This window comes from Aurantibacter aestuarii (assembly GCF_003008425.1).
Taxonomy (GTDB): Bacteria; Bacteroidota; Bacteroidia; order Flavobacteriales; family Flavobacteriaceae; genus Aurantibacter; species Aurantibacter aestuarii.
The window spans coordinates 461,371-519,041 of the sequence record NZ_PXOQ01000007.1; the positions used below are offsets into that span (position 1 = coordinate 461,371).

At 32.9% G+C, this 57,671-nt stretch carries 46 protein-coding genes and 3 tRNA genes (2 of these 49 only partly in view); 29 read left to right on the forward strand and 20 right to left on the reverse strand.

All coding sequences use genetic code 11. The annotated features are described in order from the left end of the window. From C7H52_RS03335 to C7H52_RS03345, 3 genes are all read right to left on the reverse strand, one after another. Positions 1–6 (reverse strand) — tRNA-Cys (locus tag C7H52_RS03335); it reaches 65 nt to the left of the window's first position. Positions 7–68: 62 nt separating this feature from the next. Further along, positions 69–431, reverse strand: a complete 363-nt coding sequence (folB, locus tag C7H52_RS03340) for a dihydroneopterin aldolase (protein ID WP_106462468.1) — start codon at positions 429–431, stop codon at positions 69–71. Between the two features lie 50 nt (positions 432–481). Continuing rightward, positions 482–682, reverse strand: coding sequence for a zinc ribbon domain-containing protein (locus C7H52_RS03345; RefSeq protein ID WP_106462469.1), 201 nt, complete (start codon positions 680–682; stop codon positions 482–484). A 104-nt stretch (positions 683–786) separates the two neighbouring features. Between C7H52_RS03345 and C7H52_RS03350 the strand changes: the two genes are divergently transcribed. After that, positions 787–2,802, forward strand: coding sequence for a glutamine--tRNA ligase/YqeY domain fusion protein (locus C7H52_RS03350; protein ID WP_106462470.1), 2,016 nt, complete (start codon positions 787–789; stop codon positions 2,800–2,802). 72 nt (positions 2,803–2,874) lie between these two features. On the opposite strand, the gene C7H52_RS03355 is transcribed toward C7H52_RS03350, so the two are convergent. Beyond that, positions 2,875–3,348: a hypothetical protein gene (locus tag C7H52_RS03355; protein ID WP_106462471.1), complete on the reverse strand. Its 474-nt coding sequence runs from the start codon at positions 3,346–3,348 to the stop codon at positions 2,875–2,877. A gap of 154 nt (positions 3,349–3,502) precedes the next feature. On the opposite strand from C7H52_RS03355, the gene lepA reads away from it, so the two are divergent. The 6 genes from lepA to C7H52_RS03385 all read left to right on the forward strand — a co-directional run bounded on the left by lepA (position 3,503) and on the right by C7H52_RS03385 (position 13,244). Next, positions 3,503–5,299, forward strand: a complete 1,797-nt coding sequence (gene lepA / locus C7H52_RS03360; protein ID WP_106462472.1) for a translation elongation factor 4 — start codon at positions 3,503–3,505, stop codon at positions 5,297–5,299. 230 nt (positions 5,300–5,529) lie between these two features. Next, positions 5,530–6,936, forward strand: coding sequence for a glycogen synthase (locus tag C7H52_RS03365; protein WP_106462473.1), 1,407 nt, complete (start codon positions 5,530–5,532; stop codon positions 6,934–6,936). Next, positions 6,933–8,198 (forward strand): glucose-1-phosphate adenylyltransferase, encoded by a 1,266-nt coding sequence (locus tag C7H52_RS03370; protein WP_106462474.1) that lies wholly within the window; start codon positions 6,933–6,935, stop codon positions 8,196–8,198. Before C7H52_RS03365 ends, C7H52_RS03370 begins: the two co-directional genes overlap by 4 nt. Positions 8,199–8,289: 91 nt before the next feature. Continuing rightward, positions 8,290–10,200, forward strand: coding sequence for a 1,4-alpha-glucan branching protein GlgB (glgB, locus tag C7H52_RS03375; protein ID WP_106462475.1), 1,911 nt, complete (start codon positions 8,290–8,292; stop codon positions 10,198–10,200). A 13-nt stretch (positions 10,201–10,213) separates the two neighbouring features. After that, positions 10,214–10,693, forward strand: coding sequence for an SRPBCC family protein (locus C7H52_RS03380; protein ID WP_106462476.1), 480 nt, complete (start codon positions 10,214–10,216; stop codon positions 10,691–10,693). Positions 10,694–10,847: 154 nt separating this feature from the next. Next, on the forward strand, positions 10,848–13,244 hold the full coding sequence (locus C7H52_RS03385; RefSeq protein ID WP_106462477.1) for a glycoside hydrolase family 31 protein: 2,397 nt from the start codon (positions 10,848–10,850) through the stop codon (positions 13,242–13,244). Positions 13,245–13,289: 45 nt separating this feature from the next. Here C7H52_RS03385 and C7H52_RS03390 read toward each other — a convergent pair whose 3' ends face one another. From C7H52_RS03390 to C7H52_RS03405, 4 genes are all read right to left on the reverse strand, one after another. After that, positions 13,290–15,140: a cation:proton antiporter gene (locus C7H52_RS03390; protein ID WP_106462478.1), complete on the reverse strand. Its 1,851-nt coding sequence runs from the start codon at positions 15,138–15,140 to the stop codon at positions 13,290–13,292. A 347-nt stretch (positions 15,141–15,487) separates the two neighbouring features. Further along, the gene (locus tag C7H52_RS03395; RefSeq protein ID WP_106462479.1) at positions 15,488–16,723 is read right to left on the reverse strand and encodes a PepSY-associated TM helix domain-containing protein; all 1,236 of its coding nucleotides are present in this window, start codon (positions 16,721–16,723) and stop codon (positions 15,488–15,490) included. Positions 16,724–16,725: 2 nt separating this feature from the next. Next, positions 16,726–19,050 carry a TonB-dependent receptor gene (locus tag C7H52_RS03400; RefSeq protein WP_106462480.1) on the reverse strand — a complete coding sequence of 775 codons (2,325 nt, stop codon included), beginning with the start codon at positions 19,048–19,050 and terminating at the stop codon, positions 16,726–16,728. Positions 19,051–19,137: 87 nt separating this feature from the next. Next, positions 19,138–19,512, reverse strand: coding sequence for a hypothetical protein (locus tag C7H52_RS03405; protein WP_106462481.1), 375 nt, complete (start codon positions 19,510–19,512; stop codon positions 19,138–19,140). 105 nt (positions 19,513–19,617) lie between these two features. On the opposite strand from C7H52_RS03405, the gene C7H52_RS03410 reads away from it, so the two are divergent. From C7H52_RS03410 to C7H52_RS03430, 5 genes are all read left to right on the forward strand, one after another. Next, positions 19,618–20,475, forward strand: a complete 858-nt coding sequence (locus C7H52_RS03410; protein ID WP_106462482.1) for an MBL fold metallo-hydrolase — start codon at positions 19,618–19,620, stop codon at positions 20,473–20,475. Positions 20,476–20,486: 11 nt separating this feature from the next. Next, positions 20,487–22,097 (forward strand): S8 family serine peptidase, encoded by a 1,611-nt coding sequence (locus C7H52_RS03415; RefSeq protein ID WP_106462483.1) that lies wholly within the window; start codon positions 20,487–20,489, stop codon positions 22,095–22,097. 73 nt (positions 22,098–22,170) lie between these two features. Continuing rightward, positions 22,171–23,286 carry an NAD(P)/FAD-dependent oxidoreductase gene (locus C7H52_RS03420; RefSeq protein ID WP_106462484.1) on the forward strand — a complete coding sequence of 372 codons (1,116 nt, stop codon included), beginning with the start codon at positions 22,171–22,173 and terminating at the stop codon, positions 23,284–23,286. A 14-nt stretch (positions 23,287–23,300) separates the two neighbouring features. Then, the gene (gene mtgA, locus C7H52_RS03425) at positions 23,301–23,978 is read left to right on the forward strand and encodes a monofunctional biosynthetic peptidoglycan transglycosylase (protein ID WP_106462485.1); all 678 of its coding nucleotides are present in this window, start codon (positions 23,301–23,303) and stop codon (positions 23,976–23,978) included. Next, a complete protein-coding gene (locus C7H52_RS03430; protein WP_317045561.1) occupies positions 23,968–24,444 on the forward strand; it encodes a GreA/GreB family elongation factor in 477 nt (158 codons plus the stop codon). Before mtgA ends, C7H52_RS03430 begins: the two co-directional genes overlap by 11 nt. 50 nt (positions 24,445–24,494) lie before the next feature. On the opposite strand, the gene C7H52_RS03435 is transcribed toward C7H52_RS03430, so the two are convergent. From C7H52_RS03435 to C7H52_RS03460, 7 genes are all read right to left on the reverse strand, one after another. Further along, complete coding sequence (locus tag C7H52_RS03435; RefSeq protein WP_221405028.1) at positions 24,495–26,204, reverse strand: DUF6331 family protein; 1,710 nt, start codon at positions 26,202–26,204, stop codon at positions 24,495–24,497. 294 nt (positions 26,205–26,498) lie between these two features. Continuing rightward, positions 26,499–27,599, reverse strand: coding sequence for a slipin family protein (locus C7H52_RS03440; RefSeq protein WP_106462487.1), 1,101 nt, complete (start codon positions 27,597–27,599; stop codon positions 26,499–26,501). A gap of 672 nt (positions 27,600–28,271) precedes the next feature. Further along, positions 28,272–28,354 (reverse strand) — tRNA-Tyr (locus tag C7H52_RS03445). A 10-nt stretch (positions 28,355–28,364) separates the two neighbouring features. Next, positions 28,365–28,437, reverse strand: a tRNA-Pro gene (locus C7H52_RS13400). Between the two features lie 155 nt (positions 28,438–28,592). Further along, positions 28,593–29,138, reverse strand: a complete 546-nt coding sequence (locus C7H52_RS03450) for a tetratricopeptide repeat protein (protein WP_106462488.1) — start codon at positions 29,136–29,138, stop codon at positions 28,593–28,595. Positions 29,139–29,140: 2 nt separating this feature from the next. Beyond that, positions 29,141–29,854 (reverse strand): peptide chain release factor H, encoded by a 714-nt coding sequence (gene prfH / locus C7H52_RS03455; RefSeq protein WP_106462489.1) that lies wholly within the window; start codon positions 29,852–29,854, stop codon positions 29,141–29,143. A 561-nt stretch (positions 29,855–30,415) separates the two neighbouring features. Then, positions 30,416–31,021 (reverse strand): hypothetical protein, encoded by a 606-nt coding sequence (locus tag C7H52_RS03460; protein WP_106462490.1) that lies wholly within the window; start codon positions 31,019–31,021, stop codon positions 30,416–30,418. Positions 31,022–31,114: 93 nt separating this feature from the next. Here C7H52_RS03460 and C7H52_RS03465 point away from each other — a divergent pair, with 93 nt between their 5' ends. Further along, complete coding sequence (locus tag C7H52_RS03465; protein ID WP_106462491.1) at positions 31,115–32,836, forward strand: phytanoyl-CoA dioxygenase family protein; 1,722 nt, start codon at positions 31,115–31,117, stop codon at positions 32,834–32,836. A gap of 111 nt (positions 32,837–32,947) precedes the next feature. Further along, positions 32,948–35,200, forward strand: coding sequence for an efflux RND transporter permease subunit (locus C7H52_RS03470; RefSeq protein WP_106462492.1), 2,253 nt, complete (start codon positions 32,948–32,950; stop codon positions 35,198–35,200). Here C7H52_RS03470 and C7H52_RS03475 read toward each other — a convergent pair. After that, on the reverse strand, positions 35,164–36,090 hold the full coding sequence (locus C7H52_RS03475) for an ABC transporter ATP-binding protein (protein WP_106462493.1): 927 nt from the start codon (positions 36,088–36,090) through the stop codon (positions 35,164–35,166). The genes C7H52_RS03470 and C7H52_RS03475 overlap by 37 nt on opposite strands. A gap of 642 nt (positions 36,091–36,732) precedes the next feature. Between C7H52_RS03475 and ileS the strand changes: the two genes are divergently transcribed. From ileS to C7H52_RS03500, 5 genes are all read left to right on the forward strand, one after another. After that, entirely contained in the window at positions 36,733–40,140 is a 3,408-nt protein-coding gene (gene ileS, locus C7H52_RS03480; RefSeq protein WP_106462494.1) for an isoleucine--tRNA ligase, read from the forward strand. Positions 40,141–40,145: 5 nt separating this feature from the next. Further along, the gene (locus C7H52_RS03485; protein WP_106462495.1) at positions 40,146–40,526 is read left to right on the forward strand and encodes a TraR/DksA family transcriptional regulator; all 381 of its coding nucleotides are present in this window, start codon (positions 40,146–40,148) and stop codon (positions 40,524–40,526) included. 76 nt (positions 40,527–40,602) lie between these two features. Beyond that, positions 40,603–41,232: a lipoprotein signal peptidase gene (locus tag C7H52_RS03490; protein WP_106462496.1), complete on the forward strand. Its 630-nt coding sequence runs from the start codon at positions 40,603–40,605 to the stop codon at positions 41,230–41,232. Between the two features lie 22 nt (positions 41,233–41,254). After that, positions 41,255–41,698: a heme-binding protein gene (locus C7H52_RS03495; protein WP_106462497.1), complete on the forward strand. Its 444-nt coding sequence runs from the start codon at positions 41,255–41,257 to the stop codon at positions 41,696–41,698. Positions 41,699–41,709: 11 nt separating this feature from the next. After that, positions 41,710–42,135 (forward strand): SRPBCC family protein, encoded by a 426-nt coding sequence (locus tag C7H52_RS03500; protein ID WP_106462498.1) that lies wholly within the window; start codon positions 41,710–41,712, stop codon positions 42,133–42,135. 102 nt (positions 42,136–42,237) lie between these two features. Here the strand turns inward: C7H52_RS03500 and C7H52_RS03505 are convergent, their stop codons facing one another. From C7H52_RS03505 to C7H52_RS03520, 4 genes are read right to left on the reverse strand one after another with little or no spacing between them, the layout of a single operon-like run. Next, a complete protein-coding gene (locus tag C7H52_RS03505; RefSeq protein WP_106462499.1) occupies positions 42,238–42,801 on the reverse strand; it encodes a 5-formyltetrahydrofolate cyclo-ligase in 564 nt (187 codons plus the stop codon). After that, positions 42,794–43,774 (reverse strand): succinylglutamate desuccinylase/aspartoacylase family protein, encoded by a 981-nt coding sequence (locus C7H52_RS03510; RefSeq protein WP_106462500.1) that lies wholly within the window; start codon positions 43,772–43,774, stop codon positions 42,794–42,796. The genes C7H52_RS03505 and C7H52_RS03510 overlap by 8 nt, the downstream gene beginning before the upstream one ends. A 2-nt stretch (positions 43,775–43,776) precedes the next feature. Next, entirely contained in the window at positions 43,777–44,655 is an 879-nt protein-coding gene (rimK, locus tag C7H52_RS03515; protein WP_106463066.1) for a 30S ribosomal protein S6--L-glutamate ligase, read from the reverse strand. A gap of 1 nt (position 44,656) precedes the next feature. After that, positions 44,657–45,076, reverse strand: a complete 420-nt coding sequence (locus C7H52_RS03520) for an ATP-dependent zinc protease family protein (protein WP_106462501.1) — start codon at positions 45,074–45,076, stop codon at positions 44,657–44,659. Positions 45,077–45,223: 147 nt separating this feature from the next. Here C7H52_RS03520 and uvrC point away from each other — a divergent pair, with 147 nt between their 5' ends. The 10 genes from uvrC to C7H52_RS03570 form a co-directional block, all read left to right on the forward strand. Continuing rightward, positions 45,224–47,014, forward strand: a complete 1,791-nt coding sequence (gene uvrC, locus C7H52_RS03525; RefSeq protein ID WP_106462502.1) for an excinuclease ABC subunit UvrC — start codon at positions 45,224–45,226, stop codon at positions 47,012–47,014. Beyond that, positions 47,011–49,239 (forward strand): patatin-like phospholipase family protein, encoded by a 2,229-nt coding sequence (locus C7H52_RS03530; protein WP_106462503.1) that lies wholly within the window; start codon positions 47,011–47,013, stop codon positions 49,237–49,239. The genes uvrC and C7H52_RS03530 overlap by 4 nt, the downstream gene beginning before the upstream one ends. A gap of 310 nt (positions 49,240–49,549) precedes the next feature. Next, entirely contained in the window at positions 49,550–50,710 is a 1,161-nt protein-coding gene (locus C7H52_RS03535; RefSeq protein ID WP_106462504.1) for a homogentisate 1,2-dioxygenase, read from the forward strand. A gap of 81 nt (positions 50,711–50,791) precedes the next feature. Next, positions 50,792–51,952: a 4-hydroxyphenylpyruvate dioxygenase gene (gene hppD, locus C7H52_RS03540; RefSeq protein WP_106462505.1), complete on the forward strand. Its 1,161-nt coding sequence runs from the start codon at positions 50,792–50,794 to the stop codon at positions 51,950–51,952. Between the two features lie 135 nt (positions 51,953–52,087). Then, positions 52,088–52,870 carry a DUF3108 domain-containing protein gene (locus C7H52_RS03545; protein ID WP_106462506.1) on the forward strand — a complete coding sequence of 261 codons (783 nt, stop codon included), beginning with the start codon at positions 52,088–52,090 and terminating at the stop codon, positions 52,868–52,870. Positions 52,871–52,874: 4 nt separating this feature from the next. After that, positions 52,875–53,798: a tryptophan 2,3-dioxygenase family protein gene (locus C7H52_RS03550; RefSeq protein WP_106462507.1), complete on the forward strand. Its 924-nt coding sequence runs from the start codon at positions 52,875–52,877 to the stop codon at positions 53,796–53,798. Further along, positions 53,756–55,057 (forward strand): peptidoglycan DD-metalloendopeptidase family protein, encoded by a 1,302-nt coding sequence (locus C7H52_RS03555; RefSeq protein WP_245918525.1) that lies wholly within the window; start codon positions 53,756–53,758, stop codon positions 55,055–55,057. Before C7H52_RS03550 ends, C7H52_RS03555 begins: the two co-directional genes overlap by 43 nt. Positions 55,058–55,059: 2 nt before the next feature. Beyond that, a complete protein-coding gene (gene pgi / locus C7H52_RS03560; protein WP_106462509.1) occupies positions 55,060–56,706 on the forward strand; it encodes a glucose-6-phosphate isomerase in 1,647 nt (548 codons plus the stop codon). A 1-nt stretch (position 56,707) separates the two neighbouring features. After that, the gene (locus tag C7H52_RS03565) at positions 56,708–57,136 is read left to right on the forward strand and encodes a hypothetical protein (protein ID WP_106462510.1); all 429 of its coding nucleotides are present in this window, start codon (positions 56,708–56,710) and stop codon (positions 57,134–57,136) included. 111 nt (positions 57,137–57,247) lie between these two features. Further along, positions 57,248–57,671: the start of an aspartate-semialdehyde dehydrogenase gene (locus tag C7H52_RS03570; protein ID WP_106462511.1), read on the forward strand. The gene runs 566 nt beyond the window's last position; the window shows 424 of its 990 coding nt (coding positions 1–424); it begins with the start codon at positions 57,248–57,250; its stop codon lies beyond the right edge, outside the window.

The window sequence follows — 57,671 nt, forward strand, 5'->3', positions numbered from 1 at the left end:
GACGCCATTAATTCTAAATTAATAGGACAGCAAATATAAAAAATTAAAGGTTTTATAACCTAAACTTTTTATGCTTTTCTTTTTTCTGTCATTTCTATAGTTACCATTTGCACATCGCCACCTATAGGTGGGTTTATTTTACTAACACTTACGGTAGCAATAGTTACTAAACAATCTTCTTTAAAAATACGGTCTATAATACGTTTGGCTACTTTTTCTAAAAGAGCATTTGGTATAGCCATTTCCTCGACCACAATTTTATTTAAAAGTACATAATCTACCGTATCTTCAAGTTTATCACTTACAGCGCTTTTTTGTAAATCGGCTTTAACTTTTAAATCTACTCTATATTCGCTGCCAATAGCGGTTTCTTCTTTTAAACAGCCATGATGTGCGTAAACACGAATGTTTTCAACTTTTATTATTCCCATGTGGCAAATATAATTGCATTGAGATTACTACACTACGTTTAAAATGAAAATTAACTGGTAAAAAAATCAAAAATATTACTTAGCGCACTGGTTTTAGTTTTATAAAATTCTGTATACGTACATTTTTTACAGGTTACGCTACTAAACTTCTTGTTTTGTACATCAAATATTTTAGATAAAGTACCACCAGTAGCTCTCATTTCACCAATTTCGTAGGTGGTATTTTCACATTTAGGACATTTGTAAGGCATCGTTTTGTAATTTTAATTTGTATTAATATAGTATTAGTATAAAATTAATACGATTTGTTACGAATTTACTTAATTTTACAGCCTATTACAAGTAACCATTACATATGTCTGAAGATAAAAAAGCGCTCAATTTTTTAGAGCATATTATAGAAGAAGATTTAGCCAACGGATTAGCTAAAGATAAACTACGTTTCCGTTTTCCACCAGAGCCAAATGGGTATTTACATATTGGTCACACTAAAGCTATAGGCATTAGTTTTGGATTGGGAGAACGTTACAACGCACCTGTAAACTTACGTTTTGACGATACTAATCCAGCAAAAGAAGAGCAGGAATATGTAGATGCTATTAAACGTGATATTGAATGGTTAGGTTACCATTGGGCAGAAGAACGCTACTCGTCAGACTATTTTCAAGAATTATACGACTGGGCGGTTTTAATGATTAAAGATGGCAAAGCTTATGTAGATTCTCAATCTAGCGAAGCTATGGCAGAGCAAAAAGGAACGCCAACCCAACCAGGTGTAGATGGACCGTTTAGAAACCGTACAGTCGAGGAAAATTTAGAGCTATTCTCTAAAATGAAAAATGGAGACTTCAAAGACGGCGAACATATTTTACGTGCTAAAATAGACATGCAACATACCAATATGTTAATGCGTGATCCAATTATGTACCGTGTATTACACAAGCATCACCATAGAACAGCAAATGATTGGTGTATTTACCCAATGTACGACTGGACGCATGGAGAAAGTGATTATATAGAACAAATATCTCACTCCTTATGTTCCTTAGAATTTAAACCACATAGAGAACTTTACGACTGGTTTAAGGAAACAGTTTATAGTTATGCAAAAGATAAATATCCAATGCAACCTAAACAACGTGAATTTGCGCGTTTGAATTTAAGTTACACCATTATGAGCAAGCGTAAATTACTTAAACTGGTGGAAGAGCAAATTGTTACTGGATGGGATGATCCAAGAATGCCAACTATTTCTGGGTTGCGTAGAAGAGGTTACACACCAAACGCCATAAGAAATTTTGTAGAAAAGGCAGGTGTTGCTAAGCGTGATAATGTTATTGATGTCGCTCTTTTAGAATTTTGCGTTCGGGAAGATTTAAATAAAACGGCGCCACGTGTTATGGCAGTTTTAGATCCGCTTAAAGTGGTAATTACTAATTATCCTGAAGATAAAGTGGAATGGCTTGAAGCTGAAAATAACCAAGAAGATGAGAGTGCCGGTTTTAGAAAAGTGCCTTTTTCTAGAGAAATTTATATAGAAAAAGAAGATTTTAAAGAAGAAGCAAGCAGTAAATTTTTCCGTTTACAAATAGGTGGAGAAGTAAGATTAAAAAATGCTTATATCATAAAAGCTGAAAGTGTTGTAAAAGATGCTGAAGGTAACATTACAGAAGTACATTGTACCTATTCTGAAGACACTGAAAAACGTGTTAAAGGGACATTACACTGGGTTTCAATTCCACACGCTATTAAAGCAGAAGTAAGAGAGTACGATCGTTTATTTAATGATGAAGCACCAGATAGTCATGAAAACAAAGACTTTATGGAGTTTATAAATCCAGATTCTTTACAAATTATTGAGGCGTTTGTAGAGCCAAGTTTAAAAGAGGCTAAAGCAGGAGACCAGTTTCAGTTTCAACGTTTAGGTTATTTTAATGTGGATAACGATACAACTAATGGTCATTTGGTGTTTAATAAAACAGTTGGTTTAAGAGATTCTTGGGCTAAGCAAAAACCAAAACCTCAACAACAAAAACAAGCACCAAAACAAACTAATCATCCGCAACAAGGAGCAAAAGCTATTAATACCATAAATAAATTAGGTAAAAAATACACTAATTTACCAGAGGAAAAACAGTTAAAAGTTCGTGCCGAAATTTTAGAATTAGCCAAAGACGTTTCTTATGAAGAATTAGAGCCTTTATTTGGAACAGCAGTTAAAAAAGTAGGAACACGTATTGCAGCAACCTTAATTTTAAGTGTAAAACTTGACGAAGGTTTAGAAAGAAATCCTGCTATAAACGAGTTTATAGAAAAAGCTTTAGAAGACGATAACGAACTTTTGGTTCAAGAAGCATCTTTGCTTAATTAGTTTCAAGAATTATAACATAAAAGCTCTTAAATATCACGATATTTAAGAGCTTTTTTTAATAATAAATTTAAGTTATTCTCTGAACTGCCCGAAAAACTGACTGCCATCAAATGAAAAAATATTTATTTCATTCAAACCTCCATTGCTACTTTCCGATACCGCAAAGCGAACATCAAATTGGCAATTATCTCTAAACACCACTTCTGCAGCACTAGTTTGAAAAGGGTTTTCAACAGTAACACAATCGCCATTATAAGTAAAAATTAGCTTATTATCGCTTGTTACTTCAGCAGTAGCAACCGCAGCAGCAGGAAATGGACCTCCAGTTTGTATTTCGTCATAATTCAATGTGTAATTTCCTACAATACTTGCTGCAACAGTACCTGCAGTTTCTCCATTGGCAAGTGCAACATTACAAACAGGTCCATTAGTACAGCTACTTACTGGAGCTGGTAAAGGAGCTTGTGTTAAGGTTTGAGCATCGTCGTCGCTGCTACAATTCCATAAAAGCATGGTTAAAACCATTACATAAATACATTTTTTCATCGTGTTAGTTTTTAAATTAATAGACTCAAAATTCTATATTTAATACAGTAAAAACAATACGTCAAATGCCTTATAAGTTGAATGCTTAAAAATCTAAACACTCATTTTTTCTAACTATATTTGCAGCATCTACTTTGTTTAGAGACGAAAGACTATGAAGAATATTAGAAACTTTTGCATTATTGCACATATTGACCACGGAAAAAGCACACTTGCCGATCGTTTACTAGGTCATACAGGAACTGTTACCGCTCGTGAAGAGCAAGCGCAGTTATTAGATAGTATGGATTTGGAACGTGAACGTGGGATTACTATAAAATCGCACGCCATTCAAATGGAATATCATTATGAAGGTGAAGATTATATCTTAAATTTAATTGACACTCCAGGTCACGTGGATTTTTCTTATGAAGTATCCAGATCTATTGCGGCTTGTGAAGGTGCATTACTTATTGTAGATGCTGCACAAAGTATACAAGCACAAACCATTTCAAATTTATATTTGGCTTTAGAAAATGACTTGGAAATTATTCCAGTTTTAAATAAAGTAGATTTACCAAGTGCTAACCCAGAAGAAGTAACCGATGATATTGTAGATTTATTGGGTTGCGATCCAGCTGAGGTTATTCACGCTAGTGGTAAAACAGGTTTTGGTGTAGAAAATATTTTAAAAGCAATTATAGAACGTATTCCGGCTCCTAAAGGAAATGTCGACGAACCACTTCAAGCCTTAATTTTCGACTCGGTTTATAACCCATTTAGAGGTGTAGAAACTTATTTTAGAGTTATTAATGGTTCTATAAAGAAGAATCAACAAATTAAGTTTATTGCCACAGGGAAAACTTATGGTGCAGATGAAGTTGGTACGTTAAAACTAAAACAATTTCCACGTCAAGAAATTAAAGCTGGAGATGTAGGTTATGTAATTACTGGTATAAAAGAAGCTAAAGAAGTAAAAGTAGGAGATACTATTACCGATGCTGCCAACCCTACAAAAAATGCGATATCTGGTTTCGAAGATGTAAAACCTATGGTATTTGCAGGTATTTACCCGGTAGATACTGAAGATTACGAAGAGCTGCGTAGTTCTATGGAAAAACTTCAGTTAAACGATGCGTCTTTAGTATTTGCACCAGAAAGTTCTGCAGCATTAGGCTTCGGATTTCGTTGTGGATTCTTAGGAATGCTTCATATGGAAATTATACAGGAGCGTTTAGAACGTGAGTTTGATATGACCGTAATTACTACGGTTCCTAATGTTAGTTACCATGCATTTTCTCACAAAGAACCAGATGATATAATTATTGTTAATAACCCGAGTGATTTACCAGAACCATCAAGTTTAAATAGAGTAGAAGAACCTTACATAAAAGCAACCATTATTACAAAATCCGATTTTGTTGGAAATGTCATGAGTTTGTGTATTGAAAAACGAGGGATGATTTTAAACCAGACTTATTTAACACCAGAACGTGTTGAGTTAACGTTTGAAATGCCTTTAGCTGAAATTGTTTTCGATTTTTACGATCGTTTAAAAACAGTTTCTAAAGGTTATGCCTCTTTCGATTATCATCCAATTGGTATGAAAGCTTCTAAATTAGTACGTTTAGATGTTTTATTAAATGCTCAATCTGTGGATGCGCTTTCAGCATTAATTCATACCGATAACGCACACCATATTGGTAAAAAAATGTGCGAAAAATTAAAAGAATTAATTCCAAGACAACAGTTCGATATTCCTATTCAGGCGGCTATTGGAGCAAAAATTATCGCAAGAGAAACCGTAAAAGCATTACGTAAAGACGTTACTGCTAAGTGTTATGGTGGAGATATTTCGCGTAAACGTAAATTATTAGAAAAGCAGAAAAAAGGTAAAAAACGTATGCGTCAGGTTGGAAATGTAGAAATTCCTCAACAGGCATTTATGGCAGTTCTAAAACTAAACGATTAAACAACACTTACCTTTACATAAAGGAAAATACAACCCAGAAACCTCGTATTCTTTAGGATATCGAGGTTTTTTATGTTTTAAAAATGGTCTTTCCATTTATTTAAAATGGATGCCTTATTATCAAATATGCAACAAATGTTATGCTTTTGTAAAATTTCTGTAATACTTTAAAATAGTTATTCTATTTAAGTTAATATCGTTAGCTTTATAAGGCAATTTTAAAGAAGACCATGAAAGTATTACATATTAGCGCAGAATGTTATCCAATTGCAAAAGTAGGTGGCTTAGCCGATGTGGTAGGTGCGTTACCAAAATATCAGAATGACTTAGGGAATACTAGTCAGGTTGTAATGCCTTTTTATCAGAATAAATTCACTAAAAACCATACATTCTCTAAACTTTTTGAAGCTGAAATCTACTTAGGTGAAGCGCTTATTCCGTTTCAAATTATGACCTTAGACCAGAATACGTTGGGTTACGATTTGTTTTTGGTTCATATTGAAGGTGTTTTAGATACGGATTATGTGTATTCTCATAACGACACTAAACGTTTTCTGGCTTTTCAAATTGCAGTGTTAGACTGGGTTAAAAGTTTAAAAAATCCTCCTGCACTTATACACTGTCACGACCACCATACAGGATTGGTTCCGTTTATGCTTCAGGAAAGTTTTACTTACAAAAACTTGAATAAAATTCCAGTGGTTTTTACCATTCATAATGCACAATATCAAGGTTGGTTTTCTCACGATTTAGTGGGTTTAATTCCGGAATTTGATTTTACAAACGTAGGATTGTTAGACTGGAATCATCAAATCAATCCCTTAGCAGCAGCAATAAAATGTGCATGGAAAGTCACCACGGTTTCTCCAAGTTATATGGAAGAACTTAAAGAAAAAGCCAATGGTCTTGAAGCGCTTTTGGCTAGTGAACACCAAAAATGTGTTGGTGTTTTAAATGGGATAGATACCGAAGTTTGGAACCCTAAAACCGATGAATTTATTGTTAAAAACTACACACGAACGTCGGTTTTAAGCGGAAAAAAAGCCAATAAAAAATGGCTGTGTGAAACCTATAATTTAGATCCCAATAAACCACTTTTCGCCTTTATTGGAAGATTGGTTTTGGAAAAAGGAGCCGATTTATTTCCGGCAATCTTCAACGAAGTGCTTCAACATAAAGATATTTCAATCTTATTATTAGGTTCTGGAGAAGCTTCAATTGAAGACGGCTTAATTCAACTTAGAGAAAACCATAGCGATGTGTATAATAATTATATTGGTTATGATGAAAAGTTATCTCATATCGTGTATGCAGGAGCCGATTTTTTAATCATGCCTTCACGCGTGGAACCTTGCGGTTTAAACCAGATGTATTCGTTACGCTATGGAACCATTCCTATTGTTAATAATATTGGCGGATTAAAAGACACCATTACAGACATTTCAAAAAACGGGTTTGGTATTGTAATACCCGAAGCTACAGTAAATGCTACAGTAGATGGCATCTTAAAAGCAAAAGCATTTTACGCAAAAACCGAAAAATTTAAAGACACCCAAAAATATATTATGACTATTGACCATTCGTGGCTTCAGTCGGCAAAAACCTATCAAGAACTCTATAAAACACTCATCCAATGATTAACGACAAAGTCATTTCAATTATCCTTGGTGGCGGACAAGGCTCACGATTATATCCGTTAACCGAATCGCGCTCTAAACCAGCTGTTCCAATAGCAGGAAAATACCGCTTGGTAGATATTCCAATTTCAAATTGTATTAATTCAGACATTAAACGCATGTTTGTGTTAACACAATTCAATTCGGCGTCTTTAAATCAGCACATTAAAAACACCTATAATTTTAGTTTTTTTAGTTCAGGTTTTGTGGACGTTTTAGCGGCAGAGCAAACTCCAAATAATAAAACGTGGTTTCAAGGAACTGCAGATGCTGTTAGACAAAGTATGCACCATTTAATGAGTCATAATTTTGATTATGTGTTAATTTTATCTGGAGACCAGTTATATAAAATGGATTTTAATGATATGCTAGAAAAGCATATTAAAAGTAAAGCCTCTATCTCAATTGCTACTTTACCTGTAGCAGCCAAAGAAGCCACATCATTCGGTATTTTAAAGACTAATGATGAAAATGTCATTACCTCTTTTATAGAAAAACCAGACGCTAGTGTTTTACCAGAATGGTCTAGTGATGTTAGTGATGAAATGAAGGCGCAAAATAGAAACTATTTAGCCTCTATGGGTATTTACATTTTTAATAGAGAACTATTAATTGAATTAATGAAAAACCCAGACACGATAGATTTTGGAAATGAAATTATTCCACAATCCATAAATAAAGTGAAGGTGTTAAGTTATCAGTTTGAAGGTTATTGGACAGACATAGGAAATATCGATTCCTTTTTTGAAGCAAATATTGGTTTAACGGACGATATCCCACAATTCGATTTATACGATAGAGATAATAGCGTTTACACCAGAGCACGTATTTTACCAACCTCAAAAATTTCGGGAACCAGATTGGAAAAAGCGGTTATTGCGGAAGGTTGTATTATAAATGCTGAAAGTATTACCAAGTCTGTTATAGGTATTCGTTCTAGAATAGGCGATGAAAGCGTCATTTCTAATACTTACATGATGGGAAGCGATTATTACCAGACTTTAGATGAAATTGAAAACGACACCATAGTTGCTAAAGGTATTGGTAAACGTTGCCATATTAGTTATGCTATTTTAGATAAAAACTGCAGCATTGGTAATAATGTGATTATTAAAGGTGGAAAACATTTAAAAGATGAAGAAACCGATAATTACTTAATTAAAGATGGCATTGTAGTTATTAAAAAGAATGCAGTAATTCCTAACGGTTTTCAATTAGGGTAAAATTACAAATCCCATTTTCCAAACATTGGTAAAATGGAATTTAGGCATGATAATTATGGTCTGGTAAAGACCTAAACACCAACACAAAAAAATGAACAACACCCAAACCTATAGTCTTTTTACAGATTTTGATATTAATCTTTTTAAAGCAGGAAAGCATTTTAAGCTGTACGAAAAATTTGGAGCCCACAAAGTTACTTTAAACGGACAAGAAGGTATCTATTTTTCAGTTTGGGCACCAACCGCAAAAAAAGTATCGGTTGTTGGCGATTTTAATTTTTGGAATGACGCCGAGAATGAGCTTTTTGTACGTTGGGACAGTTCTGGGATTTGGGAAGGATTTATTCCAAATGCTAAAGTTGGTATGCGCTATAAGTATAAAATCGTCTCAAATAATAACGACATAGTTACCGAAAAAGCCGATCCTTATGCTTTGTACTGCGAGCATCCACCACAAACAGCTTCTATAATCTGGGATATTTCAGACTATAAATGGGACGACAAAAAATGGTTGAGTTACCGTAAAGACAAAAATGATTTAGATAAACCTTACGCGGTTTACGAAGTGCATTTGGACTCTTGGCGTAAAAATGAAAATGGCGACCGTTTAACCTATAAAAAATTAGCCACAGAGTTGGTTAATTACGTAAAGGACATGAATTTTACCCATGTAGAATTTATGCCAATTATGGAATATCCGTATGATCCATCCTGGGGTTATCAGTTAACCGGTTATTTTGCACCAACATCTCGTTTCGGGAACCCGCAGGAATTTATGGGTTTAATAGATGCATTTCACCAAAATGATATAGGAGTTATCTTAGATTGGGTACCTTCTCATTTTCCAAGTGATGCGCATGGTTTGGGTCAGTTTGACGGCTCACACCTGTACGAACATCCAGACGTAAGAAAAGGATATCATCCAGATTGGAAAAGTTTAATTTTTAATTATGAGCGTAATGAAGTGCGTTCGTTTTTAATTAGTAATGCCTTATTCTGGTTAGAACATTACCATATCGATGGATTACGAGTAGATGCTGTGGCTTCTATGATTTATCTAGATTATTCACGGGAAGCAGGCGAGTGGGAACCTAATCATTTTGGGACTAACGAAAATCTGGCAGCTATTTCTTTTTTAAGAGAATTTAATGAAGCGGTCTATAGCCGTTATGATGATGTACAAACCATAGCTGAAGAATCTACAGCTTTTCCAGGCGTTACCAAACCTGTAAGTGTTGGTGGTTTAGGATTTGGTATGAAATGGATGATGGGCTGGATGCACGATACTTTAGACTATTTTGCAAAAGACCCTATTTACAGACAACACCATCAAAACGATATTACCTTTAGTCTGGCGTATGCTTTTACAGAGAATTTTATGCTACCACTTTCTCATGATGAAGTGGTGTATGGTAAAAACTCTATTTTAGGTCGTCTACCAGGCGACGAGTGGCAACGCTTTGCTAATTTAAGATTACTTTATACCTACATGTACACGCATCCTGGTGGAAAATTACTTTTTATGGGAGACGAATTTGGACAGTATGAAGAATGGAATTTCCAAAAAAGTCTGGACTGGAATGTATTAGAATTTTTACCACATCAAGGTGCGCAAAAACACCTAAAAGCCTTAAATACATTTTATAAAAACACGCCAGCATTGTACGAAAAAGCGTTTAGTATCGAAGGTTTTGAATGGATTAGCCTTGACGATGCACAAAACAGTGTGTTATCTTACATTCGTAAAGGTCACGACCCTAAAAATGATTTAATTGTAGTTTGCAATTTTACACCAAACACACACGAATCTTATAAAATTGGTTTACCAAGAAAAGGCAGTATTGTTGAGGTATTTAATAGCGATGCTGAAGATTTTGGTGGTAGTAATAAGCTAAATAAAAAAGTCATTAAAACCAAAAAATTAGAGTGGAACGGGAAAACATTTTCTGCGGAAATTATGGTGCCTCCTTTAGCGGCTGTGATGTTTCAGTATGAAGTTTAAACTAGTTTTATAAATGCCCAAAATTGAGATTCACACCGAGATAAAAGCAAATTGCAAGATTGTTTTCGATTTATCAAGAAGTATCGATTTGCATAAAATTTCTACAGAACACACCAACGAAGAAGCGATTGCTGGAAAAAAAAGTGGACTCATAGAAATGGGAGAAAGTGTAACTTGGAGAGCAAAACATTTTGGATTTTATCAAAATTTAACCTCAGAAATCACTCAGTTTGATAGCCCAAGTTATTTTCGAGATGAAATGAAAAATGGTATTTTTAAATCCTTTCAACACGATCATATATTTGAAAACATTTCAGAGGAAAAAACTTTAATGACAGATATTTTTGAGTACCAGTCACCTTATGGTTTTTTGGGGAAATTAGCTGATTCATTATTTCTTAAAAGGTATATGACCAACTTATTATTTAAAAGAAATCAAATTATAAAAGAATTTTCAGAATCTGAAAAGTGGAAATTAATTATAAAAAAATAAAGTTTTTTTTAGCTATAAAAATTTTCACCTAAATAAATCAAAATCTACATCGTTTTCGTAAGCTTTTCAGTAATAAACCACCTTATTTTTAACGATTTATGACCCCTTAAAAGCGAATAATTGCCTAAGTTTACCTTACAAATTTTCAATAATTATGATTACAAATACTGAGTTAGAAAAAAAAGGGAATCAGTTTCCTAATCAAATCGTTTCTTATTCAAAAAATGTAGATGTTTTATTATTTACAACCGAAAATAATGTCGCGCTTCAAATTACCGTTTTAAGAGATAGTTTATTGCGTTTTAGATATGCAACAGATTCTAATTTCGATAAAGATTTTTCTTACGCCATAACCAAATACGCAAGTACAGGATATAATAAATTAGAAGTTTTTGAGAAGGATAATACCTATGTTATTACCACTCAAAAATTAATTTGTCATGTAAATAAAAGTGATTTAAAAATTACATTGTTCGATGCTAAAGATAATTCTTTGATAAGTGAAGATGAACTAGGGTTTCATTGGGAAGAAAGCTACGAGTTTGGTGGTAATGTGGTAAAAATGAGTAAAGCCGCTCAAAACGGCGAGAGTTATTACGGCTTAGGCGACAAACCCGAACATTTAAACTTAAAAGGAAAACGCTTCCAGAATTGGGTAACCGATTCTTACGCGTATGGTAAGCAAACCGATCCTATTTATAAAGCTATTCCTTTTTTTACAGGACTACATAACGAAAAATCTTACGGAATTTTCTTCGATAATACCTTTAGATCATATTTCGATTTTGCGCACGAACGTAAAAACGTAACTAGTTTCTGGGCACAAGGTGGAGAAATGAACTACTACTTTATCTACGGTCCGGAAATGACAGACGTGGTAGAAAGTTATACCGATTTAACTGGAAAACCTCACCAATTACCAGCCTTATGGACTTTAGGGTATCACCAATGTAAATGGAGTTATTACCCAGAAAGTAACGTTAAGGAAATCACTAAAAAGTTTAGAGATTTAAAAATACCGTGTGATGCGATTTATTTAGATATCGATTATATGGAGGGCTTTCGTTGTTTTACTTGGAGTAAAGAGTATTTCCCAGATCCAAAACGTATGGTTAAGGAACTGGCGGACGACGGATTTAAAACCATTGTAATTATTGACCCGGGAATTAAAATAGATAATGCCTACAGTGTTTTTAGAGAAGGTTTAGAAAAAGACTATTTCTGTAAACGTGCCGATGGACCTTATATGAAAGGTAAAGTTTGGCCTGGCGAGTGTTATTTCCCAGATTTTACACGTCGTGAAGTTAGAGAATGGTGGAGTGACTTATTTAAAGAATTAGTGGAAGATATTGGTGTAAAAGGTGTTTGGAATGATATGAACGAACCTGCGGTTATGGAGGTTCCTAATAAAACATTCCCAGACGATGTACGTCACGATTATGATGGTAACCCATGTAGCCATAGAAAAGCACATAATGTGTACGGTATGCAAATGGCTCGCGCCACATACCACGGTTTAAAGAAATATGCTTATCCAAAGCGTCCGTTTGTAATTACTCGTGCAGCGTATTCTGGGACGCAGCGTTACACGTCGTCTTGGACAGGAGATAACGTAGCAACTTGGGAACACTTATGGATTGCTAATGTACAAGCACAACGTATGGCACTTTCGGGCTTTTCATTTATTGGAAGCGATATTGGAGGATTTGCAGAGCAGCCAAATGGCGAGCTTTATGCGCGTTGGATTCAACTTGGGGTATTTCACCCGTTTTGTCGTACGCATTCTTCTGGAGATCATGGCGACCAAGAACCTTGGATGTTTGGAGACGAAATAACTAATGTGGTGCGTAAGTTTATTGAACTACGTTACCAATTATTACCATATTTATATACTGCATTTTGGAACTATTTAGACCAAGGAACCCCAATGCTAAAATCGCTGGTATTATATGACCAGACAGATGTACAAACCCATTATAGAACCGATGAGTTTATTTTTGGTAAACAAATGCTGGTATGTCCTATTTTAGAGCCAAACTCGATAGGCAGACGTTTATATATTCCAAAAGGTATCTGGTACAATTACTGGGATAATAATTCGGTAGAAGGCGGAAAAGAAGTTTGGGTAGATACAACACTAGATACCATGCCTATTTTTGTAAAAGCTGGTACTGTAATTCCTAAATATCCAGTACAACAATATGTAGGCGAAAAAGAAATAGAACAAGTTACCTTGGACGTCTATTATAAGAGAGGTAAAGAAAGTTCAGAATTGTATGACGATGCGCACGACGGTTACGATTACACTAAAGGACGCTATAGCTTACGTAATTTTAAGCTTACCGGAAAGAGTAACGAACTAATTATACAGCAACATAAGTCTGGTAAGTTTACAACATCTTACAACACGTTTAAATTGAATTTAATAGGTTTACCATTTAAGATTTCTAAAATTGAAATAGATAATGTTGAAATTCTATTAAAAGACATTCATTTTGATGGTGATGCTTTAATTATAGATAAAGAGTTCACAGAATTACATATTATGTAATAGCACAAAAAAACAAAAGCCTGATTTTTAAATCAGGCTTTTGTTTTAATTAGCTTCTTCAACAATAACTTCCACATCAAATGGTTTTCCTAAGTAGACTAAATGATGTTTAGGTTCTGTAATTTTAATAGATTCACTATCCGAAGGTATGATAGTTAAATCGCCTTTAGGATCTTTTAAGAATAAAGGTATAATGTCATTATCTTCTTTTGAAATTTTTATCAAATCTAAGTAATGTTGTGTATCGGTTAATTCAATTTCTTGAATACTCGGGAACTTTCTGGTTACGGTAGATAATCTAACATAATCATCAGTTTGAGAAAATAAGCCTTCTTTAGGATTGTTATTTTCATCTTTCATCTCTTCATTGGTGACCAATCTAAACGATCCGTTTTCACCAAATTGTTTTGAAAATTTATTGATGGCGTATTTATTAATATCAGAACTTCCTGTAAGTGCCATTAAATAGCCTACATCATTTAATTCAATATTATCAATTAAGTTATCCGAATAGATATTGGTAGTAATTGCTTCTAGGTTTAATTCTTTAGCTTTAGCAATATTACTTTCATTACTATCAATAAGTACGACATGACGGCCATTTTCTTCTAAATAATGCCCAATTAAACGCGATACTTTACTTGCACCCACAATTAAAATACCTTCACTGTTATTTAAAAATACACCAACTAATCGAGCAAAAAGTCTTGCAGTTGTTGCGTTTAATAATACGGTACCTAAAACTATTACAAAAACTAATGGGGTAATATATTCGGCATCTACAACGCCTTCACTTGCTAATTTTAAACCAAATAAAGAAGCAATACCGGCTGCAACAATACCACGTGGTCCAACCCAGCTTATAAATAGTTTTTCATTTAATTTTAAAGTAGATCCCGTGGTACTTAAAAATACACCAAGCGGTCTAATAACAAAAACTATAATGGCGAATAATATGGCTGTATTCCAGTTATAAATTAACAACAGCTCACTAAAATTTATGTTAGCTGCTAAAAGAATAAATAATATAGAAATTAGTAAGACACTTAAAGATTCTTTAAAGTATAAAAGCTCTTTTAGATAAGCCGATTTTGAATTTCCTAAAACCATACCCATAACCACCACTGCAAGTAAACCAGATTCATGTGCAAAAGCATCAGACAGGACAAAAACACCTAAAACAGCTGCTAGAGCAAAAACATTTAATAAGTAATGTGGTACTAATTTTTTATTGATGATAAAATTTAAGGCATGGGCAAATGTAAATCCGAATGTAGCTCCAAATAATACAATCTTACCAAATTCAACCAATGCGGTTTTAGTAAACTCACCACCAGCATCTACACTAATAAATTCAAATACCAAAACAGCAACTAAGGCTCCAATAGGATCAATTAAAATTCCTTCCCATTTTAAAACTGCAGAAACATCTTTTTTAAGAGGAATATTTCTAAGAATAGGTGTAATTACAGTTGGACCAGTCACTATGATTAATGCTGAGAATAAAAATGAAATTTCCCAAGTTAGATAAAACACATAATGCGCGGCAACTGCAGCACCAAAAAATGTAACTATTGAACCTACGGATATCAATTTTGATATAACAGGTCCTACATTTTTAATTTCACTAAGCTTTAAAGTTAGTCCGCCTTCAAATAAAATAATACTAATGGCGAGCGAAACAAAGTAGAATAAACTTTCTCCGGGGAAAAGTCCTTCGCTCTCATTCCATATAGGTTCAATCCATTTTGTTCCGTCATGGCTTAAAAATTCTGCCGCAATTGGCCCCACGAGAAGTCCTATTAGAATTAAAGGTAAAATGGCTGGAATTTTAAATTTCCAAGCAACCCATTGCGCTAAAATTCCTAATATTATTATTCCTGCTAATTCTATCATTTGGTTAGTTTATCTGTAAATTAGGGCTAAAACCCTTAAAATTTTTGGCTAAAAATACTGTCTTCACTTTCTAAAGATATTAATTTGGCGTTAAAATTACCTATTCAATTTTAACAAAACCACTTTTCCAAATTTGGATATATTAAAAGTTGAAAGTTTGAATACGTATTTTGTATTAGTAATAGATTTCCGAAGATAAAAAAAGAATTTTCATTTATACTTATAAGAATAGGGTTTAATTAAAATATTGCGAGCAGTAAAAACTTGAAGTACAATACTGTAAACTAATAAAGCGATACTGTATATAAAATAGTATCGCTTTATTTAAAAACATGCTAATATCGTTTTTAGGCTTTTTTTAGCTTCATAAAATATTCGCCAAGAATTATAAGGAGTACACTTGCTCCAAACAATGGAAATACAATACCTAAAATAGCAATCAGAGCGATTATGCCATAACCTACTTTAAATTTTTTGGAGACTTTAGGAACACCTATTTTGTTTTTAGGTTTACGTTTTACATAAGACAATAATCCTGCTAAACTTATAATAAATAAAGCTATGGCTACAAACAGCATAACGGCAAAATTAGTTTTTCCAAACTGACCTTGATGGAATGCCATAAACCACATTCTACCTCGCATTAAAATCCCAACATCCGACCATTTGTAAGCCTTTATGAGCTTTCCAGAATATTGGTCGAAATGAAATTTTTGTTGCAAATCTAGGTTAAATGTCGTGTTATAAACACTAAATACTTTTTTTTCATTTTTAGGTAAAACAATGCATGTGATACCTTCAAGATTTAAATTATTAGCTTTATTAACCATTTGGTCTAAACTAAGGGCATTATTATTAGTAGTAGTTGAATTCATTCCATGACCATCCCAACCTTTTGGAAATCCAGTATTGGTAACACCTTGAAACCACTTAAAATTCGATCCAAAAACATCTGTCCATGGAAAACCACCTGCTAATGTCATTAATAATAAAATAGACACCCAAAACCCTAATAAAGCATGCAAATCTCTGTAAAAAACATGTTTTCCTTCTTTAAATCGTAATCGTACTAAAGCCTTTAAGCCTTCTTTTTTAGAAGGCCAATAAATATAAAGTCCCGTTAAAATTAGTACCAACATCCAACTGGCAACTAATTCTACGATTTTAGTTCCAAATTTCCCTAAAAGCAATTCGCCATGCAACTTTCTAACTGTATGCATATCACTATCTTTAGGACTTATTTTTCCTTGTAAAGTATTGGTGTAAGGATTAACAAACACACTGTTTTTATGACTAAAACGTCCCGAAACAAACTCGGTAGCTTGATTGTCGCCTGTTGGAATAACCATTTCGGTTAATGGCACTTTACTGTGACTTTGTGCAACCTTATATTGTGCATCAAACGACTGCTTTTTTCCTGTAGACTCAACCGTTTTAATATGGGCTTGTTTTGGTGCTTCGTAATTGTCCTTAAATAGGTAAATTCCACCTGTTAAAGCAAGAATCATTATAAACGGTAAGCTTATAATTCCTGCAATAAAGTGCCATTTCCAAAACCATTGGTTTAGGTTTCTATTTTTCATAATTAAAAATTGTATTTCACACCAACATGAAATGCTCTTGGATTCCCAATGGTGTAGGAGTTTTCGCCTCTAAAGCGATTATAACTTGCACGTGCTGAGTATAAATCATCAAATAAGTTTAAGGCATGTAACCAAACATCAAAAGATTTGTACTTGTAGCTCACTAAGGCGTTAAAAATGTTATGCCCGTCATAAATAGCAGTAGATTTAGATCCATCGTCGTTACTTACTTGATTTTCAAAACTTGTATTGTAAGCGCCAACTAATTCGTGAGATAAAGTCACATTAAAGTTTTTAAAGGCATTGTAACTTACTTTAGTTGTTCCTAATAACTTAGGTGAAGTTTCACGGTCGGTATTAGAATAATCCACACCATCATCAAAAAAAGAAATGTATTCGTGTTTGGCAAAACTTCCGTTATGCGAAAATTCTAATGTGGAAATTGGTTTGTAGGAAACTCCATATTCTAAACCATAAGATCTTGTTTCACCAGCATTAGCATTAAAAAAGGCATCGTTTTCATCTCTTAACGTCACTAAAGTATTTTTACCATTAAGTAAATACAATGCTACATCTAAAGTGATGTTTTTAACTTTAGTATAAGTTCCAACTTCAAGATTATCGTAAGTACTTGGCTTTAAATCAAACACACTTTCGCCTACACCAACAAAACTATTTCGGTATAAAGTAGAGGTTTGTGGTGGAGTAAATCCATTAGAATAATTAGCATAAACCCCTAAATTTTTATTCAAATTATAATTTGCACCAAGTTTAGGTGAGATATTGTCGTAACTGTTTTTAGAATCTTTTGGACCAGCAATTCCATCGGCTTGATTGTTGTAATCGTAGTCAAACTTATCATAACGTAAAGCTGCTGTAATTTTTAATTTTTCGATAGGATTTATTTCATACTGAAAATATGTGGCATAGTTTAAAATATTGGCTTTATAATTTAAAATGAAGTCGCCAGAATTTAAGGTAAAATCTGTGTTTTGTCCTGTCGAAGGATTAACGGTCACATCTAAAGTTTCTGCTATATATTTTTGTGGTGAAAAATCGGTAGTTGCCCCAATAATTAAAGATGAATTTGCAAAGTTGAATTCTTTTTTATGTTGAATTAGTCCAACATAACTATAGAATGTATCGTTATTAAGTTCTCCACTTCCAAAACCAGTTAATTGTCCTTGTTGTCTAAATTGACGTATACGATATGATGGATTTTGACTCATTTCATTCTTACGAAAAGAAAAATTAAAAACCGTTTTATTAGAAGCATTCCACGTTTTGTCTAAAGTGCTTTTAAAACGAAACGCAAACGCGTCACGTTCGGTAAAAGTTTGATCACTTTCATAATTACCATTATTATAATCTTCTTCACTTAAAGAACCAGTCATATCACTTCTATAATCTATAATGTGAAAGGTATTCGACCAATTCATTGTTGACGATAAGTGATTGACATTTTTAAATGTAATGGCAAATTTTTCGTAGTCACTATGTGAAACAGGACCGTTTTTACGATTTACATATTGCGTACCAATATAAAAACCAATGTTTTTATTGGCGTATTGGGAAGCTTCAAAAGCATAACGTTTTAAGCCCAAATCATTGGTTTGAAAGTCTAAACTTCCAGTAAAATATTTAGTTGGATTTTTAGTGATAAAGTTGAAACTTCCACCAATTGCTTCGCTTCCATAAATACTAGACGCGAGACCTTTAATTACCTCTACACGATTAAAAGCCACATCATTCATTTCTAAAAGAGCATTATGATTAAATACTGCTGTTGGTCTAATAGGTAAACCGTCTTCGATATAAAGAAATAATGATTTTGTAGAAATTGGAGAGCGTACAGACATGAAATGTTGTTCGTTACTTGCTGCACGAGAAGTACTCATTAATACTCCAGGCACACTGTTGACTAATTGATCAATTCCAAATGCTTTTGCAGCTTTTAAGTCTTTTTTAGTAATTACAGTAATTGACGCTGGAACCTCTTTACGACGCTGAAGTTCCCGACTTGCAGAAATTACAACTTCATTTAAAAGTTCGTCATTTTCTTCTAAAATTATAGTTGTATAACCTGAATTTAAAGACATAACTATTGTTTTATATCCAATATGTTTAATGATAACTTCAGAATTGTTTTCTATACTAAACTGCCCATTGAGATCTGATATAACTGCATTATTGAGATTTTTTTTAGACTGTATAGTTGCTCCAATTATGGGTAAATTTTCAGAATTAATTATTTTTCCAGAGTATTTGTTTTGCGCATGCGCAAAGAGTACCGACATGAAAATGACGGTAAATAAAATATATTTCATTTAAAGTTAAATTAGGGTATACAAATTAACCTCCGCTTATTTTTATTTTATAAAAATGTGGAGGTAATATTAAAACTAGAATGTTATTTAACTTAGTTTTGGAGGTGCACTAATTTTATAATTTGGAGAATTATAAAAAGGAAGAATATAATTATATCTAGACTTTAGTTTTAACTTAGTGTAAGTTTCACCTTCAATATGTAATGTTGTTGACTGAAAATATACAGGAAAAAAGGCTTCTACAATTAATGCATAATTACCTTCGTTAGTATCATCACTAAAATTTAATTGATCGGCAAGATGACATTGACCATTACATTTTAACTCTGGTTTTTCTTTATTAATACAATAAGTTTCTATAATGTAATCTATGTTTAATTCAAAATATCCAATGTAGGTTACAGTATAAACAGGTCTAAACGCAAAACTAAGTAAAAGGATATATGTGAAAAAAATCTTCAATCGTTTCTGAATAAGCCACAAAATTACAATTTAGATATAAAATCACGTTAATAAATTACCAATTAATATAAAGAATATTTAAGAATTTCATAATTTGCACTACGTATGAAATTATACCCAATTCAATCTGGACATTTTAAATTAGATGGCGGCGCTATGTTTGGCGTAGTACCAAAATCGTTATGGACCAGAACCAATCCTGCCGACAGTAATAATATGATAGACATTGCCGCGCGATGTTTACTTATAGAAGATGGCAATAAACTTACGCTTATAGATACCGGAATGGGTAATAAGCAAAGTGAAAAATTTTATGGACATTATCATTTATACGGTGACGATTCTATGGATAAATCTCTAAAAGCTGCAGGATTTCATAGAGATGATATTACCGATGTGTTTATGACGCATTTACATTTTGACCATTGTGGTGGTAGTATTGAATATGATAAAAACCGAAATTTACAACCAGCATTTAAAAATGCACATTTTTGGAGTAATAAAAACCATTGGAAATGGGCTACAGAGCCAAATAGACGTGAAGTGGCTTCGTTTTTAAAAGAAAATATTCTTCCTATGGAAGAATGCGGACAATTAAAATTTACGGATATTCCTGAAACTGATATTTTAAAAAATTCAGCTTTAGGCTTCGATATTTTTTTCGCAAATGGTCATACCGAAAAACAAATGATTCCAATGATTCATTATAAAGGTAAAACCATTTGTTTTATGGCCGACCTTTTACCAACAGTAGGACATTTACCTTTACCATTTGTTATGGGTTACGACACTAGACCATTGTTAACTTTAGATGAAAAAGAACGCTTTCTAAACATGGCGGCCGATAATGAGTTGTATCTGTTTATGGAACATGACGCTCATAACGAAATTATTACGGTGCAACACACCGAAAAAGGCGTACGATTAAAAGACACCTTTACTTGTAACGACATATTTAACTAAACATAATTTATATGAAATTTATTAATAAACCTATCTTATTTTCTGCTGTAGCAGCAGTCCTTTTATCAAGTTGTGGTGGTAGTTCAGAAATTCTGTCTACACCAATTTCAAATATTGATAACACACCAATTAAAGAACAAGAATTAACCGAGTATGAAAAACAAAACTGGGGACATTTAGATTTAGTAAAAGACACCATTCCTGGAATGAGTGTGAACAAAGCTTATTCTGAAATTATTAAAGATAAAAAAGGAAAGAAAATTATTGTTGCCGTTATAGATTCTGGAATAGACATTACTCATGAAGATTTAGATGATAATCTTTGGACTAACGAAGATGAAATTCCAGGAAATGGTATAGACGACGATAAAAACGGTTATGTAGATGATATTCACGGTTGGAACTTTTTAGGCGATGCTTACGACGAGCAGTTAGAATATGTAAGAGTTGTAGCTTTAGGTGATAAAAATCATCCGCAATACGCAAGAGCAGTAGAAACTTTAGAGAAAGAAAAAGCAGGCGTTGCACCAAAAAAACAACGTTATGAGCAAATATATGCAGCTTTAAATGCGGCAGATGATGCGTTTACAAAACATTTTGGTAAAGAAGATTATACTAATGAAGAGGTTAAGAACTTAGAAACAACCGACGAAACATTATTACAATACAAAGGACTTGCAGAACAAATGAATGGTTTTGGTTTACCAAGTATTCAAAAAGGTCAAGAAACTTTAAAAGATGAGTTAACAAAACTAGCAGATAGCTACAGTAAAGGTTTAAACCCAGAATATTCTTACAGAACTACGGGAGATAACCCTAACGATTTTAACGATATGCCAGGATACGGTAATGCTAACGTAATGCCTTCAGTAAAATCTGAAGCTCACGGAACGCATGTTGCCGGTATTATTTTAGCAGAACGTGATAATGGAAAAGGTGCCAATGGTGTTGCAAACAATGCGGTATTAATGAGTATTCGTGTAGTACCAAATGGAGACGAGTACGATAAAGATGTGGCAAAAGGAATCCGTTATGCGGTAGACAATGGAGCAAATATTATTAATGGAAGTTTTGGTAAATCGTTTTCTATACATAGCGACTGGGTTAGAGATGCTATTAAATATGCAAGCGATAACAATGTGATTTTTGTGCATGCTGCAGGAAACTCGGGTGAAGACGTAGATGTAGAACCAAACTTCCCAGACGATAATACTGGAGGCGCAGAAGTGTCTAATACTTACATACGTGTTGGCGCATTAGCACCAAAATACGGCTCTAATATTGTTGCAGGGTTTTCTAACTATGGTAAGAAAAATGTAGATGTATTTGCACCAGGTGCAGAAGTTTACTCTTCTACACCAGAAAATGAATATAGTACGTTTGGAGGAACAAGTATGGCTGCTCCAGCAGTTGCAGGTGTTGCAGCTTTAGTGTGGTCTTATTATCCAAAATTAACTGCTGCTCAAGTTAAACAAGTTATTTTAAGTTCTGGAATTCCAGTAACTACAAACGTTGTTGTTGGTGGAAATCCAGAAGACGTGAGATCATTTCAAGATTTAACAAAATCTGGTAAAATGGTAAACGCTTATAACGCATTAATCATGGCTAGTAAAATGAAATAATTCGTTTTAAAAAACATAAATTTTTAAACCTTAATAGTGATTGCTATTAAGGTTTTTTTTGTTTCTTGTAGCTATGAATTATAGTTACTGGGAACACAAAAACTGGCTATCTAACATAGATTACGTAATTATTGGCAGTGGTATTGTGGGTTTGAATTGTGCACTTCAACTTAGAAAAAAACACCCTAAAGCCAAAATAGTTATTTTGGAAAGAGGTCTATTGCCTCAAGGAGCTAGTACAAAAAATGCGGGATTTGCTTGCTTTGGAAGCTTAACAGAACTTATTGATGACTTAAAAACACACTCTGAAGAAGAGGTTATTAAATTAGTTTTGCAACGCATAAAGGGTTTACACCTTTTAAGACAGTTGGTTGGCGATAAAAATATGAGTTACAACGCTTTTGGTGGTTTTGAAATATTTACAGAACGTGACAGTTTTTTATTTGAAGAGTGCCAGGTGCATAAAAATCATATCAATCAATTATTAAAACCCATATTTAAAGCAGAAGTATTTACAGAAATAGATAATCATTTCAATTTTAAAAATATTCACGAACAACTCATTTTTAATCCTTTTGAAGGACAGATAGATACGGGTAAAATGATGGATACGCTATTAAAAAAAGCCATTAAAAATGATATTAAAATTTTAAATCATATTTCGGTTGAAGCAATTGAAGAACATAATACTGGTGTAGAACTAAAAACCAATCAGTTTAATTTAAAAGCTAAAAAAGTTTTGGTAGCTACTAATGGTTTTGCTTCTCAGCTTTTAGATGAAGTCGTTAAACCAGCACGAGCTCAGGTTTTAATAACATCACCTATCAAAAAACTTCATATAAAAGGAACCTTTCATTTAGAGCAAGGCTATTATTACTTCAGAAACATCAATAACAGAATTCTATTAGGTGGCGGAAGACAATTGGATTTTAAAACAGAAGAAACTACCAGTTTCGAGCAAACCGAATTAATTCAGAATAAATTAGAAGCATTATTACATACCGTAATTTTACCCAATTCAAATTTTGAAATCGAGCACCGCTGGAGCGGAATTATGGGTGTAGGTGCTCAAAAAAAACCAATTGTAAAACAAATCTCTAATCATATCTATTGTGGCGTAAGACTTGGAGGTATGGGCATTGCAATTGGCAGCCTAGTAGGCAAAGAATTGGCAGATTTAGTAGATTAATTTAAAACACATACATGAAAAGAATTTTTACGTTTTTATTTAAATGCGCGCTTTGGTTTATAGTAATTTCTGTAGGCTTAGTGACCTTATATAAGTTTGTGCCCGTTTATTACACACCTTTAATGGCTATTCGTTATTTTGAAGACGATAGTAAAACGAAGTCCGTTAAGCATGAATGGGTGACTTCTGAAGAGATTTCAGACCACTTAAAAAAAGCAGTTATTTGTAGTGAAGACCAGAAATTTTTAAAACACAATGGGTTTGATATGGTGGCTATAGAAAAAGCTTACGAAAACAACCAGAAAGGCAAACGTATTAAAGGCGGAAGCACCATTAGCCAGCAGACGGCAAAAAATGTATTTCTATGGCCAAACCGTAGTTGGTTGCGTAAAGGTTTAGAAACCTATTTTACATTTTTAATCGAATTAATCTGGAGTAAAGAACGCATTATGGAAGTGTATTTAAACAGTATAGAAATGGGTAATGGAGTTTATGGTGCGCAAGCAGCTTCACAGTACTGGTTTAAAACATCAGCAAACAAATTATCTAAAAGTCAGGCAGCAGCAATAGCAGCGGTGTTGCCAAATCCAAGAAGATACCGCGCAAATCCACCAACCAATTACATCGCTAAGCGCAAAACGTGGATTATGAGACAAATGGGTTTTCACGGACCTTTAAAGTTTGAAGATTAACTACTTTATGGATAATAACACTATAAAAACGGAGCTTTTAGCTTTGTGTCAGCTTAGTATAAAGCAACGCTTAGACAGCATAAAAGATATTATTAATAACTTACAGCAGAGTCTAGAAAGTGAAACCAAAAGTAGCGCTGGAGATAAACACGAAACAGGTCGGGCAATGGTTCAACTGGAACGTGAAAAAGCAGGGCAACAATTAGTAGATATACAGAAAAGTCAACACATCTTGGATAAAATAAACCCTGAATCTACATCGGAAACCATTGGCTTAGGCAGCGTGGTTTTTACCTCAGGATCTAATTATTTTATCGGGATAAGCTCAGGAGAACTTAGGGTTGAAAACACTACTTTTTATGCTATTTCCTCAAGTACGCCAATAGGTCAGTTGCTATTAGGCAAGAGAGTTGGAGATGAGGTTGCTTTTAGGGGCTTAGAGTTTAATATTATTGAAATTTTGTAAATAAAAAAAGCAGACCAACCTAAGCCAGTCCACTTTTTCCTTTCTAATGGTTATTTTTTATTACCTCTATTATTTAGTTGTTTTTTAGCTCTTGCTTTTAATTTCCAAGGGGCATTTTTTTGCCAATCTCCAGCCATAATAGAACCGTAGGGCATCACTTCGTCAATAACCTTACCTAAGTTAAACTCGTCCATTTGCGCTCTAACGGTTTTCGCGTTTTTGTAAGCACTTGGTAATTCAGTAATATCAATTTCTTTAGAGAAAAAACGTGCATCAATTCCTTTAGTTTCCTCTTTAAAAATTTGCATGATACTTCCTGATTTACTTTTTCTATGTCGCGTTCTACTCACGTTTCTACCTGCACCATGTGGTGCAAACCCTAAATTGGTTGTTGTGGTTTCACCTTCAACAATTAAAACAGGTTCTGCCATGTTTAACGGAATTAATCTAGGTCCAGTAATATCTGGCATAAACTTTTTATCTAGTGGTGTTGCACCTTTAGCATGGTAGAATAAATCGCCATCTTTAAAAACAAAATTATGTTCGTTCCAATATCTGTTTTCTATTGGAATCTCTAATGCTTCAGCAACCGAATTATGAATCACTTCGTGGTTTGTTTTTGTCCATTGTCTAATGATTTGTAATGCATCCCAATAATTTTGTCCTTCTTCGGTATCAAAAGGAATCCACGCATTTTGCTTTTTAGTCTCAGGTGATAAAATTTGTCTAAAACGTTCTGCAACTTTCATACCTTTATCATATAATCTTGCGCCTGGACCTCTTGAACCATGATGTGTTACCATCATTGTATTTCCTGTTTTTTTAGAGGTTCCAACAAACAAAAAGTGATTTCCATCGCCTTGAGTTCCTAGATGAGCTCTAGCAATTTGAACCATTTGTTTGTCTTTTAAAAAGAAATTAGTTTCAAATGCCTCTAACAACTTTTTTGGAAATCTAAATTGTGTATCTCTATCTCTTCCCCCTGGTCCAAAATGGGTGTTTTTATGCGCCACATCTAAAATGATTTTAGGGTCTATTTTACCAAAATCTGTTAGCATCACAGAACAGCAAATATCTGCACTATGCATACCTGGATGAATCGCGTTTTTTGCAACCGCAACACCACCAACAGGAATAGTGCCGTCTGGTCCCGCTGGACAAGCATCTGGCATAATTGCTCCATCTACTAATGTTGGAGTTTTCATTAATGTTTCCATTGAATTAATCACCTTGTCTACATTCTCAATCTCTTCGTTGTGTTCTGCTTTAATATTAACTGAAAAAGAGACTTTTTCTTGATGTAACGGAATTGGTTCTGGTAATTTAAATTGCTCTAAATACGCTTCCATTTCTGAATCTAATAATTTATTGGTATTAATATGTTTTATAGCATCTTTCATCCATTTTCCTTGTCTGTAACCTAAGGCTAATAAATCGTGACCTGTAATAGTTTTGTTTTCTTTTTCCATTTTTAATATGGTATTTTTTATAGCGTACATTCTCTCTAAAAATGCCTTTTTATTTTCTGTAATATGTAATACATCTGAGGTTACTTCTGTTATTTCAGATTGAATGACTTCAATGTTAAATAAGTTAATGTTATTGATTAACTTTTTTACGTTTTCGGTTTTAATCGCGTCTTTTATGGTTTGTTCTTCAAAGCAAAAAGCGTCTATTCCGCAACATTCTGTAATACAATGTACTTGTAAACTGTTCCAAAACGTTTCGTTTTTATTCAACCATTTATCTATATGTTTCATTTTATTTTAATTGTGCGCCATTAACGTCTCTGTTTAATGGCGCTGTTTTTTATACTAATTAGAAGTACTTGTTTCTAATTACTCTGCAAATATTAAGCAGTTGTGTGCAATGTTTTTGCGTACTGAATTTTTTATTTAAAAATTGTGTTTAATTACATCTGAAACAAGCTTATAATAATGTAAACACTTTGCGAGAATTACTACGTAAGCGATTGATGCGGTATCCTTTTGTTTTTTTGCAAAAGATTTAGCGGAAAGCGTAACCCAAACTTTTGTTTGGGTTACGCCATACTATTACTTATTTACAGTAAACATATGTTTTAATTGTTCCAAGGTGTTTCCATGGTTTCCAACCGTAATTTCGCCTACTTTTTCTGCAATTTTCTCTACATATTCCATTTCTTTCAACTTGAATAACATGCTGTTATCTTCCATTAATTTTGCGGTATTTAACAAACTTCTTGTGGAAGCGGTTTCCTCACGTCTGGTAATAACATTGGCTTGCGCCTTTTTTTGTGCTACTAAAACCTGATTCATGATTTCTTTCATGTCTCCTGGCAAAATAACATCTCTAATTCCTGTGTTTAAAACAGTCACACCTAATTTCTTGGCTTGCTCAGTTACTTCAGTTAAAACTGCGTTAGAAATACTTTCTTTTTGCTCTAATAATTCGTCTAAAGTATAAGCGCCAACATAGGCTCTTAACTTTAATTGTAAGGCAATATATAATTGCTTTTCGTACTCTTTATTTTGCATTAATGCGGTTTCAATGTTTACCACTTTGTACTGCGCATAAAAGTTAATTCTAATAGTAGCTTTATCTTTTGTTAACAATTCTTGACCCGAAATTTCTAATTGTAACTGACGTAAATCTGCTTTTGCAATTTTAATGGTTTGATTATTTCTCCAATAGTAATAGGTTCCTGCGCCTAATGTTTTTTGATATTGGTCGTCTATAATTAAAACTGCTTTTTCAAACGCAGAGACTTCAAAAACTCTGATGTATGCTTTTAACGATGCATGATTAAACAAGCTTTTGTTAATATCTTCGGTGATTTCAATGTTATTTAAATCTACTGTGGTAAATTTATAATTGATTAATCCTTTCCAAAAAACATGTCTTCCTGCAGTTAAAACGGTTTTAAAATTGTTGTTTTCGTACATTAAAACAATTTCGTTATCCTTAACTTCTACAACCTCTAACATGCTAGATAAATTAGAATCTTTAAGTAAGATTTCTAAGGTTATAGGTGTTTTAAATGAGTGCGACATTGTATAGTTTAAAACACGTTTGTTAAAATTTAACCAATGTGTTCCTTCAGTAATTACGCGTTTATAATTATTGTTTTTAAATACTAATCCTACAAATCCTGAGTTAATTCTTACTCTTTTCATTTGATTCTAATTTTTGTTCTGTTTCTATTTTTAATACAGAACTATTAAACATTTATAATAGAATTACCAGTTACGATAATGACTATTCTTTGTAAACAAAGCGCTTAAATGCATTGTTATTACTACGGAAATTCGGCTTATTTTAGCTTTATATGAATTGTTTTGTAGATGATTAATAAGCTATTAACATGATGTTTTAAACTTAAAAATGAATCTTTTAAAGAATCCATAAAACAGCTTTTAATAATGCTGAATTTCAAGGTGTTTTCCCAATTGCTAAAAGTGTTAGCACGTTTTTAAACACTTTGCTTTTTTTGCCATTTATTGTGTGACGCACAAGGGATCTATTTTTTAAAGTTGATCTTCTTTCCTAAAGTTGGATTTTGAATCCATTTCAATTGCTGTAACCGAAATACAGTGCGTTTGCCAATTTCGCCACAAACCGAAAACTCGGTTTGGTAGGACTCGAACCTACAAATTGATCTATTGCTTAACCAGACTTAGCTACTTCAAGTTAATGAAGGCAGGATTCGAACCTGCGTACATAGAATTGATTATTATTTGGCTAATAACCGTAGCCTTCAAGTCAAGTTGAACATAAAAACGTAATACAAACTGTGACGGTTTATGCAATGGTGTTATATTGAAACACCTAACAAGACCTGCTTGATGTGGAAGTAGTAGGACTCGAACCTACAAGCTTAAAAAAGACCAGATTTACAGTCTGGCGAGCCAACCAATTGCTCAATACTTCCATTTAATTTGTCTGAGAAGCAGGACTCGAACCTACAACCTCTCGCATCCAAAGCGAGCAAACATCCAATCGTTATCTTCCCAGTTTTATGTTAATGAACTTTTTTTAACTCCACTAGTGTTCTTAACTAGTGGAGTGACTACCATTGTTTAAATTAAAAAGACTTCTTTCTAATTACTTTACAAATATTTTACTCTTTTGCGCAATATTTTTGCGTAGTGTAATTTATTTTGAAAAAATTATTTCTTTTTCTTATTCCACTTATTCTTAGGATTCTTTTTTTTACACTTTTTAGAAGCGTTTGCCTTAATTTTAGCTTTAACTCTAGATATTTCAGAATCTATGAAACTTGTAAAATCATTGTTATAAGCAACTTGTTTGGCAGTTTTAAAAGATTTCAACGCTTTTTTGTAATGTTGCTTTTGTTCTAGTAACTGATCATTTAAAACCCAAATTTCGGATTTACTTAAGCCTTTTACCGTAAATGCAAATTCTATTAATTGTTGCGCTTCTATAAAATCTTCGTTCCAAAGTAACACTTGAATATAGCTGCTGTAGACTTTATGAAAATCTAACTTAATGGATAGTACTTCGGCGTAATACTGCTTTGCTTTTTCGTAATCTCCAAATTGTTCTGCTTGTAACTTTCCCATTAAAAACAGTGCATGTATATTATCTTCTTGATAAGACAATGCGTAGTTTAAATTCTCTACGGTTTCTTCTAAATCGTACGGATAAGCATCTAATGCTTTCAGTACGTAGGTGTTTAGTATGTTGGTTTCCACGATTATTTTAATTTTAGTTGCTTTTGCAATTCAGTTTTTAGTTTTCCACGTTCTTTTTTGAACGTTTTGTCTTTTTTCTGAATTTTAAAATCCGAGCCTTTAAATACTTTTGTTGGCTGACCTCTTTTTATATTTAAGTGGTTTTCCCATTGATTTTTAATGCTCGACTTTAAGCGCTTTGTTTGTGTTTGATTGACTTTTTCAATCAACCTAATTTTCGCTAATTTTTTGTTTTGATGTTGAGATCTGCTATCCATTACCAACACTTGCGTATTGGTTGGTTTATGCGTTGCTCTAATTGCAGAACTTACTTTGTTTACATGTTGTCCGCCTGGACCAGAACTTCTTGTGGCTTGATATAAAATGTCTTTATCTGCTATATCTGAGCCGTATATTTGCTCAATTTCATAAATACCTATAAACCAGTTTTTACGTTTGTGTTTTGGTCTATATGCAGATACGCCAATCCATTGAATTGTTCCTAGCCACTTGCTTAAAAATGTGGTTAAATTAGTTCCTGAAATTTGCACAGTTGCCGATTGTAATGTGCCATTTTCTACGCCTGTTTCGCGCTGCAAAATGCTGTATTCAATAGTTTTTAATTTTGCGGCTTCTAAAAATAATTTTAGAACTTGAGCTACAACCCAACAGCATTCTGCAGGTCCGCGACCAGATGTTATTTGTATTATTTTAGTTTTTGTTAATGACTTTGCCATAATATTTTATCTTCTAAAAGCTCTAGTAAAAGCTGGTGTTTCAAACGTTTTAAAAGTGCTTTTGGTTTTTTATTACAACCACAAACCTCTGTAATTTTAGTTTTGTATTTTAAATTACATGTTGCTCTAGAGGTTATCTAAAAACAAGTTTGCTGTTATGTTAACGATTCCAAGAAACGCTTCTAATTAGGAATCAAGGTTTAAATGAATTTGATATAATTCATGATTGATTTTATTTAAAATGAAGCGTGACATTTAGTCTAAACGCAACATGGGTTGTTTTTACTACTGTTTAGGAATGTGTTTAGCAGAGTTGCTAAGGTTGAAAACAAAAAATCCGAAACAGTTTTTTAATTGCTTCGGATTTTTCATTTGTTTATGAAAGTGGTATTAACTAAAATACGCTCGAAGCACCGCAGAAGGAATACGTCCTTTTGGGAAATCTGGATATGCTATAGAAATTATCATACTTCGAGTTTTTATTATTAATTTTTTCTTTGGAAATTTTTATTTCCGCTGGGCAAAGATTTGTTTTTATTTTTGAGTTATCAAAATTTATTTTCAATTTTTTTTAAAAAGTAATGCCTTAATACGAAGTATTAACTTTTTTTGAATTGTGCAAATTTTATTTTTATTTTCCACCAAGGTAAATGCTGTTTTGGGTTTTGAGTTGTTTAAAAAATATAATTTTATCGATTTTAAGTCTTCTAAACTATTCATTAAATTGAGCGTTGTATTCGAAAGCTTTCTAACTTTATTTATCAATTCATTTTTATTAATAATAGTAAATTGAAAATTTTCAAAATCTTCTCTTAATAGATAAAAATCCCATAGTATATCATATTCAGTTTGATAGTCAAAACACTCTAATAAAACATTTAAATGTAAATAAGCTTCATCAAAATTATTTGCTTTACTCAGTTTTTTACAACCTTCGATTAGTTTAAAAAATATCATAAAATCTTCACCATGTTTTTCATTAGTGACCTGCAATAATTTTTTACTCCATTCATCATTACTATAATTTATGGTAAAAAGATCAAAATAATATGGATTCGAGTCTAGATTAGATAATAATTCATCATTAGTATACAACCAATTTTCAAATTGGGAAACTGTTATTCTTTCGGTTAAAACATCAAATATTTTGTATTCTAAAGCTTTCATCTGCTGTAATTTTATACAAAAATGAAATGCCCATACGCAATGTTTTTGCGTACTAGTTATTTTTTCTATTTTAGAAGTGAAATTAATTGAAAAATGGCTGTAAATAAAAACGCACTTTTAAGATATAAAACCATAGATAAATGTTTACAAAACCATTTCAAAACATGGACTTTGAACGATTTAATTGAAGCTTGTTCCGATGCTTTGTATGATTACGAAGGAAAAGATGTAGATGTTAGTAAACGTACGATTCAGTTAGATTTACAGATGATGCGTAGCGATAAATTGGGTTATAATGCGCCAATTATTGTTTACGACCGAAAGTTTTATAAATACGAAGACGAGAATTATAGTATTACCAATAGCCCAATTTCTAATCAAGATTTAAATAAGTTATCTGAAGCAGTTTCGTTTTTAAAACAATTTCAAGGATTTTCGCATTTTTCGGCTTTAGATAGCATGGTTCAGAAATTAGAAGATCACGTTTACACGCAGAAAACCCAAGAGAAAGCACTTATAGATTTTGAAAAAAATGATAACCTAAAAGGCTTCAACTTTTTAGATGAATTGTATCGCTACATACAAGTTAAAAAACCAATAAAACTAACTTACAAATCGTTTAAAGCTAGAGAGAAAAGCACATTTACTTTTCATCCTTATTTGTTGAAAGAGTTTAGAAACAGATGGTTTATTATAGGTCGTAAAAACTCTAATGTGGCACTTTTAAATCTAGCATTAGACCGTATTGTTAAAATTGAAGAATCTGCAGACGAATTTATTTACAACACCACTTTTAATTTAGAAAATTATTACAAAAACGTGATTGGTGTTTCTGTAAGTCCTACTATAAAAACCGAACATATTTTACTTTATGTTACTCATAAACATGCGCCATATGTGGTGACAAAACCGTTTCATTCGTCTCAAAAAATTGTTGATAAAGATAATTATGGGATCACTATTTCTTTAGATGTACAACATAATTTTGAACTTGAAAAAGAGATTTTATCTTTAGGTGATGGCATTAAAGTGTTAGCGCCAAAACGTTTAAAGGAAACCATTAAAGAACGTTTACAAGAAAGTGTAGACACGTATAATACTGAATTAGACTTAAAAGAGTTAACTCTATTAAAAAAGCAGGTTTTACATAAAGGATTTTCGGTTTTAAATCAAGTGTATACCAAACGTGAGATTAAGAAAATTAAGGGTAAACTTCACATGTATTTAAAAAATAATCCTGGTAAAACGTATAGCTTACGTGAAGTGTTTTTAAGGCTACCACAGTTAAAACCTTTAGTAATTAATAAAAATTTAAAGCAAATTATTGATAGTTTATTACCAAACGCTTTTCTAACTAAAGTGATTTATTTTGATAAAACCATACAAGATAATTGGTACGTGACATGGCATCAAGATTTACCCGTAAATGTAAAAGATAAAATTGAAACTGATGGTTTTACTTCTTGGACTAAAAAAGAAGACGTTATTAGTGTTATTCCACCTGAAGCTATAAATAAAAACACAATTAGTATTCGTGTACATTTAGACAATACAAATTCAGAAAATGGTGCTTTAAAAGTAATTCCGGGTTCGCAAAACAAACGCTTAACAGATACTGAAATAAAGTTAATTATAGATAATTCTTTACCTTTTGATTGTGAAGTGAATTTAGGAGGAATTCATATTTTAAAACCTCAAATTTTACATGCGTCTTCTAAAAACAAAAGCGGCAAACGCAGACGCGTTTTACATTTGGAATTTTCTAATTTGGATTTACCAAATGGTTTGGAATATGCTGAAAAAGTAGATCTTTAGAAAGTTATAATTACTTTATATGTAATAAACGGATAAGATAGTTACAGTATAATCTAGGAAAAGTTTTTAGAAACAACAGCTTTATTATTACAACAATTGTATAAAATTAATATGAAAACATTAGAACGATTTGTAAGCAGTATTATTCAGTTTAGAATAGCGATTATAGTATGCTTAACCGTTTTAATGGCATTTTCAGGATATCAAACCATAAATCATCTGCGTATAGATAATTCCTTGTCTATCTGGTTTTTAGAAAATGACCCGAGCTATAAGGCTTATATCGATTTTCAAAAAGAGTTTGGCTCGGATGAGATTTTTGTTGGCATGTTTCCTGTGGAAAATGCAATTGGAAAACAGGAAAAAAAGAAATTATTACAACTTCATGAAGCAATAGATACTTTATCTTACGTTAAAACGTCTTTTAGTATTGCTAAAGCACAATATCCTCTATACGCTAATAACTCTATTAAGTTTGAAGATGTATATAACACCAATCGCAGCGAAAAAGGCTTAAAAAGTGTGCTTTCTAAGTTACCAAACATGAGCAGTCAGTTAGTAACTAAAGATTTTAAGCATCAATTTTTCTATATTCAATTAAACCCAACACCATCCATAGAAACAAAGCGTAAAGATCTTTTAGGTGAAATAACTACACTTATTGAACAAAATTATGACGATTATTATTTGACCGGTCCACCGGTTTTAAATGAAGCTTACAGTAAAGGGATTTATAAAGAAAGTCTTGTTTTTGGAGGTTTAACAGTGTTGTTTATTACACTAATGTTATTGTTTATGTTGCCTAGTAAGCGCTATTTATTAGTGTCTTTAATCTCGGTAGCAGTACCGGTATCTTTATTGTTTGGGCTTATTACTTCAATGGGTTATGCTTTAAACATGATTTCTATGCTTATTCCTACCATTTTAATGGTGTATAGTGTAAGCGATGCGGTTCATATTATCAATATTTATCATAAAGAAGGCCTTCAACATTTAGATCAAACAAAAACACAGTTATTAGCCATAACCATTAAAAAAAGTTTTACACCTTGTTTTTATACTACGCTAACCACATTTGTAGGGTATTTTGCGCTGTATTTATCACCACTACCAGCTTTTAAAAACATGGGTGTTTTTACCTGTATTGGTTTAATTTTAAGTTTTATACTGGTTTATGTTATTGCTATTATAGGGTTTAGTTTTATGAATTCAGAGTTTAAAACAACCAAGCCTATTTTGGAAATGATAGGCTTAAGCCAATCCAAGTTTATAGATTGGTTAAATGTGTTTACTACTAAATCTAAAACCAAAATTATTTTGGTGTTTACTGTGCTATTAATTTATGGTTTGTATGCTGTTTTTCAAGTGAAAATAGATACCAATTCTCAAAACCTTTTAGCTGAAGGCAAAGCGAAACAAGATTTGAGAGTTGTAGAAGGTAAGTTAAATGGAAGTTCACGCATGCAACTGGACATTTCTGCTAAAAACGGAGACTTAATTACCAATACTGAGGCTTTAAAACAATTAGAAAAATTTCAATCAAAACTTGAAAATAACCTGGTAATAAACGCGCCTATATCTGTTGTAAATATCAAAAAATTTTTAGAACAAAGAACACCTGTGTTATTTCAATCTAATGTTTCGCAGGATGCCATAAAAAATACGTTAAGTAAAGTAGATACAGACCGTAACAGTTTTTTCAAATTATTTTCAGACGATTTATCTTCTGCAGGAATTACTATAAGTTTTAAGGAGATGAAAACTTCCGAACTTGAGAAGCTTATAGCAGATATTCAATCGGATTTTAAAGCGACATTTAATACAGAAACTTATCAACTTAAAATAAATGGCTTTGCTGTTGTATTTGCACAACTAAATAACTTCATTTTACAAACCCAGTTCAGGTCTTTCTTTGCAGCTTTTTTTGTGGCCTTTTTATGTTTACTCATCTTTATAAAAAATGTAAAAACCACTATTTTAGTTTTAATACCAAATATGTTACCATTAGCTATTTTAGCCATTTTAATGAGTTGGTTAAATATCCCATTAGACGTTACTACAGCTATGATTACACCAATTATGCTTGGAATTGCTATGGACGACACCATACATTTAGTCTATAAATACAGAAAAACGAAAGGTAATTCCGCATCACCAGAAGAACGAATGGATAGCGCAATGCGTTACACAGGTTCAGCTTTAATTTCTACCACATTTGCTTTAGTTGCTGGATTTTTAATTATTGCGTCTAGCGCAACACCGTCGGTTCGAGATTTCGGACTGTTATGCGCGGTTACGGTAGCTGTAGCGTTAATAACAGATTTATTTTATTTGCCTGCTTTGCTTAAACGTTTTGATAAATAAATTTCAGTGTTATTTTCCAAATGGATATCATGCTCAAAAATAACATCTTGACTGTCCAGCTTTGCTTTTATAAGATAATTTCTACCATTAAAATAAGACGTTATTACTTTGGCTTTTAATGGTGAAGACTGTACTATAGTAAGTTCATGAGCGTAAATAATCTCATCATTAATCACATTAAATTCTTCAAAAAATGACGCCATTAAAGGAGTTTTTGGGTCTTTGTATAAAGTTTCAGGAGTGTCCTTAACTACAATGACTTTTTTATCTAAAAGCATCATTTGGTCAGCAAAGCCAAGCACATCATTTTTATCGTGAGTGGCTACAATACAAGCAATATTTTTTTCTTTTAAATAGCTAAATATATTTCGTCTTAAAGACTGCTTTTTAAAATTATCTATATGGCTAAAGGGTTCATCCAAAAGTAATATTTCAGGTTGTTTAGCTAAAGATCTAGCCAAAGCAACACGCTGCTTTTGTCCACCACTAAGTAACTTTACTTTAGTTTTAGCTACACTTTCCAACTCCACCACTTTTATAAGCTCTGCGGTTCGTTTTTTCTTTTCTTCTGGATAAAAATTAGATAGATATTTTCCAATATTTTCTTCAACAGAAATAAAAGGCATTAAATCAAACTCCTGAGTGACCGATTTCATAAAATCGTAACCAACAACAAGATTATGTTCCGGACCTAAAATTTCGGTATCATCCCAAAAAATTTGTCCTTTTTTTAAATCGTATTCGCCGTAAAGTAATTTAAGTAATGTACTTTTTCCGCAACCACTTTCACCAATTATAGCAAGATGTTCGCCTTTTTCAACGGTAAAATTAAGATGTTTTAAAATGATTTTTTTTGAATAAGAAAAAGTGAGATTTTTTACATGTAGCATAGATTCAAAAATACAGGATTTTAGAAAAGTTTACAATTATTTTTTTGCTCGATATTTTTTATGAATAATTAATTGAAATGTCTGGTTGAGCTTAGTCGAAACCTATTTGTAAACCTAATTTTTTCAAGAAATCATGTCGAAGATAGGAGACATCACATCATAATTCATTAAAATTTAATTTATATAAAAGGTAAAGATTTCTCCTAATTTCGAAATGACAATTAATAAGTTCATTCTTTAAGTTCTCGACTACGCTCGAACGGACAATACTATCGTGCTAACTATTTCTATAAAATAAATCAGGTTGAGTTTAGTCTAAACCTATTTGTAAACCTAATTTTTTCAAGAAATCATGTCGACGATAGGAGACATCACATAAGTTGAGCTTTACATTTAACCAACTCAAATGCAACATCTTAATTCATAGAAATAACTAGCACTAAATTAAAGTCGCGTTAAGGATGGAAGTGGTATCCTTTTTTTGCTTTAGCAAATGGCAAAAAAGATATAACGTACAGCCTGACCCGCAGGGTAACGCCCAAAAAAACAACCAAACTTTCTTAACACACATTTAATGTGAATCTTCATTTAGTTTTGTTGCAAAAATCCTTATTTTCGCACACTTAGGACAAAATACCAATTATGAGTACGAAATTTGCTGAATATAAAGGACTTAACCTACCAAATGTAGCTAACGAAATTTTAAGCTATTGGGAAGAAAACAACATTTTTGAAAAAAGTGTAACCTCAAGAGAAGGCGCAGAACCTTATGTGTTTTTTGAAGGACCACCTTCTGCAAATGGATTACCAGGTGTACACCACGTTTTAGCACGTTCTATAAAAGATATTTTTCCGCGTTACAAAACCATGAAAGGTTTCCAAGTAAAGCGTAAAGCCGGCTGGGACACACATGGTTTACCTGTAGAACTTGGTGTAGAAAAAGAACTTGGGATTACTAAGGAAGATATTGGTACAAAAATATCTGTAGAAGAATACAACGAGGCTTGTCGTAAAGCGGTGATGCGTTATACCGATATCTGGAACGACTTAACCCAGAAAATGGGTTATTGGGTAGATATGGACGACCCGTATGTGACTTACGAGCCAAAATATATGGAATCGGTTTGGTGGTTGTTAAAAGAAATTTACCAAAAGCAATTAATGTATAAAGGTTATACGATACAGCCGTATTCTCCTAAAGCAGGAACAGGTTTAAGTTCTCACGAGTTAAACCAGCCTGGAACCTACCAAGACGTTACAGATACGACAATTGTAGCTCAGTTTAAAGCTGTAGCAAGTACATTGCCAGACTTTTTACAAAATGAAGGCGATATTCACTTTTTAGCATGGACTACAACTCCTTGGACTTTACCAAGTAACACGGCTTTAACCGTAGGGCCAAAAATAGATTACGTTTTAGTTGAAACTTACAACCAATACACCTTTAAACCTATGAATGTGGTGTTGGCAAAACCTTTGCTAAACAAACAATTTGGTGGTAAAAACAATGTGTTAGTTGAAGAAAAATCGGCACTTTTAGACTATAAAGATGGCGATAAAAAAATCCCTTATTACGTTGTAAAAGAATTTAAAGGAAAAGATTTAGTTGGTATTAAATACGAACAGTTATTAGACTACGTATTACCAAACGATAATCCTGAAAATGCCTTTAGAATTATTTCTGGAGATTTCGTAACTACCGAAGATGGAACAGGAATAGTACATACCGCACCAACTTTTGGAGCAGATGATGCTTTAGTGGCAAAGCAAGCTGTACCAGAAATTCCGCCAATGTTGGTGAAAGACGAAAATGATAATTTAGTACCACTTGTAGATTTACAAGGTAAATTTAGACCAGAAATGGGCGAATTTGCAGGTAAATACGTTAAAAACGAATATTATCCAGATGGTGAGGCTCCAGAAAAATCGGTAGATGTTGAGCTTGCCATAAAATTAAAAACAGAAAACAAAGCCTTTAAGGTTGAAAAATATAAGCACAGTTATCCAAACTGTTGGAGAACCGATAAGCCAATTTTATACTATCCGTTAGACTCATGGTTTATTAAAATCACCGATGTTAAGGATAGAATGCACGACTTAAACAAAACCATTAATTGGAAACCAGAATCTACGGGAACTGGTCGTTTCGGGAATTGGTTAGCTAATGCAAACGATTGGAATTTATCACGTTCACGTTATTGGGGAATTCCTTTACCTATTTGGAGAACCGAAGACGGAAAAGAAGAAATTTGTATAGGTTCTGTTGCAGAACTAAAAGCTGAAATGGCAAAAGCGGTTAAAGCTGGTGTTTTAGCAAAAGACATTTTTGAAGATTTTGTGGTTGGCGATATGTCTGAAGAAAACTATGCGAAATTAGATTTACATAAAAATATTGTAGACGATATTACTTTAGTTTCAGCTAGCGGACAACCTATGAAACGCGAAAGCGACTTAATAGATGTATGGTTCGATTCTGGTTCTATGCCTTATGCACAGTGGCATTACCCATTTGAAAATAAAGACTTAATTGATGATAATAAAGCATTTCCAGCCGATTTTATTGCCGAAGGTGTAGACCAAACCAGAGGTTGGTTCTATACGCTTCATGCTATTGGTACTATGGTTTTCGATTCGGTTGCCTATAAAAACGTCGTATCTAATGGATTAGTGTTAGACAAAAATGGACAAAAAATGTCGAAACGTTTAGGAAACGCAGTAGATCCGTTTACCACTTTAGAGACTTATGGTGCCGATGCAACACGTTGGTACATGATTTCTAATGCCAATCCTTGGGATAACCTTAAATTTGATTTAGATGGCGTAGAAGAAGTAAAACGTAAGTTTTTTGGGACATTATACAATACCTATTCGTTCTTTCAACTCTACACCAATTTAGATGGATTTACTTACGCTGAAGCAGATATTGCTTTAGAAGACCGACCAGAACTAGACCGTTGGATTTTAAGTGAATTACATACGCTAATACAAAAAGTAGACGACTATTACGCAGAGTACGAGCCTACAAAAGCAGCACGTGCTATTTCTAATTTTACACAAGATTACTTGAGTAACTGGTACGTACGTTTAAGTAGAAGACGTTTCTGGAAAGGCGACTACCAAACCGATAAAATCTCGGCATACCAAACGCTTTATACCTGTATGGAAACCATAGCAAAGTTAGGCGCACCAATTGCACCTTTCTTTATGGATCGTTTGTATTTAGATTTAAATAAAGTGACTCAAAAAGAAAGTTTTGAAAGTGTTCACTTGGCCAATTTCCCTGTGTTCGACGCGGCTTATGTTGACAAGAGTTTAGAACGTAAAATGGAAAATGCACAAACCATTTCATCTTTAGTTTTATCATTACGTGCTAAAGAAAAGATAAAAGTGCGTCAGCCTTTACAGAAAATCATGATTCCTGTAGATTCAGAACAGCAAAAAGAGGAAATTCTTGCAGTAGCAGATTTAATAAAAAGCGAAGTAAATATTAAAGATATTGAGCTATTAAGCGATGCATCAGATATTTTAGTGAAGCAGATTAAACCAAACTTTAAAGCGTTAGGACCTCGATTTGGTAAGGATATGAAGCTTATTGCTAATGAAATTAATAGCTTAAATGCAGAAAATATTAAAACTATTGAGCAAAAAGGAACACTCGATGTAAATGTTAACGGAAAAAGTATTACTTTAGAACGTAGTGATGTAGAAATTACATCGCAAGATATTGAAGGTTGGTTAGTGGCAAATGAAGGAGCTATTACAGTTGCTTTAGACGTCACCATAACCGAAGATTTACGAGAAGAAGGTATTGCCAGAGAATTGGTAAACCGCATACAAAACTTACGTAAAGATTCTGGTTTTGAAGTGACCGACCGTATTGAAGTGAAAATTAAAAATGAAGTAAGTGTTACAAAAGCAGTAAAAGCTAATTTAGACTATATTAAGGTTGAAACACTTACAGAAACATTAGAATTAGTAGATCATCTGGACAATGGTATGGAAATTGTGTTTGATGATGTAGAAACCAACTTATATATTACAAAAATTTAAAAATTATGTCAGTAGATACAACAGTAAGATATTCGGACGCAGACTTAGCAGAATTTAAAACTTTAATTCAAGAAAAAATTGAACACGCTAAGCATGATTTAGAGTTAATTAAGAGCGCATACATGAATGACCATAATAATGGTACAGATGACACGTCTCCTACATTTAAGGCGTTTGATGAAGGTAGCGAGGTCATGAGTAAAGAAAGCAATTCTCAGTTAGCTATACGTCAGGAAAAGTTTATCCGCGATTTAAAAAACGCGTTAATCCGTATTGAAAATAAAAGTTATGGTGTTTGTCGTGTAACTGGTAAATTAATAAACAAAAAACGTTTAGAGTTAGTGCCACATGCAACCTTGAGTATTGAAGCTAAAAATATGCAATAATCTAATAGGCTTTCATAAAACACAAAACGCTTTAATGTTATATTGAAGCGTTTTTTATTTTAAAAATTTTAAAATCATGTCGCTAAAAAAAGCAACACTTTTTATTATTCTTATTTTATTAATCGATCAGCTTAGTAAAATTTATATTAAAACACATTTTGTATTAGGCGAAGATGTAGAAGTATTTACATGGTTTAAAATTTTCTTTGTGGAGAATAAAGGCATGGCTTGGGGCACAAAACTGAATGATATCTTTCCGTTTCTAAGCGAAAATACCGCTAAAGTAAGTTTAACCATTTTTAGAATTTTCGCCATATTAGGTGTAGGTTATTGGCTCTATAAAACTATTAGCTCTCGCGGTCCAAAAGTGCTGGTTACCGCTCTTATTTTTATTATGGCTGGTGCTATAGGTAATATTATAGATTCTATATTTTATGGTGTGTTATTTAGCAGCAGTAATACACAAGTAGCCACGTTTTTAGGTAAAAATTCTTATGCGCCGCTACTTCATGGTCAAGTGGTGGATATGCTGTATTTACCCATTTGGAATGGCTATTTACCTAAATGGATACCATTTATAGGTGGCGATTTCTTTACGTTTTTTGAACCCGTTTTTAATATAGCAGATGTATCTATTTGTATTGGTTTTATTATCTTAATATTTTGGAATAAAACAGCTTTTTCTAAAAGCACTAAAGAAGAGTAGTAAGTTTAAAACAGTAGCTATTATGGAAAATTCTATCTTAAAAAAAATTGAATTGGAGCAGTTTACCAATCGTATGGCTTTAGATATGGGATTGGCTATCATTACATTGGCTCAAAAGAACCATCACAACATTGCAGTAAAAATAGAACGCTTAAACCATACTGTATTTTTATATGTAGATGAAGGTTTACCTGCAGATAAACATTTATGGTTAAATAGAAAAGCCAACGTTGCAAAGCATTTTGAAGAAAGTTCACTAAATGTTAAGAATGATTTATTCACTCATAAAATGAGTTTAAAAGATACTTTTGCTTTAGACGATAACTCTTATTTAGCAAAAGGAGGCGCCATACCTATTTTTGTAAAAAATGCAGGAATGGTTGCTGTTATTACAGTCTCTGGTTTAAGTGATGAAGAAGATCATGACATTATTATTGAAGCTCTACAACATCAATTTTTTAAATAAATTTAATGCATATGGCAACTTCTAAAGAAATGATAACCGTACATACCACTATTAATGCTCCTGTAGAAACCATTTGGAATTATTGGAACAAACCTGAGCATATTGTAAAATGGAACTTTGCTTCAGACACTTGGTGTTGTCCTAAAGCCGAAAATGATTTACGACTAGGTGGTCAGTTTACATATCGTATGGAAGCTAAAGATGCTAGTATGGGGTTTGATTTCTCTGCAACCTATGACAAAATTGTGCCTCATGAGTTTATATCTTATACTCTTGAAGATGGTAGAAAAGTTACGATTTCTTTTACTGTTGAAGAGGATACGGTTTTAGTGAAAGAATCTTTTGAAGCCGAAGGTACTCATACAGATGAAATGCAAAAAGCTGGTTGGCAGGCTATTTTAGAAAATTTTAAAACTTATGTTGAAACGAACTCCTAATTGTTTCTCATAACTCAGCAAAAACGATAGTAGCGGCATCCTTTTTGGGCTCTTTTTAGACCAAAAAGATATAGCGGATAGCGTGGTGGCTAGCCATTTGCCCTAAAACCTATATACCTGTTCTGGAGTAACGCAATAATCTAAAGCAACATCGGTAGTTAAAATATCTGTAATATCGTTTTCTGGTGGGAAAAAAGACAAACCTACTTTCACGCAATTTGGTGCGCATTCATTTAAAAATCGGTCGTAAAATCCTTTACCGTAACCTGTGCGATGTCCTTTTTTATCATAAGCCAAAAGCGGCACAAAAACCACTTCTATTTTAGAATGGTCTATTTCTATACCATCTATAGGCTCAGGAATTCCGTAGACGTTTAAACCTATTTTAGTATTATCTTGTAATAAATAACTCTTCATTTTAAAAGTCGAAAAGTCGCTTTTGGACACTAAGCAGTTTTTATCTTTACCTTGTAGAATATGTAATATAAATTCTGTTTTTACTTCCTTTTGATTTTCCATAGTTAAAAAGACATGGAAATACATTTTGTCCCAAATAGGTAACTCTAATAACTGGTTTGCAATAGCAATACTGTAATCCTCAACAGTTTGAGGAGACAAACTTGCCCGTTTTTCCTTATAGATATGACGTAATTCCGCTTTAGTCATTATCCGCCTTAATTTTGGTGGTAATATGAAACACAGCATCACCCTGATAAACTATGGGCGATTCGTTAACATTTATTAAATAACCCCTATTTGAAGCTTTAATGGCATGATTAAGTTTTCCAAAAGGATCTGTAATGTAACCTAAAACCTCGCCTTTCTCCACATAAGCATTAATATTAAAAAGCGGTTTAAACATGCCAGAATATTTGGCTCTAATCCATTTACTTTCTAAAATAAATACCGGATGATTATCGATTTGTTTAACCTCTAAAGTATCATTAAGCATTCCTAAGTGATGCAAAAACCGTTTGGAACCTTCTAATCCTACATTGGTTATGTGTTTATCGATATGTAGAGACTTGCCGCCTTCAAATAAAATAACGGGAATATGAAGGTTGTTACAAGCGTTTCTAAAGGATTTTTTTATGTTTTTTGAATAAAGCACAAATGGTGCGCCAAATAACTTTGCAAACTCGTCATACTTCTCATTATTAGCGGCTATTCTAACTTGTGGTGCATTAAATCTGTTAGCACCGCCAGTATGGAAGTCTACAATGTAGTCTACATTAGGAATGACTTCTTTCATTAAATGATAAGCCACACGAGAGGCTAAAGAACCCGATTTACTTCCAGGAAACACACGGTTTAAATCGCGACCATCGGGAAATTCACGCTGTAGATTTATAAAACCGAAGATATTAATAACCGGTAGGCATATAATAGTTCCTATTTTTGGTTTGTTAATGCCTTGAGCAATAATTTGCCTTACCACTTCAATCCCATTTACTTCATCGCCATGTATACCAGCCGTGAATAAAACAGTAGGTCCAGCTTTTTTTGCCCGATGTATAATTACGGGAACATCTACAGAAGTATTAGTATGCAATTTAGCAACACTAAACTTAGCTTCGGCAGATTGGCCACGTTTAATACTTTTTCCAAGTATAGTTAAAATACCATTAGGGTAATTCATGTTTACTTATTAACGTTACGCTCTATATAACTTATAATACTTTTAGCAATATTTTTACCTGTAGCCTGTTCTATACCTTCTAAACCAGGGGTAGAATTTACTTCTAAAAGTAAAGGTCCACGTTCAGACTGTAACATATCGACACCACAAACTGGAAGTTTTAAAACTTCTGCAGAACGCATAGCAAGTTTTAACTCTGCTTCATTTAATTTAATAATATTAGCACTTCCACCTCTATGTAAGTTACTTCTAAATTCGCCTTCTTTTCCTTGTCGTTTCATGGCTCCAACGACTTGTCCGTCCACAATTAAGGCTCTAATATCTGCTCCTTTAGCTTCTTTAATAAATTCTTGTATAATCACTCTGGCTTGTAAGCCATTAAAGGCTTCTAAAACAGATTCTGCAGCACTTTTTGTTTCTGCTAACACCACACCTAAACCTTGTGTACCTTCTAAAAGTTTAATAATTACAGGAGCACCGCCAACATGTTGCAACACTTCTCTGGCATCTCGGGTATAATTGGTAAAAACAGTTTTAGGCATTCCAATACCTTTTTTACTTAAGCGTTGTAAACTTTTAAGTTTATCTCTAGAATTTAAAATGGCATCACTGGTGGCAGTAGTAAATACATTCATCATTTCAAACTGTCTTACAACAGCACAACCGTAAAAGGTTACCGACGCACCAATTCTTGGAATAACGGCATCGACATAATCCAGATATTTATTTTTATAATATATAGTTGGTTTTTCTCTTTCAATGATAATATCACACTTTAGAGGATCTATAACTTCTACATGATGGCCTTTATTTTCGGCTTCTTCAATAATACGATCTGTAGAATATAGATTGGCATTACGAGATAATATAACAATATTCATTTTACTGGTGTTTAAAAGATTGGTTTTCAAGATCGACATCGACTAAAAATTTTTTTCTTAAAAATTGTCGGCCAATTAAAACAGGATATTTCATATCGTCTCGTGTACTTAATGTAAGATTTATCACATAGGTTTTTCCAAAAAACACTACGTCGGTTTTTATTTTATAACGGTTTTCCACATGTCCGTTACTACTTTTTACATCGGTTAAAGAATAGGTGTCAAAAACAACTTCTTTACCATTAAAATTAGGGTGACCCTTACTGTAAAACTTACAACGTAATTTATCTCCTTCTTTAGTAATTTCGGAGCAATGTATAGAGCTAGTATACGCTCCTGTATCTATTTTACAGTCTATTTGATGTAATTGTAATTTTGGGAAATTGATGCAGTCTACGCGACCAATAGTTTTTTTTGACATAAAATTTATTCAAATCGAAAGGTAATAAATAGCAAAATATTTTCATCACAAATTTATACTAATTTTAACGCCAAACCTAAGTAATTGTTAAGGTTAGATGAATATTAATTTTTACCTTTGGGCATATACGATAACCAGCTATTAGTTATGTCTCCAGAATTAGAATTACAACTTAAAACGTTACCTAATGCACCTGGAGTGTACCAGTATTTCGATAAAAACGATGTTATTATCTATGTTGGAAAAGCTAAAAACCTAAAAAAACGAGTCTCCTCATATTTTACCAAAACGCATGACAGTGGTAAAACGAGAGTTTTGGTTAAAAAAATCCGTAGTATTAAACACATCGTGGTTAATACGGAAAGTGATGCTCTGCTTTTAGAAAATAATCTTATAAAAAAATACAAACCTCGGTATAATGTTTTATTAAAAGACGATAAGTCTTATCCTTGGATTTGTCTTAAAAATGAACGCTTTCCTAGAATATTTCCTACGCGCCGCATGATTAAGGATGGTAGTGAATATTTTGGTCCTTATACCAGTATGAAAACAGTTGGGACTTTACTGGATTTAATTAAAGGGCTGTACCAAATTAGAACCTGTAATTACGATTTGGCTGAAGAAAAAATTCAAGCAGGAAAGTATAAAGTGTGTCTAGAATATCATTTAGGTAATTGTAAGGGACCTTGTGAGGGTTACGAAACCGAAGCACATTACAACGAAAATATTACTGCTATTCGTGATATTCTAAAAGGAAATTTTAAAGCGTCTCTTGGGCAATTCAAAACCCAAATGAAAGAGCTGGCAAATGATATGCAATTTGAAGAAGCTCAAAAAATTAAAGAAAAAATAGATGTTTTAGAAAAGTACCAGTCTAAATCTACAGTTGTTAATCCAAAAATTAACAATGTAGATGTGTTTAGTATTGTAAGTGACGACAGTTATGGGTATGTAAACTTTTTACAGCTGTCTTTTGGTTCTATTATTCGTTCACACACCTTAGAAATTAAAAAGAAATTAGACGAAACCGACAAAGAATTGTTAGAGCTTGCTATTGTGGAATTAAGAGAGCGTTTTAATAGTCAGTCTAAAGAAGTTTATACACAAATGCCTTTAGATTTGGGTGAAGGTATAAAAGTAACCGTTCCACAACTGGGCGACAAAAAACGGATTTTGGATCTATCGGAAAGAAACGCCAAATTTTATAGACTGGAACGTTTTAAACAAATAAAAATTACCGATCCAGATAAACATGCCAATCGTATAATGGCACAAATGAAAACCGATTTAAGGCTAAAAGAAGAACCTAGACATATTGAATGCTTTGATAATTCTAATATCCAGGGAACAAATCCGGTTGCTGCCTGCGTGGTTTTTAAAAACGGAAAGCCTAGTAAAAAAGATTACCGTCATTTTAACATTAAAACGGTTGAAGGTCCAGACGATTTTGCCAGTATGGAAGAAGTGGTTTTTAGACGCTACAAAAGACTGTTAAACGAAGGAGAACCGCTCCCACAATTAATTATTATAGATGGTGGTAAAGGTCAATTATCTTCAGCTTTAAAAAGTCTAGATTTACTTGGTTTAAGAGGAAAAATTGCCATAATAGGTATTGCAAAACGTTTAGAAGAATTATTTTATCCAAATGATCCAATTCCGTTATATTTAGATAAAAAAAGTGAAACTCTTAAAATTATACAACAGTTAAGAAACGAAGCGCATCGTTTTGGTATTGAACATCATAGAAACCGAAGAAGTAAAGGTGCACTAAAAACAGAATTAGAAAGTATTTCTGGAATAGGCGAAAAAACTATTGTAGATTTAATGAAAGTTTTTAAGTCTACCAAACGTATTGCAAATGCAAAGTTAGACGAGCTTGAAGCTGTAGTTGGCTTAAGTAGAGCACAAAAAATATATCAGTACTACCATAAAGCATGAAACAGGTTTTAACCATTATTATAGTTTTAATCAGCTTACAGTTAAGCTGGTCTCAAAACACAGCCCAAAAAAAACCAAAAGTTGGTTTAGTGCTAAGTGGTGGTGGCGCAAAAGGATTTGCACATATTGGCGCTCTAAAAGTTATAGATAGCTTAGGAGTAAAAATAGATTACGTAGCAGGAACCAGTATGGGTGCGGTTATAGGATCTTTATATGCATCTGGCTATAGTGGTAAACAATTGGATTCTATTTTTAAAGGTGTAGATTTTGACGATATTATAAATGACAATCTTCCTAGAGAAGCTAAAACAAGTTATGAAAGAGAGAATTCTGAAAAATATGTTGTTACGCTGCCTTTTGATCGTTTTAAATTAAAACTCCCGAGTGCTTTGTCTAGAGGACAAAACACTTTTGATTTACTTACCAGATTAATGTTAAATACTTGCAATGAAAATGATTTTTCTAAGTTACCAATTCCATTTTTTTGTATTGCAACTAATGTAGAAAATGGAACTCAGGTAATATTGGATTCTGGAAATTTACCCTTGGCGGTTAAAGCAAGTAGTGCATTACCTTCGCTTTTTCAAGCTGTCTTAATTAATGACGAGCTGCTTATAGATGGTGGTGTTGTAAATAATTACCCCATTGACGAGCTAAGAGCAAAAGGTATGGATATTATTATTGGGGTAGATGTTCAGGACGGACTGGCAAATAGAACCGATTTGTCTTCAGCTCCAGAAATACTATTTCAAATAAATAATTTTAGAACTATTAACGATATGAAAATCAAGTCCAAAAAGACAGATATTTATATCAAACCAGATATTACTAGTTTCACTATAGTATCATTCGATGATGGTAGAAAAATTATTAAAGAAGGCGAAAAAGCGGCAATACATAATAGTTTCAGCTTAGATAAGTTACCTAAAATTGATTCAAACAAATTAAAAAAAGAGTTTGTAAAACCACTTCCGGATACTTTAAATTTAAAAGAAATTTATATAAGTGGTAAAGAAAACTATACCAGTTCTTACATAAAAAGTAAATTAAAGCTAAAACAAAATTCTACCACCACTTTTAAAAAATTTAATAAGGGTACAAATAATTTAATTGCGACCAATAACTTCGATAGTTTTTTCTACGAATTTAAACCAAACGATGATGGCTATGATCTGTTTATAAAAACAACAGAATCCAAACAAAAAACCTTTTTAAGATTAGCTTTACATTATGACGATTTATATGATTCGGCGTTATTAGTAAATCTTACCCGTAAAAAATTATTATTTAAAAACGATATAGGGTCTTTAGACCTTATTTTAGGAGATAACATTAGGTATAATTTAAATTATTATATAGATAAAGGTGTATATTGGAGTGTAGGTTTTAATTCTAGATATAACGAATTTGAAAAAAATATTAACGCATCAGGACTTCTAACCGAAGATCAATTAGAGTCAAGTAATCTTAATAAGATAAATATTAAATACAGCGATTTTACCAATCAGTTTTTCTTACAAACACAGTTTAGAAAAGACTTTCCTTTACGTTTGGGTATTGAACAAAAAAAGCTAGAAATTAATACAGAAACCCTAACATCTGTGCTTAGCGATACCAAAACAACCTTTGAGAATAGTAACCTGTTTAGTTTGTTTGGACAAATAAGTTTCGATACATTCGATAATAAGTTTTTCCCAAAAAGAGGTGTTTTGTTTAATGCTAAAGCCCATTATTATATTTTTTCATCAGATTTTAATGATAATTTCACACCTTTTTCAACTTATGATGCTTCTTTAGCATATACTTTTACAGTATTTGATAAATTCTCATTTAAACCATATACTTCTGCTGGATTTACGATTAATGCGAGAAATAATATTTATCTAAATTACGTTTTAGGTGGTTATGCCAACAATTTTATAAATAATTTTAAAAGTTTTTATGGCTACGATTATTTAACGTTAGCCGCAAATAGTTACATTAAAGGTGGTTTAGATGTTGATTACGAGATTTTTAAAAAAAGTCATATTATAGCATCTGCAAACTACGCTAATGTAGAAGACGATTTGTTCAAAACCTCTAATTGGATTAGTTTGCCAACCTATTCTGGCTACGCATTGGGTTATTCTTACGACTCGTTTATAGGTCCAATAGAAGTCAAATACACTTACTCACCAGAGCTTAGTCAGCAATACTGGTTTTTTAACATAGGCTACTGGTTTTAATAAAAAGGATTTGGGCGTTTTTAAATTTTATCAAATTTAAACCGCGCTGTCAAGACTCGCTTTTTTTGTGTCTATATTTCGACTGCGCTCAATATTACACAAAAAAGAGCTCAAACAAATCTTTCCATCGCTAACGCAAAAAATTCATTTTTAAATCCATAAAAAAATGACGATATTTGTAAGACAATGAAACATTTTTGGTCCAATTTATTAATACATCTTAAATTTCTTATTAAAAGAAATCCAGAATGACGTGCAGCTGTTTTTTTTGAATCATTCACTTCGTATTAATATTCAATAATAAAAAACTATGCCTTTTTATCATAAATTAGGAGCTATACCTCCAAAAAGACACACACAGTTTCGTAAAAAAGACGGATCTCTTTATTACGAACAATTATTTGGGACTATTGGTTTTGATGGGATGTCTACTAATTCCTATCACGAGCAAAGACCAACGCAAGTAAAAGAAATTAAAAAACAATACTCTGTAAAGCCAAAAATAGCGAAAGCAAATAATATGCAGTCGTATCGTTTTAGAGGCTTTCAGGTTAAACCAGAAAACGATTATTTAGAAAGTCGTAAAACGGTTTTAACTAATAGCGATTGTAGTATTATACTTGCAGCGCCAAAAAACAAAACACAAGACTATTTCTATAAAAATACCGATGCAGACGAAGTCATTTTCGTTCATAAAGGTTCCGGAAAACTACGTACACATTTAGGGAATCTAGATTTTAAATATGGAGACTATTTAGTCATTCCACGAGGTATTATCTACAAAATGGATTTCGACACTGAAGATAACCGATTATTTATTGTAGAGTCAAGAAGTCCGGTTTATACGCCTAAGCGTTACCGCAACTGGTTTGGACAATTATTAGAACATTCTCCATTTTGTGAGCGCGATTTACGTCAGCCATACGAATTGGAAACCAATAATGAGTCTGGAGAGTTTTTAATGAAAATTAAAAAACAAGACGATATGTTTGAGATGGTGTACGCCTCACATCCATTTGATGTGGTAGGTTACGATGGGTTTAATTACCCGTATGCGTTTTCAATTCATGATTTTGAACCTATAACAGGACGTATTCACCAACCGCCACCAGTTCACCAAACGTTTGAGACGAATGCATTTGTAATTTGCAGTTTTGTACCGCGTTTATACGACTATCATCCAGATAGTATTCCAGCCCCATACAACCATAGCAATATAGATAGTGATGAGGTGTTGTATTATGTAGATGGCGATTTTATGTCTAGAAACGATATTGAGCAAGGACATATCTCTCTGCATCCGGCAGGAATTCCCCACGGGCCACATCCAGGAGCTACAGAGCGAAGTATAGGTAAAACCGAAACTGAAGAGCTTGCGGTTATGGTAGATACATTTAAACCATTAATGGTAACAGAAGAAGCCTTAAAAATTGCCGATGAGGATTATTATAAATCCTGGTTGGAGCATTAAAAATAATTAAACAATTAACTAATTAGAAAATGGAAAAATCATTTTCTAATTATAAATTTATAAAACATCAAATTTATTAAGATGGCAAAAGAAGTAAAATCAGTAAACTACGGTTTAGAAAAAATATTTGAAGGCGCTCAGGATTTTCTACCGCTTTTAGGAACAGATTATGTAGAATTTTATGTGGGTAATGCTAAACAGGCAGCATATTTTTATAAAACAGCCTTTGGGTTTCAAGACTTTGCATATAGAGGTCTTGAGACAGGTTCTAAAGACTCTGTAAGTTATGTATTAAAACAGGATAAAATTCGTTTAGTTCTTACTACACCTCTAAATAGCAAGTCAGAAATAAATAATCACATCGTTAAACATGGAGATGGTGTTAAAGTGGTGGCATTATGGGTAGAAGATGCTCGTAAATCTTACGAAGAGACGACTAAGCGTGGTGCAAAATCTTACATGGAACCTGTTGTGGAGAAAGATGAGTTTGGAGAAGTCGTAAGAGCAGGAATTTACACCTACGGGGAAACCGTACACATGTTTGTAGAGCGCAAAAACTACAACGGAATATTTATGCCAGGCTTTGTAGAACTTAAAACAGACTACAATCCAGAGCCTGTAGGGTTAAAATATATAGACCACATGGTTGGTAATGTTGGTTGGGGACAAATGAATACCTGGGTTAAGTGGTACGAAGACGTGATGGGATTTGTAAATTTCTTGTCTTTTGATGATAAACAAATCCATACCGAATATTCAGCTTTAATGAGTAAAGTAATGAGTAATGGTAATGGTCGTATCAAGTTTCCAATAAACGAACCAGCTAAAGCCGCTAAAAAATCTCAAATTGAGGAGTATTTAGATTTTTATGAAGACTCTGGAGTACAACATATTGCAGTAGCTACAGACGATATTATAAAAACAGTTTCACAACTAAAAGCTAGAGGTGTAGAGTTTTTACCACCACCGCCACAAGCGTATTATGACGATATTCCAAACCGTTTGGGTGAGCATATGGAAATGATGAAAGAGGATATTAGTGAGCTTCAAAAACTTTCAATTATGATAGATGCCGATGAAGAAGGTTACTTATTACAAATATTCACTAAGCCAGTTGAAGATAGACCAACATTGTTTTTTGAAATCATTCAGCGTATGGGAGCTCAAGGGTTTGGAGCAGGAAACTTTAAAGCTTTGTTTGAATCTATAGAAAGAGAACAGCAAAAACGAGGGACGCTTTAAGGTTTAATACAACAAAAAAGCGTTATTAAATTCTAATAGCGCTTTTTTGTTTTATATTTTTGGAATAGTAATTGCAAAATATCTAATATAAACTCTAAGAGATTGAAAAAGGTCTCTTAGGTAATTTTTAAAATTATGAAAAAGTCAATTTTACTTATCCTTGCAATTAGTTTTTCTTTACATATGTTTGCTCAAGACCAAACCTCTTCATTTAAAGCAGGAGAATGGTTTAAGTTTAAAATGAGTTACAGTGGTTTTTTTAAAGCAGGTAATGCTACATTACAAGTTAATGAAACCAACATTGGTGGTAAGCCAGTTTATCATGTTATAGGAAAAGGCTGGACAACCGGTGCCATCAAATGGTTTTTTAAAGTTGAAGACCGTTATGAGAGTTATTTCGATAAGTCCAAAATTATCCCTTATAAATTTATTAGAAAAATAGATGAAGGTGGACACACTAAAGATCTGGAAATAAAATTTGACCAGACCAAACACGAAGCTTTCATAACAGATAAAAAACATAAAACTGAAAAAACAGTGTCTGTAGCACCAAATGTGCAGGATATGGTTTCAACATTCTATTACTTACGTAATCATATGGATATTGATAACTTAAAGCCAGGTGATGAAGTGAAATTAGATATGTTTTTTGATGAAGAAAGCTATGGTTTTAAATTAAAATATTTAGGAACAGAAGTTATAAAAACAGAGTTTGGAAAAGTAAATACACTCATGTTTAGACCTTATGTTATGGCTGGACGAGTGTTTAAAGAAGAAGAAAGTTTAACCCTTTGGGTATCTAACGATAAAAATAAAATACCTTTACGCATCAAAGCAGATTTAGCAGTAGGTTCATTAAGAGCAGACCTAGAAGCTTACAAAGGATTAAGTCATCCTTTTAAAATAATTATAGATTAATGTTATGGCAAACCAACCAAATATTAAAGACCAATTAAACGACAAGTATAACAACTTAGACCAAGATGTTAACACACACCTTAGTGGCCTCTTGCATAGTAAACCCATTACATATTGGGATTACATCCAGACCGATGCACTATTAAATTTGCAAGTACAGCGTACAACGCTGCCAGATGAAATGGTGTTTTTAATGTATCATCAGGTTAACGAGTTACTGTTTAAGATGATTTTATGGGAAATAGATCAGGTAGCTAACACTGTATCGATTACTGCAGAATTTTTTGAAAATAAAATTATGCGTATTAGTCGTTATTTTGATGTATTGACTTCATCTTTTAATGTTATGAAAGACGGTATGGATGTAGAACAATACAATAAATTTAGAAATACACTTACACCAGCAAGTGGCTTTCAAAGTGCTCAATATCGTAAAATTGAATTTGCTTCAACCGAAACAATTAATTTAATAGATAATCGTTTTAGAAAAACAATAGATCGTAATACACCTTTTGAGCATGCCTATGAGCATTTATATTGGCAGGCAGCAGGCAAAGATTATAAAACCGGTAAAAAAAGTTATACTTTAAAGGTGTTTGAAGATAAATACAAGGCGGAATTTATTAGATTTGCAGAGTGTTACAACACCAATAATCTATGGACGATTTATAAAAATCTTCCAGAAGAGGTTAAACAAGATAAAGATTTAACAAAAGCAATGCGTCATTACGATTACACAGTAAATATTACTTGGGTAATGGCTCATTATAATACAGCAAATCATTACCTGAACATTGGCGGAAAAACAGCAGAAGCAACTGGAGGAAGCGAGTGGGTAAAATACATGCACCCAAAATACCAAAAACGAATATTTTTCCCTGAATTATGGAGTACAGAAGAGTTAGAACAATGGGGACAAGATGTTTAGCATTAATAGCAGCATCTTTACTTTTTTATAATTGCAATAAAGACCAAAAAGATACAGAGGTCAATGAAGAAATCGCCGAAGTAAAACCAAAATCCAGCTACGAGTTTGGTTTTAAACTCGACGATTTTGTCGTAAAAAAAGACACCATTAAAAGTGGCGATACATTTGGAGCTATTTTAGATCGAAATCACATCGCTTATCCACGTATTTATGAGATTGTTGAAAGTATTAAAAACACCTTTAACATTAGAAGTTTAAGACCTGGAAAACCATACACATTACTATGTGCTAAAGACTCTTTACAAACCCCGCAAACATTTATTTATCAGCCAAACAAAGAAGATTTTGTGGTTATAAACTTTAAAGACTCTATTACAGCGTACCGCAGTACCAAGCCCATTAAATATGTGGAAAAGGAAGTTACAGCAAGTATAAATTCTACCATTTCTCAAGCATTAGAAGATAAAGGAGTCAGCTTGGTTTTAGCCTATAAAATGTCCGATATTTATGCTTGGACTATAGATTTTACAAGACTTCAGAAAAAAGATAAATTTAAGGTTATTTATACCGAAAAGTATATAGATGACACTATTTACGCGGGTATAGAAAACATTAAAGCGGCATATTTTAATCATAATAAAGAATCATTTTATGCTTTCGAGTTTCAAAAAGACTCACTAAATGCTCCAGATTATTATAACGAAAATGCCAAAAGTTTACGTCGTGCGTTTTTAAAAGCGCCAGTAGAGTTTAAACGAATTTCATCACGCTTTAATTTAAAGAGACGAATTGCTTTGTATGGTAATAAGGTAAGACCACATAAAGGAACCGATTTTGCAGCAGGAATAGGAACGCCTATTGTTTCTACAGCTAACGGAACAGTAGAAAAATCGGCTTACACCAGAGGAAATGGAAATTATGTAAAAATTAAGCATAATAGTACCTATTCTACTCAATACTTACACATGCAAAAACGTAAAGTAAATGTTGGTCAGTATGTAAAACAAGGCGATGTCATTGGCTGGGTTGGTATGACAGGGAATACTTCTGGACCACATGTATGTTACCGTTTCTGGAAAAATGGTGTACAAGTAGATCCTTTTGCTTTAAAACTTCCCGCTTCTGAGCCTTTAGAAGAGAAATATAAACAAACTTATTTGGATTATATTAAACCTTTAAAAGAACAGTTAGACAACGCAAGTACTTCAACAAAAAATAAAAATTTAAAATTACCCGAAAACCAGATTACCTACAATTAATTATGCCCATACCAAAAATAAACCCCACACATACTCAAGCTTGGAAAGACTTACAACTTCATTTTAATGAGGTTAAAGCCTTGCAAATGGTCAACCTGTTTGAAGAAGATGCTAATCGTGCTGAAAAATTAACTATAAACTGGGAAGACTTTTACTTAGACTATTCAAAAAACCGAGTTACAGATAAAACCTTAGAACTACTCCAAAATTTGGCTCAAGAAGTTCACTTAAAAGAAGCAATTGAAGCTCAGTTTAAGGGTGAGGTCATCAATGAAACTGAAGGAAGAGAAGTTTTACATACGGCTTTGAGAGCGCCTAAAAAAGCACAAGTAATTGTAAATGGTGAAGATGTTATCCCGGAAATCTACGAAGTAAAATCTAAAATTGAAGAGTTTACAAATGCGGTAGTTTCAGGAGAACAAAAAGGTTACACAAACAAAGCATTTACCGATGTTGTAAATATTGGTATTGGCGGTTCAGATTTAGGACCGGCTATGGTGGTAGAATCGCTTCAGTATTACAAAAACCACTTAAACACGCATTTTGTAAGTAATGTAGATGGCGATCATGTGAATGAAGTGATTAAACAACTTAATCCAGAAACCACATTATTTGTTATTGTTTCTAAAACATTTACGACTCAAGAAACCTTATCTAATGCAAACACAATTAGAACTTGGTTTTTAGAGCATGCCTCTCAAGAAGATGTGGCAAAACATTTTGTTGCGGTATCTACAAATATTGAGAAAGTTCAAGAGTTTGGTATAGATGCTAACAACATTTTCCCAATGTGGAACTGGGTTGGCGGACGTTTTTCTTTATGGAGCGCTGTAGGTTTAACCATAAGTTTAGCTGTTGGTTATAAAAATTTCGATAGCCTTTTAAATGGTGCTCATAAAATGGATACACATTTTAGAACAGCTAATTTTAAAGAGAATATTCCGGTAACATTAGCCTTATTAAGCATTTGGTATAATAACTTTTTTGGAGCCGAAAGTGAAGCTGTAATTGCGTATTCACAATATCTTAACCAGTTTGCAACCTATTTGCAACAAGGTATTATGGAAAGTAACGGAAAAAGCATCGATAGAAACGGAAATCGTGTTAATTACCAAACAGGTACTTTAATTTGGGGAGAGCCAGGAACCAATTCACAACATGCCTTTTTTCAATTAATTCATCAAGGCACTAAATTAATTCCTGCAGATTTTATTGGTTTTGCTGAATCACTTCATGGCAATCAAGATCATCAAGACAAATTAATGTCTAATTACATTGCACAAACCGAAGCCTTGTATAAAGGTAAAACTGAAGAAGAGGTTTTAGCAGAATTTAAAGCGAATCAAACTTCAGCTGAAACAACAGCACAACTAACACCATTTAAAGTATTTGAAGGTAATAAACCTACCAATTCTATATTCATAAATAAATTAACTCCAGAAAGTTTAGGAAAACTTATAGCAATGTATGAGCATAAAATATACGTACAAGGCGTTATCTGGAATATTTTTAGTTACGACCAGTTTGGGGTAGAGTTAGGTAAGCAATTAGCAAATACGATATTAAAAGATTTTGATGCGCAGGATTTAAATCACCACGACCAGTCTACTCAAAACTTAATTAAACATTTTAAACAATTTAGATCATAACATTATGGAAACAGTAAAGGTTTTACATCACTATTGGGCTTACTTAGTATTATTAGTATTAGTACTAGCAACTTTTAATGCCGTAATTAAAACAATTGGCAAAAAAGAGTACGAACCCAAAGATTTTAGAATATCCTTATTTACTCTTATAGTATCGCATATTCAATTATTAATAGGTATTGTGCTATGGTTTACAGCCGATTATTTTAGCGAATTATCTATGGGAGAAATTATGAAAAACTCTGTATTAAGAAGCAATGTGGTAGAGCATCCTGTAGCCATGATTCTGGCAGTTGTATTAATTACAATTGGTTATTCTAAGCACAAAAAGCAGTTATCCTCTGCTGGAAAGCTAAAAAAAATAGCTATTTTTTATAGTATTGCTTTACTTTTAGTTTGTGCTAAAATTCCTTGGGATAAAGTATTTTAAAAGTTTAAAATTTACTTGTTAAATAATTAACGGAAAAGACTTGGAGAAATCTAGGTCTTTTGTGTTTTTATAAGCTAATAAGCTTAAATTTACAGTCTTAAAATTTTTAATATGAAAGTAGCAGTTGTTGGAGCAACAGGCATGGTAGGACAAGTAATGCTTAGCGTTTTACAGGAACGTAATTTTCCTGTAACGGAACTTATTCCAGTTGCATCAGAGCGTTCTGTAGGGAACAAAATTTCTTATAATAACAAGGAATATAGTATTATAAGTTTACAAGATGCCGTAAATGCAAAGCCAGATATCGCTTTGTTTTCTGCAGGAGGAGAAACTTCATTAGAATGGGCACCTAAGTTTGCAGAATTAGGGACTACGGTAGTAGACAATTCTTCGGCATGGCGTATGGACGAAACCAAAAAATTAATTGTTCCAGAAATTAATGCTTCAGAGTTAACTAAAAACGATAAGATTATTGCTAATCCTAATTGTTCAACCATACAATTGGTAATGGCTTTAGCACCACTTCATAAAAAAT

Excerpts from the sequence above, each read along its gene's own strand:
- C7H52_RS03475 (WP_106462493.1), bottom strand. The coding sequence starts at position 36,090 with ATGCTACATGTAAAAAATCTCACTTTTTCTTATTCAAAAAAAATCATT.
- rimK (WP_106463066.1), bottom strand. The coding sequence starts at position 44,655 with ATGAATATTGTTATATTATCTCGTAATGCCAATCTATATTCTACAGAT.
- C7H52_RS03370 (WP_106462474.1), top strand. The coding sequence starts at position 6,933 with ATGATTAACGACAAAGTCATTTCAATTATCCTTGGTGGCGGACAAGGC.
- ileS (WP_106462494.1), top strand. The coding sequence starts at position 36,733 with ATGAGTACGAAATTTGCTGAATATAAAGGACTTAACCTACCAAATGTA.
- C7H52_RS03350 (WP_106462470.1), top strand. The coding sequence starts at position 787 with ATGTCTGAAGATAAAAAAGCGCTCAATTTTTTAGAGCATATTATAGAA.
- C7H52_RS03380 (WP_106462476.1), top strand. The coding sequence starts at position 10,214 with ATGCCCAAAATTGAGATTCACACCGAGATAAAAGCAAATTGCAAGATT.
- C7H52_RS03530 (WP_106462503.1), top strand. The coding sequence starts at position 47,011 with ATGAAACAGGTTTTAACCATTATTATAGTTTTAATCAGCTTACAGTTA.
- C7H52_RS03400 (WP_106462480.1), bottom strand. The coding sequence starts at position 19,050 with ATGAAATATATTTTATTTACCGTCATTTTCATGTCGGTACTCTTTGCG.
- C7H52_RS03545 (WP_106462506.1), top strand. The coding sequence starts at position 52,088 with ATGAAAAAGTCAATTTTACTTATCCTTGCAATTAGTTTTTCTTTACAT.
- mtgA (WP_106462485.1), top strand. The coding sequence starts at position 23,301 with ATGAAAAGAATTTTTACGTTTTTATTTAAATGCGCGCTTTGGTTTATA.
- C7H52_RS03410 (WP_106462482.1), top strand. The coding sequence starts at position 19,618 with ATGAAATTATACCCAATTCAATCTGGACATTTTAAATTAGATGGCGGC.
- pgi (WP_106462509.1), top strand. The coding sequence starts at position 55,060 with ATGCCCATACCAAAAATAAACCCCACACATACTCAAGCTTGGAAAGAC.
- C7H52_RS03505 (WP_106462499.1), bottom strand. The coding sequence starts at position 42,801 with ATGACTAAAGCGGAATTACGTCATATCTATAAGGAAAAACGGGCAAGT.
- hppD (WP_106462505.1), top strand. The coding sequence starts at position 50,792 with ATGGCAAAAGAAGTAAAATCAGTAAACTACGGTTTAGAAAAAATATTT.
- lepA (WP_106462472.1), top strand. The coding sequence starts at position 3,503 with ATGAAGAATATTAGAAACTTTTGCATTATTGCACATATTGACCACGGA.
- C7H52_RS03395 (WP_106462479.1), bottom strand. The coding sequence starts at position 16,723 with ATGAAAAATAGAAACCTAAACCAATGGTTTTGGAAATGGCACTTTATT.
- C7H52_RS03510 (WP_106462500.1), bottom strand. The coding sequence starts at position 43,774 with ATGAATTACCCTAATGGTATTTTAACTATACTTGGAAAAAGTATTAAA.
- C7H52_RS03385 (WP_106462477.1), top strand. The coding sequence starts at position 10,848 with ATGATTACAAATACTGAGTTAGAAAAAAAAGGGAATCAGTTTCCTAAT.
- C7H52_RS03355 (WP_106462471.1), bottom strand. The coding sequence starts at position 3,348 with ATGAAAAAATGTATTTATGTAATGGTTTTAACCATGCTTTTATGGAAT.
- glgB (WP_106462475.1), top strand. The coding sequence starts at position 8,290 with ATGAACAACACCCAAACCTATAGTCTTTTTACAGATTTTGATATTAAT.
- C7H52_RS03440 (WP_106462487.1), bottom strand. The coding sequence starts at position 27,599 with ATGAAAAGAGTAAGAATTAACTCAGGATTTGTAGGATTAGTATTTAAA.
- C7H52_RS03500 (WP_106462498.1), top strand. The coding sequence starts at position 41,710 with ATGGCAACTTCTAAAGAAATGATAACCGTACATACCACTATTAATGCT.
- C7H52_RS03365 (WP_106462473.1), top strand. The coding sequence starts at position 5,530 with ATGAAAGTATTACATATTAGCGCAGAATGTTATCCAATTGCAAAAGTA.
- C7H52_RS03495 (WP_106462497.1), top strand. The coding sequence starts at position 41,255 with ATGGAAAATTCTATCTTAAAAAAAATTGAATTGGAGCAGTTTACCAAT.
- C7H52_RS03535 (WP_106462504.1), top strand. The coding sequence starts at position 49,550 with ATGCCTTTTTATCATAAATTAGGAGCTATACCTCCAAAAAGACACACA.
- C7H52_RS03415 (WP_106462483.1), top strand. The coding sequence starts at position 20,487 with ATGAAATTTATTAATAAACCTATCTTATTTTCTGCTGTAGCAGCAGTC.
- C7H52_RS03345 (WP_106462469.1), bottom strand. The coding sequence starts at position 682 with ATGCCTTACAAATGTCCTAAATGTGAAAATACCACCTACGAAATTGGT.
- folB (WP_106462468.1), bottom strand. The coding sequence starts at position 431 with ATGGGAATAATAAAAGTTGAAAACATTCGTGTTTACGCACATCATGGC.
- C7H52_RS03465 (WP_106462491.1), top strand. The coding sequence starts at position 31,115 with ATGGCTGTAAATAAAAACGCACTTTTAAGATATAAAACCATAGATAAA.
- C7H52_RS03460 (WP_106462490.1), bottom strand. The coding sequence starts at position 31,021 with ATGAAAGCTTTAGAATACAAAATATTTGATGTTTTAACCGAAAGAATA.
- C7H52_RS03420 (WP_106462484.1), top strand. The coding sequence starts at position 22,171 with ATGAATTATAGTTACTGGGAACACAAAAACTGGCTATCTAACATAGAT.
- C7H52_RS03470 (WP_106462492.1), top strand. The coding sequence starts at position 32,948 with ATGAAAACATTAGAACGATTTGTAAGCAGTATTATTCAGTTTAGAATA.
- C7H52_RS03435 (WP_221405028.1), bottom strand. The coding sequence starts at position 26,204 with ATGAAACATATAGATAAATGGTTGAATAAAAACGAAACGTTTTGGAAC.
- prfH (WP_106462489.1), bottom strand. The coding sequence starts at position 29,854 with ATGGCAAAGTCATTAACAAAAACTAAAATAATACAAATAACATCTGGT.
- C7H52_RS03520 (WP_106462501.1), bottom strand. The coding sequence starts at position 45,076 with ATGTCAAAAAAAACTATTGGTCGCGTAGACTGCATCAATTTCCCAAAA.
- C7H52_RS03550 (WP_106462507.1), top strand. The coding sequence starts at position 52,875 with ATGGCAAACCAACCAAATATTAAAGACCAATTAAACGACAAGTATAAC.
- C7H52_RS03485 (WP_106462495.1), top strand. The coding sequence starts at position 40,146 with ATGTCAGTAGATACAACAGTAAGATATTCGGACGCAGACTTAGCAGAA.
- C7H52_RS03390 (WP_106462478.1), bottom strand. The coding sequence starts at position 15,140 with ATGATAGAATTAGCAGGAATAATAATATTAGGAATTTTAGCGCAATGG.
- C7H52_RS03555 (WP_245918525.1), top strand. The coding sequence starts at position 53,756 with ATGGAGTACAGAAGAGTTAGAACAATGGGGACAAGATGTTTAGCATTA.
- uvrC (WP_106462502.1), top strand. The coding sequence starts at position 45,224 with ATGTCTCCAGAATTAGAATTACAACTTAAAACGTTACCTAATGCACCT.
- C7H52_RS03490 (WP_106462496.1), top strand. The coding sequence starts at position 40,603 with ATGTCGCTAAAAAAAGCAACACTTTTTATTATTCTTATTTTATTAATC.